The 55,197-nt window shown below is 70.0% G+C and carries 56 protein-coding genes, 4 tRNA genes and 1 riboswitch (1 of these 61 cut by a window edge); of the genes, 43 read left to right on the forward strand and 17 right to left on the reverse strand.

The window, feature by feature from the left end; genetic code table 11:
• From AB0F40_RS05520 to AB0F40_RS05540, 5 genes are all read left to right on the forward strand, one after another.
• Nucleotides 1-3,436, forward strand: partial view of an FtsK/SpoIIIE domain-containing protein gene (locus AB0F40_RS05520; protein ID WP_357465015.1) — the 3' portion only. Its footprint begins 1,043 nt before the window's first position; 3,436 of the gene's 4,479 nt are visible here — the last part of the coding sequence; its start codon lies off the left edge, out of view; its stop codon occupies nt 3,434-3,436.
• Between the two features lie 153 nt (nt 3,437-3,589).
• On the forward strand, nt 3,590-3,862 hold the full coding sequence (locus AB0F40_RS05525; RefSeq protein ID WP_357465017.1) for a hypothetical protein: 273 nt from the start codon (nt 3,590-3,592) through the stop codon (nt 3,860-3,862).
• A 9-nt stretch (nt 3,863-3,871) separates the two neighbouring features.
• Nucleotides 3,872-5,281, forward strand: a complete 1,410-nt coding sequence (locus AB0F40_RS05530) for a hypothetical protein (RefSeq protein WP_357465019.1) — start codon at nt 3,872-3,874, stop codon at nt 5,279-5,281.
• Nucleotides 5,278-5,910, forward strand: a complete 633-nt coding sequence (locus tag AB0F40_RS05535; protein ID WP_357465021.1) for a hypothetical protein — start codon at nt 5,278-5,280, stop codon at nt 5,908-5,910. Before AB0F40_RS05530 ends, AB0F40_RS05535 begins: the two co-directional genes overlap by 4 nt.
• Nucleotides 5,910-6,590: a hypothetical protein gene (locus tag AB0F40_RS05540; protein WP_357465023.1), complete on the forward strand. Its 681-nt coding sequence runs from the start codon at nt 5,910-5,912 to the stop codon at nt 6,588-6,590. The genes AB0F40_RS05535 and AB0F40_RS05540 overlap by 1 nt, the downstream gene beginning before the upstream one ends.
• Nucleotides 6,591-6,625: 35 nt before the next feature.
• On the opposite strand, the gene AB0F40_RS05545 is transcribed toward AB0F40_RS05540, so the two are convergent.
• Complete coding sequence (locus AB0F40_RS05545) at nt 6,626-6,919, reverse strand: hypothetical protein (RefSeq protein WP_357465025.1); 294 nt, start codon at nt 6,917-6,919, stop codon at nt 6,626-6,628.
• 224 nt (nt 6,920-7,143) lie between these two features.
• Here AB0F40_RS05545 and AB0F40_RS05550 point away from each other — a divergent pair, with 224 nt between their 5' ends.
• Nucleotides 7,144-7,959 (forward strand): hypothetical protein, encoded by an 816-nt coding sequence (locus tag AB0F40_RS05550; protein WP_357465027.1) that lies wholly within the window; start codon nt 7,144-7,146, stop codon nt 7,957-7,959.
• Nucleotides 7,960-8,017: 58 nt separating this feature from the next.
• Here the strand turns inward: AB0F40_RS05550 and AB0F40_RS05555 are convergent, their stop codons facing one another.
• Nucleotides 8,018-8,398 carry a hypothetical protein gene (locus tag AB0F40_RS05555; protein WP_357465029.1) on the reverse strand — a complete coding sequence of 127 codons (381 nt, stop codon included), beginning with the start codon at nt 8,396-8,398 and terminating at the stop codon, nt 8,018-8,020.
• 306 nt (nt 8,399-8,704) lie between these two features.
• Here AB0F40_RS05555 and AB0F40_RS05560 point away from each other — a divergent pair, with 306 nt between their 5' ends.
• The 14 genes from AB0F40_RS05560 (at nt 8,705) to htpX (ending at nt 17,907) form a co-directional block, all read left to right on the forward strand.
• Nucleotides 8,705-8,995: a WXG100 family type VII secretion target gene (locus tag AB0F40_RS05560; RefSeq protein WP_357465031.1), complete on the forward strand. Its 291-nt coding sequence runs from the start codon at nt 8,705-8,707 to the stop codon at nt 8,993-8,995.
• Between the two features lie 331 nt (nt 8,996-9,326).
• Entirely contained in the window at nt 9,327-9,617 is a 291-nt protein-coding gene (locus AB0F40_RS05565) for a WXG100 family type VII secretion target (protein WP_357465031.1), read from the forward strand.
• Nucleotides 9,618-9,714: 97 nt separating this feature from the next.
• On the forward strand, nt 9,715-10,002 hold the full coding sequence (locus tag AB0F40_RS05570) for a hypothetical protein (protein ID WP_357465033.1): 288 nt from the start codon (nt 9,715-9,717) through the stop codon (nt 10,000-10,002).
• Nucleotides 10,003-10,007: 5 nt separating this feature from the next.
• Nucleotides 10,008-11,321 (forward strand): hypothetical protein, encoded by a 1,314-nt coding sequence (locus tag AB0F40_RS05575; protein WP_357465035.1) that lies wholly within the window; start codon nt 10,008-10,010, stop codon nt 11,319-11,321.
• A gap of 19 nt (nt 11,322-11,340) precedes the next feature.
• Nucleotides 11,341-11,982 carry a hypothetical protein gene (locus tag AB0F40_RS05580; RefSeq protein ID WP_357465037.1) on the forward strand — a complete coding sequence of 214 codons (642 nt, stop codon included), beginning with the start codon at nt 11,341-11,343 and terminating at the stop codon, nt 11,980-11,982.
• Nucleotides 11,979-12,656, forward strand: a complete 678-nt coding sequence (locus AB0F40_RS05585; protein ID WP_357465039.1) for a hypothetical protein — start codon at nt 11,979-11,981, stop codon at nt 12,654-12,656. The genes AB0F40_RS05580 and AB0F40_RS05585 overlap by 4 nt, the downstream gene beginning before the upstream one ends.
• Nucleotides 12,653-13,009: a hypothetical protein gene (locus tag AB0F40_RS05590; protein WP_357465041.1), complete on the forward strand. Its 357-nt coding sequence runs from the start codon at nt 12,653-12,655 to the stop codon at nt 13,007-13,009. Before AB0F40_RS05585 ends, AB0F40_RS05590 begins: the two co-directional genes overlap by 4 nt.
• A gap of 156 nt (nt 13,010-13,165) precedes the next feature.
• Complete coding sequence (locus AB0F40_RS05595) at nt 13,166-13,411, forward strand: hypothetical protein (RefSeq protein ID WP_357465043.1); 246 nt, start codon at nt 13,166-13,168, stop codon at nt 13,409-13,411.
• A 20-nt stretch (nt 13,412-13,431) separates the two neighbouring features.
• On the forward strand, nt 13,432-14,073 hold the full coding sequence (locus AB0F40_RS05600; RefSeq protein WP_357465045.1) for a hypothetical protein: 642 nt from the start codon (nt 13,432-13,434) through the stop codon (nt 14,071-14,073).
• On the forward strand, nt 14,070-14,369 hold the full coding sequence (locus AB0F40_RS05605) for a hypothetical protein (protein WP_357465046.1): 300 nt from the start codon (nt 14,070-14,072) through the stop codon (nt 14,367-14,369). Before AB0F40_RS05600 ends, AB0F40_RS05605 begins: the two co-directional genes overlap by 4 nt.
• The gene (locus AB0F40_RS05610; RefSeq protein WP_357465048.1) at nt 14,366-14,722 is read left to right on the forward strand and encodes a hypothetical protein; all 357 of its coding nucleotides are present in this window, start codon (nt 14,366-14,368) and stop codon (nt 14,720-14,722) included. The genes AB0F40_RS05605 and AB0F40_RS05610 overlap by 4 nt, the downstream gene beginning before the upstream one ends.
• A complete protein-coding gene (locus AB0F40_RS05615; RefSeq protein ID WP_357465050.1) occupies nt 14,719-15,309 on the forward strand; it encodes a hypothetical protein in 591 nt (196 codons plus the stop codon). The genes AB0F40_RS05610 and AB0F40_RS05615 overlap by 4 nt, the downstream gene beginning before the upstream one ends.
• A 119-nt stretch (nt 15,310-15,428) precedes the next feature.
• On the forward strand, nt 15,429-16,829 hold the full coding sequence (locus tag AB0F40_RS05620) for an FAD-dependent oxidoreductase (RefSeq protein ID WP_357465052.1): 1,401 nt from the start codon (nt 15,429-15,431) through the stop codon (nt 16,827-16,829).
• Between the two features lie 139 nt (nt 16,830-16,968).
• Entirely contained in the window at nt 16,969-17,907 is a 939-nt protein-coding gene (htpX, locus tag AB0F40_RS05625) for a zinc metalloprotease HtpX (RefSeq protein ID WP_357465142.1), read from the forward strand.
• Between the two features lie 13 nt (nt 17,908-17,920).
• On the opposite strand, the gene AB0F40_RS05630 is transcribed toward htpX, so the two are convergent.
• The gene (locus AB0F40_RS05630; protein ID WP_357465054.1) at nt 17,921-18,670 is read right to left on the reverse strand and encodes an ion channel; all 750 of its coding nucleotides are present in this window, start codon (nt 18,668-18,670) and stop codon (nt 17,921-17,923) included.
• 109 nt (nt 18,671-18,779) lie between these two features.
• Between AB0F40_RS05630 and AB0F40_RS05635 the strand changes: the two genes are divergently transcribed.
• A complete protein-coding gene (locus AB0F40_RS05635) occupies nt 18,780-19,274 on the forward strand; it encodes a YajQ family cyclic di-GMP-binding protein (protein ID WP_357465056.1) in 495 nt (164 codons plus the stop codon).
• A gap of 109 nt (nt 19,275-19,383) precedes the next feature.
• Here AB0F40_RS05635 and AB0F40_RS05640 read toward each other — a convergent pair whose 3' ends face one another.
• Together AB0F40_RS05640 and AB0F40_RS05645 are read right to left on the reverse strand one after the other, a co-directional pair.
• Nucleotides 19,384-20,316: a MerR family DNA-binding transcriptional regulator gene (locus AB0F40_RS05640; RefSeq protein WP_357465058.1), complete on the reverse strand. Its 933-nt coding sequence runs from the start codon at nt 20,314-20,316 to the stop codon at nt 19,384-19,386.
• Between the two features lie 130 nt (nt 20,317-20,446).
• A complete protein-coding gene (locus AB0F40_RS05645; protein ID WP_357465060.1) occupies nt 20,447-21,952 on the reverse strand; it encodes an MFS transporter in 1,506 nt (501 codons plus the stop codon).
• A 101-nt stretch (nt 21,953-22,053) separates the two neighbouring features.
• Between AB0F40_RS05645 and AB0F40_RS05650 the strand changes: the two genes are divergently transcribed.
• From AB0F40_RS05650 to AB0F40_RS05665, 4 genes are all read left to right on the forward strand, one after another.
• On the forward strand, nt 22,054-22,674 hold the full coding sequence (locus AB0F40_RS05650; RefSeq protein WP_357465062.1) for a TetR/AcrR family transcriptional regulator: 621 nt from the start codon (nt 22,054-22,056) through the stop codon (nt 22,672-22,674).
• A 138-nt stretch (nt 22,675-22,812) separates the two neighbouring features.
• Nucleotides 22,813-23,409: a TetR/AcrR family transcriptional regulator gene (locus AB0F40_RS05655; RefSeq protein WP_357465064.1), complete on the forward strand. Its 597-nt coding sequence runs from the start codon at nt 22,813-22,815 to the stop codon at nt 23,407-23,409.
• On the forward strand, nt 23,406-24,569 hold the full coding sequence (locus AB0F40_RS05660) for an FAD-dependent monooxygenase (RefSeq protein WP_357465066.1): 1,164 nt from the start codon (nt 23,406-23,408) through the stop codon (nt 24,567-24,569). The genes AB0F40_RS05655 and AB0F40_RS05660 overlap by 4 nt, the downstream gene beginning before the upstream one ends.
• 81 nt (nt 24,570-24,650) lie before the next feature.
• Nucleotides 24,651-25,523, forward strand: coding sequence for an HAD hydrolase family protein (locus tag AB0F40_RS05665; protein ID WP_357465068.1), 873 nt, complete (start codon nt 24,651-24,653; stop codon nt 25,521-25,523).
• Between the two features lie 184 nt (nt 25,524-25,707).
• On the opposite strand, the gene AB0F40_RS05670 is transcribed toward AB0F40_RS05665, so the two are convergent.
• The 3 genes from AB0F40_RS05670 to AB0F40_RS05680 are packed head-to-tail and all read right to left on the reverse strand — an operon-like array spanning nt 25,708 to nt 28,422.
• Nucleotides 25,708-26,205 carry a hypothetical protein gene (locus AB0F40_RS05670; RefSeq protein ID WP_357465070.1) on the reverse strand — a complete coding sequence of 166 codons (498 nt, stop codon included), beginning with the start codon at nt 26,203-26,205 and terminating at the stop codon, nt 25,708-25,710.
• Complete coding sequence (locus AB0F40_RS05675) at nt 26,192-27,730, reverse strand: HAMP domain-containing sensor histidine kinase (RefSeq protein WP_357465072.1); 1,539 nt, start codon at nt 27,728-27,730, stop codon at nt 26,192-26,194. Before AB0F40_RS05675 ends, AB0F40_RS05670 begins: the two co-directional genes overlap by 14 nt.
• Before the next feature lie 11 nt (nt 27,731-27,741).
• On the reverse strand, nt 27,742-28,422 hold the full coding sequence (locus AB0F40_RS05680; RefSeq protein WP_357465074.1) for a response regulator transcription factor: 681 nt from the start codon (nt 28,420-28,422) through the stop codon (nt 27,742-27,744).
• Between the two features lie 113 nt (nt 28,423-28,535).
• On the opposite strand from AB0F40_RS05680, the gene AB0F40_RS05685 reads away from it, so the two are divergent.
• Together AB0F40_RS05685 and AB0F40_RS05690 are read left to right on the forward strand one after the other, a co-directional pair.
• Nucleotides 28,536-29,198 carry a polysaccharide deacetylase family protein gene (locus AB0F40_RS05685; protein WP_357465076.1) on the forward strand — a complete coding sequence of 221 codons (663 nt, stop codon included), beginning with the start codon at nt 28,536-28,538 and terminating at the stop codon, nt 29,196-29,198.
• Nucleotides 29,199-29,200: 2 nt separating this feature from the next.
• Nucleotides 29,201-31,186, forward strand: coding sequence for an acyltransferase family protein (locus AB0F40_RS05690; protein WP_357465078.1), 1,986 nt, complete (start codon nt 29,201-29,203; stop codon nt 31,184-31,186).
• Here AB0F40_RS05690 and rarD read toward each other — a convergent pair.
• Nucleotides 31,183-32,091 (reverse strand): EamA family transporter RarD, encoded by a 909-nt coding sequence (gene rarD, locus AB0F40_RS05695; protein WP_357465080.1) that lies wholly within the window; start codon nt 32,089-32,091, stop codon nt 31,183-31,185. The two genes, AB0F40_RS05690 and rarD, sit on opposite strands and share 4 nt — an antisense overlap.
• 136 nt (nt 32,092-32,227) lie before the next feature.
• On the opposite strand from rarD, the gene AB0F40_RS05700 reads away from it, so the two are divergent.
• The 7 genes from AB0F40_RS05700 (at nt 32,228) to AB0F40_RS05730 (ending at nt 36,379) form a co-directional block, all read left to right on the forward strand.
• A tRNA-Tyr gene (locus AB0F40_RS05700) sits at nt 32,228-32,309 on the forward strand.
• A 294-nt stretch (nt 32,310-32,603) separates the two neighbouring features.
• Nucleotides 32,604-32,676: transfer RNA gene (locus tag AB0F40_RS05705), tRNA-Thr, on the forward strand.
• 86 nt (nt 32,677-32,762) lie between these two features.
• Nucleotides 32,763-32,839 (forward strand) — tRNA-Met (locus tag AB0F40_RS05710).
• Between the two features lie 84 nt (nt 32,840-32,923).
• A complete protein-coding gene (gene rpmG / locus AB0F40_RS05715) occupies nt 32,924-33,094 on the forward strand; it encodes a 50S ribosomal protein L33 (RefSeq protein WP_013837798.1) in 171 nt (56 codons plus the stop codon).
• A 25-nt stretch (nt 33,095-33,119) separates the two neighbouring features.
• Nucleotides 33,120-33,605 carry a MaoC family dehydratase N-terminal domain-containing protein gene (locus AB0F40_RS05720; RefSeq protein ID WP_357465082.1) on the forward strand — a complete coding sequence of 162 codons (486 nt, stop codon included), beginning with the start codon at nt 33,120-33,122 and terminating at the stop codon, nt 33,603-33,605.
• Entirely contained in the window at nt 33,602-34,024 is a 423-nt protein-coding gene (locus AB0F40_RS05725) for a MaoC/PaaZ C-terminal domain-containing protein (protein ID WP_357465084.1), read from the forward strand. The genes AB0F40_RS05720 and AB0F40_RS05725 overlap by 4 nt, the downstream gene beginning before the upstream one ends.
• Before the next feature lie 105 nt (nt 34,025-34,129).
• A complete protein-coding gene (locus tag AB0F40_RS05730) occupies nt 34,130-36,379 on the forward strand; it encodes an N-acetylmuramoyl-L-alanine amidase (RefSeq protein ID WP_357465086.1) in 2,250 nt (749 codons plus the stop codon).
• Between the two features lie 74 nt (nt 36,380-36,453).
• On the opposite strand, the gene AB0F40_RS05735 is transcribed toward AB0F40_RS05730, so the two are convergent.
• Nucleotides 36,454-37,845, reverse strand: coding sequence for a C39 family peptidase (locus AB0F40_RS05735; RefSeq protein WP_357465088.1), 1,392 nt, complete (start codon nt 37,843-37,845; stop codon nt 36,454-36,456).
• A gap of 164 nt (nt 37,846-38,009) precedes the next feature.
• A riboswitch (TPP riboswitch) is annotated at nt 38,010-38,115 on the forward strand.
• On the opposite strand from AB0F40_RS05735, the gene thiC reads away from it, so the two are divergent.
• Nucleotides 38,113-39,897: a phosphomethylpyrimidine synthase ThiC gene (gene thiC, locus AB0F40_RS05740; protein ID WP_357465090.1), complete on the forward strand. Its 1,785-nt coding sequence runs from the start codon at nt 38,113-38,115 to the stop codon at nt 39,895-39,897. Its footprint overlaps the riboswitch before it by 3 nt.
• A 77-nt stretch (nt 39,898-39,974) precedes the next feature.
• Here the strand turns inward: thiC and AB0F40_RS05745 are convergent, their stop codons facing one another.
• Entirely contained in the window at nt 39,975-41,096 is a 1,122-nt protein-coding gene (locus tag AB0F40_RS05745; RefSeq protein ID WP_357465092.1) for a LacI family DNA-binding transcriptional regulator, read from the reverse strand.
• Nucleotides 41,097-41,207: 111 nt separating this feature from the next.
• Between AB0F40_RS05745 and AB0F40_RS05750 the strand changes: the two genes are divergently transcribed.
• Both AB0F40_RS05750 and AB0F40_RS05755 read left to right on the forward strand, forming a co-directional pair.
• Nucleotides 41,208-42,446 (forward strand): MFS transporter, encoded by a 1,239-nt coding sequence (locus AB0F40_RS05750; protein ID WP_357465094.1) that lies wholly within the window; start codon nt 41,208-41,210, stop codon nt 42,444-42,446.
• A 158-nt stretch (nt 42,447-42,604) separates the two neighbouring features.
• Entirely contained in the window at nt 42,605-43,798 is a 1,194-nt protein-coding gene (locus tag AB0F40_RS05755; protein ID WP_357465096.1) for a UDP-N-acetylmuramate dehydrogenase, read from the forward strand.
• A 17-nt stretch (nt 43,799-43,815) separates the two neighbouring features.
• On the opposite strand, the gene AB0F40_RS05760 is transcribed toward AB0F40_RS05755, so the two are convergent.
• Both AB0F40_RS05760 and AB0F40_RS05765 read right to left on the reverse strand, forming a co-directional pair.
• Nucleotides 43,816-44,847 (reverse strand): L,D-transpeptidase family protein, encoded by a 1,032-nt coding sequence (locus AB0F40_RS05760; protein ID WP_357465098.1) that lies wholly within the window; start codon nt 44,845-44,847, stop codon nt 43,816-43,818.
• Between the two features lie 133 nt (nt 44,848-44,980).
• A complete protein-coding gene (locus AB0F40_RS05765) occupies nt 44,981-46,054 on the reverse strand; it encodes an adenosine deaminase (RefSeq protein ID WP_357465100.1) in 1,074 nt (357 codons plus the stop codon).
• Between the two features lie 185 nt (nt 46,055-46,239).
• On the opposite strand from AB0F40_RS05765, the gene AB0F40_RS05770 reads away from it, so the two are divergent.
• Complete coding sequence (locus AB0F40_RS05770) at nt 46,240-48,234, forward strand: serine/threonine-protein kinase (RefSeq protein ID WP_357465102.1); 1,995 nt, start codon at nt 46,240-46,242, stop codon at nt 48,232-48,234.
• 17 nt (nt 48,235-48,251) lie between these two features.
• Here AB0F40_RS05770 and AB0F40_RS05775 read toward each other — a convergent pair whose 3' ends face one another.
• The 4 genes from AB0F40_RS05775 to AB0F40_RS05790 are packed head-to-tail and all read right to left on the reverse strand — an operon-like array spanning nt 48,252 to nt 52,036.
• Nucleotides 48,252-48,863 (reverse strand): response regulator transcription factor, encoded by a 612-nt coding sequence (locus AB0F40_RS05775; RefSeq protein WP_357465104.1) that lies wholly within the window; start codon nt 48,861-48,863, stop codon nt 48,252-48,254.
• Nucleotides 48,860-50,203, reverse strand: a complete 1,344-nt coding sequence (locus AB0F40_RS05780; RefSeq protein WP_357465106.1) for a sensor histidine kinase — start codon at nt 50,201-50,203, stop codon at nt 48,860-48,862. The genes AB0F40_RS05775 and AB0F40_RS05780 overlap by 4 nt, the downstream gene beginning before the upstream one ends.
• Nucleotides 50,193-51,116 (reverse strand): ABC transporter permease, encoded by a 924-nt coding sequence (locus AB0F40_RS05785; protein WP_357465108.1) that lies wholly within the window; start codon nt 51,114-51,116, stop codon nt 50,193-50,195. The genes AB0F40_RS05780 and AB0F40_RS05785 overlap by 11 nt, the downstream gene beginning before the upstream one ends.
• On the reverse strand, nt 51,116-52,036 hold the full coding sequence (locus tag AB0F40_RS05790) for an ABC transporter ATP-binding protein (RefSeq protein WP_357465110.1): 921 nt from the start codon (nt 52,034-52,036) through the stop codon (nt 51,116-51,118). Before AB0F40_RS05790 ends, AB0F40_RS05785 begins: the two co-directional genes overlap by 1 nt.
• A 227-nt stretch (nt 52,037-52,263) precedes the next feature.
• Here AB0F40_RS05790 and AB0F40_RS05795 point away from each other — a divergent pair.
• From AB0F40_RS05795 to rplA, 5 genes are all read left to right on the forward strand, one after another.
• A tRNA-Trp gene (locus AB0F40_RS05795) sits at nt 52,264-52,339 on the forward strand.
• A gap of 101 nt (nt 52,340-52,440) precedes the next feature.
• A complete protein-coding gene (gene secE / locus AB0F40_RS05800; protein ID WP_253869194.1) occupies nt 52,441-52,686 on the forward strand; it encodes a preprotein translocase subunit SecE in 246 nt (81 codons plus the stop codon).
• Between the two features lie 246 nt (nt 52,687-52,932).
• Complete coding sequence (nusG, locus tag AB0F40_RS05805) at nt 52,933-53,760, forward strand: transcription termination/antitermination protein NusG (RefSeq protein ID WP_357465113.1); 828 nt, start codon at nt 52,933-52,935, stop codon at nt 53,758-53,760.
• Between the two features lie 71 nt (nt 53,761-53,831).
• Entirely contained in the window at nt 53,832-54,263 is a 432-nt protein-coding gene (gene rplK, locus AB0F40_RS05810; protein ID WP_274993138.1) for a 50S ribosomal protein L11, read from the forward strand.
• A 94-nt stretch (nt 54,264-54,357) separates the two neighbouring features.
• On the forward strand, nt 54,358-55,074 hold the full coding sequence (rplA, locus tag AB0F40_RS05815) for a 50S ribosomal protein L1 (RefSeq protein ID WP_357465115.1): 717 nt from the start codon (nt 54,358-54,360) through the stop codon (nt 55,072-55,074).
• Nucleotides 55,075-55,197: the final 123 nt, after the last annotated feature.

Raw genomic sequence — 55,197 nt, forward strand, 5'->3', positions numbered from 1 at the left:
CCGCTTCGGCCTTGGCACCATGCCGTCGCGCAACACAGTGAAGACCGCAGGCAAGGGCCACCTGATCAAGGAGTACCAGGAGCTGCTCGACACCCTGGTCGACCAGTACGAGGACGTCGACGGCGTGCCGGTCGTGGAGAACCTGTACGACGCGGGTGCGCTCGGCTTCGCGGGCCCGCCCGCGCGGGTGATCGGCTCGCTCAACGCCGTGCTGCTGCAGCTCACAGGCCTGCACTCGCCGGCAGAGCTGGTCGTGACCAGCATCGTCAGCCCGGTGTGGACGCAGCACCTGCAGTGGCTGACCTGGATCCCGCACACCTCCTCGGCCCACAGCCCGGTCGACGGCCACCACCTCGCGGACTCCGCCTCGGGCGCGCAGCGCCTGCTGGCCCAGCTCGAAGAGCTGATCTCCACCCGGCTGAAGGCGGCCAGGGGTGGCCAGCGCCGTGGCGCGATCGGCGAGGACAAGGCAGCGCTGGAGCGCGGCGGCGACGTCGGCGACAAGAGCGGCGGGGACTCCGGGACCAAGTCGCCGGTCCCCGCGGTGGTCGTCGTGATCTCCGACGACATCGACGTGGACCGCGCCCGGCTGATCCAGCTCGCCGAGATGGGGGCCGACGCCGGCGTCTACCCCCTGTGGATCTCCGCCGACACGTCCGGCCTGCCCGCGGCGTGCCGCACGTTCGTCGAGGTGGGCCAGGAGGGCCCGCGCGTCGGCATGGTGCGGCTCGGCCGCTGGGTCGACGACATCGTGCTCGAGGAGGTGGACGGCAAGATGGCGCTGGAGTACGGGCGCCGTCTGGCCCCGGTGTTCGACGCGGGCGCCATCGTCGAGGACGCCTCCGACCTGCCACGCTCCATCACGATGCCGGCCCTGCTGGGTCATGACCTGTTCGAGAGCCCCGACGCGGTCATGGAGCGCTGGCGCCAGAACCTGTCGGTCTACGACCGCACGGGCCAGGGCGTGCAGCGCAAGCGTCCCGGCACGCTGCGTGCGATCGTCGGCTCGGCCGGTGTGGACGCCCAGCACCTCGACCTGCGGACCCAGGGCCCGCACGCCCTGGTGGGCGGCACCACGGGTGCCGGCAAGTCGGAGTTCCTGCAGGCGTGGGTGCTCGGCATGGCCGCCGAGTACAGCCCGGACCGCGTCACGTTCCTGTTCGTCGACTACAAGGGCGGTTCGGCGTTCGCGGACTGCGTCCAGCTGCCGCACTGCGTCGGCCTGGTGACCGACCTGTCGCCGCACCTGGTGCTGCGGGCCATCACGAGCCTGCGGGCCGAGCTGCACTGGCGCGAGCACCTCTTCAACCGCAAGAAGGCGAAGGACCTGCTCGAGCTGGAGAAGCGCGGCGACCCGGAGACCCCGCCGGCCCTCGTCATCGTGATCGACGAGTTCGCCGCCCTGGTGGGCGACGTCCCCGAGTTCGTGGACGGCGTCGTCGACGTCGCCCAGCGTGGCCGTTCGCTCGGCATCCACCTGATCATGGCCACCCAGCGCCCGGCCGGCGTCATCAAGGACAACCTGCGGGCCAACACGAACATGCGCGTGGCCCTTCGCATGGCCGACGAGTCGGACTCCTCCGATGTCGTCGACGTGAAGGATGCCGCGTTCGTCGACCCGTCGATCCCCGGCCGCGGGCTCGTCAAGACCGGCCCCGGCCGCGTGCAGGCCTTCCAGTCCGGCTACGCCGGTGCGTGGAGCACGCGGGCGCCCGAGCGCGCCAAGGTCGAGGTCGCGCGCCTGCACTTCGGCCGGGAGGACAAGTGGGAGGAGCCGGTCGTCGAGTCGGACGTGTCGGTCGAGGAGAAGGACCTCGGCCCCAACGACCAGCAGCGGCTCGTCGCCCGGGTCCAGGAGGCGTTCGAGCGCGGCCGCCTGCCCGTCCCACGGCGTCCGTGGCTCGACTCGCTCGCCGACGTCTACGACCTGACCCGCCTGTACCAGCGCACGGACACGGAGCTCCTCATCGGCGTCGCCGACATCCCGGAGCACCAGGCCCAGGCGCCGCAGTACTTCCACCCGGACCAGGACGGACACCTCGGCGTCTACGGCACCGGTGGTTCCGGCAAGTCGACAGCGCTGCGCACGCTCGCCGCGGTCGCGGGCATCACGCCGCGCGGCGGCCCCGTGCACGTGTACGGCCTGGACTTCGCGGCCGGTGCGCTGCGCATGCTGGAGGCGCTGCCGCACGTGGGCACGATCGCCAAGGGCGACGACACCGAGCGCGTGGTCGGCGTGATGCGGATGCTGCGTGACGAGCTGCTGCGACGCGGTGACGTGTTCGCGTCCGTGAACGCCGCGAGCGTCACGGAGTACCGGCAGGTCACCGGCCGCCAGGACGTGCCGCGCATCCTGCTGCTGGTGGACGGCTTCGCGAACTTCCGCGACGAGTACGAGGTGGGTGCGGGCCGCGCCGAGTGGTTCGAGGCGTTCCGCGACATCCTGAACGACGGTCGTGGGCTCGGCATCCACGTCGTCTTCACGGCCGACCGGTCGGGCGCGGTGCCGACCTACGTACGGTCGCTGGTGCAGCGGAACATCCTGCTGCGCATGACCGACGACGGCTACCTCGCCTTCAACGCGCCGCGTGACATCGTCACGGCGACATCGCCAGCGGGGCGCGCCGTCGTCGACTCCCTGGAGGTCCAGGTCGCTGTTGTCGGTGGTACGAAGTCGGTGCAGGAGCAGGCGGCCGCGACCGACCGGCTCGCGGAGTCGATGCGTCGGGCCGGCGTGCGACCGGCACCCTCGGTCAGGGTGCTGCCTGGGGAGTACTCCTGGCGGGAGCTGCCCGCCTCGGTCGAGGGCCAGCCGGTGCTCGGCCTGGACAACATCGCCCTGCAGCCGCTGCCGTTCGACCCGACGGGCACGCTGCTGGTGGGTGGCCCTCCCGGGTCCGGCCGCTCGAACGCCCTGGTGCACATCGCGCAGGCGGTCCAGCGTGCGAACCCGAACGCGCGGCTCTACCTGTTCGCGCAGCCACGTTCGCCGATCGCGGGCGAGGTCACGTGGGAGGACGTCGCCGTCGGGCCGGACAAGGTCGCCGACATGGCGAAGGACCTGCTCGCGGCGGTGCAGGACGAGGACACCGCACCCGGCGTCGTCGTCATCATCGAGGGCATCAACGACTACCTGCAGACGCCCGCCGACAAGGCGATCCAGGACCTCACCAAGGCGATCAAGAAGTCGGACCACCTGCTGGTGGCCGAGGCCGAGACGGGTTCGTGGGGTGCTACCTGGCCCCTGCTGTCGGAGGTCAAGAGCGGTCGCCGCGGGCTGCTGCTGCAGCCGGAGAACATGGACGGCGACATGATCCTCAAGACCGGGCTCCCGCGGGCCGCGAAGGGTGAGTTCCCGCCCGGACGCGGCGCCTGGATCGCGCGCGGCAAGAACGTCCGGGTGCAGGTGCCGTTCGTGCTCGGTGCCGAGGGCTGATCAGCCGGGTGTCCTGACCGGGATCGCGCGGGGCGGCCATGGGGAGTGCTCCCCATGGCCGCCCCGCGGTGGTCGCCGGTACGGTTCTGCTCAGATGAGAACTGACCCGAGAAAGCAGGGGGGACGATGGCTGGCTACGATCTCTCGATCGACATGAATCAGCTTCTGACGTTGAGTGAAGACCTCAAGTCGATCACCAGCGAGCTCGAGAATGCCGACGGGAATGCGCAGGGGGCCGCTGACGCGACCGGCCACGACGAGCTGCGCGACCGGGTGAACGAGTTCGCTGACAAGTGGGAGATCAAGCGCGGCGAGATGCTCGAGAACGTCAAGAAGCTGTCCGGGATCATCACGTCGATCGCGGAAGCATTCGACGAGGTCGACACCGGGCTCGCGAAGGCCCTCGAAGACGCGGCTGCGAAGTAGGGGAGAGCGATGAGCGACACACAGTGGCAGGAGCTCGACGGCGAGCCCAACACCGTAGAGGCCAAGGGCCGTAAATACACCGAGCTGGCTGAGGCGATCGCCCGGTCCGTCTCCTCTCTGCAGCAGATCGTCGACGACACCAACACGACGGCGAAGTCGATGGAGAAGACGCGCAAGCTGGCCGGCGAGGTGCGTGAGGACATCGACAAGGCGCGGGAGCGCTACTCCTACACGGGTGAAGCACTGACGACGTACGGCGCATCCTTGCGTGGGGCCAAGAACGAGGCCGACCCTGCCGCCGCAAAGCTTCGGACGCTCCGCGCCGACCTCGAGGCGGCACAGTCCACCGCGTCGAGCGCCGAGAGCGGTGTGGACGACCTGCCGAAGGACGCGAGCGACGCGGACAAGTCCGACGCGCAGCGTGCCCAGACGAACGCGAACAACGCGGTCAACGATCTCCAGGGCCAGATCACCCAGGCCGAGACCGAGTGGAACAGCGGTCACGGCGACAAGAACTCGGCGGCGAGCACCGCGATCTCCAAGATCGAAGAGGTCGTGTCAGGCGACAAGGTCAACGGGCTCGAGGACAGCGGCTGGGACAAGTTCAAGGACTTCGCCGCGGGCGCGCTCAAGGTGCTCAAGGTCATCTGCGACATCGCGGGCATTCTGGCGATCTTCCTTTCGTGGGTGCCGGTTCTCGGCCAGATACTCCTGGTGCTGGCGGCGATCGGGTCGATCATCGCGATCATCGAGGGCATCACGAAGATGATGAACGAAGGCTTCAGCTGGGGCGCGCTCCTGGGCGTCGGCCTCGGTGTCATGGGCCTGTTCGGCGGCCGGGCCATCGGCGCCGTCGCCAAGTACGCGAAGGCCCGTTCCGTGGTCCAGACCTCGGCGCGGATGTCGACGCGAGCCTCGAAGCTCAAGTTCGGCAACACGATGCTCAAGAGTTCTCGAAGGACGTTCGCGATGAGCAACGGGCAGCGCGTCACCTCGGTGCTCAAGGGCCCGTTCAGCCGTACTCCCACCGACAAGGCGATTCGCGGCCTGATGAAGAACGGCGAGGGCAGCAAGGCGTTCTCCACGTGGCGCGGTGCCAAGTTCCCGATGCCCTACAAGGACGGCGGCCTGCGGTTCGCGACGGGCAACGACGACGTGATCGACATGATGAAGCACTTCAGCCAGACCGGGCTGCGCGTCGACAACGTGACGATGCGAGCGCAGAACATCGCGACGCTGAGCGCCGTCACGCACCAGATGACCAACCTCGGCAACAACTTCTACAAGCTGGGCAACGACATCAACGCCGGGGACGGCTGGAAGATCGCCGGGGATGCCAACGCGATCGTGACCGGACCGGCCGGTGGGTCGTACGGGCCCCTCGGTGACTTCGCCATCAAGTACGGAGAGAAGCTGTGACGCGGCAGATCGCCGGCTTCGAGCTGCGCCTGCCGGAGTCGTGGCACGCGGTGCCCGGCGGTCTGCCGGACGTCTCGGAGTGGGCGCGAGCCACCGCGGACGAGCTCGTCCGCGGTGCGATGGCGGATGGTGAGGTCGCCGCCCAGATCGAGGACACGGTGGACGTGCTCGCGGAGCAGCTCGTCGACGTCGCCGCATCCGTCCAGGAGTCCGGGATCACGGCGCTGGAGACGGCGGCGCTGGTGCGGAACCCCGAGCGCGGTGTGGTGGACGCGATGATCGCTGTGGTCGCCCAGCAGGGGCTGACCGCCGTGGCGTTCACGCACCAGCTCAAGGAGCTGGTGGAGGACGCGGAGGCGACCGAGTACCTGTACGCGGGAGAGATCGAAGGTACGGTGGACGCCGGCGAGGTGGCGGGCATGCACATGATGCTCGGTGACCCCGCTGTCGACAGGGGGGACGGGGTGGCGCAGCTCGAGGAGCGTGTGGTTCTCGGAGTCTTCCCCGAGGGCGGGAGCGACATGATCGAGGTGACGGCCATCGCGCGCAGCGTCGGTTCCTTCGACGACATGCCACAAGAGATGATCGACCTGCTCGCGGGTCTGTCGGTGGAGATGGAGAACGCCTGATGACGCGCCAGGTGAAGTCGTTCGGTCGGGAGCTTCGGATCATCGTGCCCGGCACATGGGCGAACGTGCCTGTCGATGACCCGGGACGGGCAGCCGATTTCGTCAAGAAGCTCGTGAAGAAGCAGGTCGGGACTGCCGACCGCCTCGCGCGCGTGCGACGTGAGGCGACCCAGGAGCTGCTCGGCACTGCGCGGGAGGCCGCACAGATCGGTGTCCACACGTACCTGATCTGCCTCGAGCTGTTGCCCGAGGTCCCGTTCCCCGCTGCCCTGATGATGGTCGACGAGGACTGGTCGGACGGTGTTGGTGACCTGTTGGCGCGCGGCGACGTCGACGGTGCTCTGCGGGCCGCCTACCCGCAGGGCGAGGTCGCCACGCAGCGCAACGGACCGGTCGCGCGGGTCGTGGAGATGAGCGAGGGCACGATCGGCGAAGGTGAGGACGCTACCGAGATGCAGACGATGCGTCTCGAGTACCACATGCCGTACCCGGACAAGTCCAAGTTGTTGTTCGTGCGTGTGAGCGTGCCGAACATTCCGTCGGCGGAGCCGTTCGCGATGCTGTTCGACGAGATCGTCGACTCGATCACGTTCCTGTCCGGTGACGGCGTGCCCGAGGAGGAGGACGAGCTGACGGCAGCCGTCGCAGCGCCGTCGGCCGCATCCACGCACGAGGGCTGAGCCCGACCAGGGCAGGGCCCAGCAGGTGACTCCGGTCAGTCCTGACGCCGATCGAGCGTCTCGTCGGGCATCGAGCTGCGCCTGTTCATCCGTTGGACCATCGTGTACGTCCCGACGAGGGCTGCGATCGCGACGATGATGATGGCGGTGACCCATCCACCGAGCGAGCTGAAGAGCTCGGGTGCCAGGTTGCTCAGGAGAACGGCTGCGAGGAACACGAGAGCCCCGACGCAGTATGTGATGAGTGCCGGCCGCACGGTGTGCTTCTCGTGCTCGTTCAGCGGGCCGATGTTGCGGTGCTCGGGGTTGACGTCGAAGCCGTCGCTCATCGCATTCGCTCCTGTCTCTCTATGACGTGTTCGGCTGGTTGCTCGCTACCTGTACGACTCTAGACGGCGGCGCTGTCGTGCTGAAATGCTGCCGCAGGACCAAGGGTTCGGTCCGCGACGTCGTTCTCGTCGGCTCGCTCCGTCGCGGTGGAACCGGTCCGGTGGAACGGGATCGCCTCGGACGCTAACGTGGCGCTGCCGTGACATGTCCAGGTGGAGGAACAATGCCGGAGCTGGTTGCTGGAGACCCGGAGCGGTCGACGAACGACGGAGACCGGCCGGACCCTGCGGGTGTGGCCCTGCGTCCGTTCGGCTATCTCCTGATCGGGTTGGTGTGGTTGACGATCTGGCTGTTCGCCGTCGGCCTCCTGGTGGGCTCGGTGGGCTTCCTCGCGTACGACGACCCGGAGTCCCTGCGCACCGGGGGACAGGGTGGTGACACCGTTCCTGTGGGACAGGCCATCACGCTGTTCGTCAGCGCGATCTTCGTGGCCGCGATCATCGGGCCGGGTGGGTGGCACATCCTGACCGCGTCCTGGCCACTGGCCGTGCTCTCGTTCGTCTACGTCGTCCGGTCCCTGCGGCCGTCCTACGCGGGCGAGAAGCTGTCCTTCACCGCCTACGGGTTCCGTGGGAGCACGTTCGGTCCGCCGACCGCCGGTGACATCGCGCTCTCGCTCCAGCCGGTGCGCCCCAGCCGGTTCACGGACAGGGTGATGCGGTTCTACATAGCGGGCTGGGGGTGGAACGGGCGCTTGCTTCTCGCGATGTTGCCTGCGGGCCTTGCGTGGTCGACGGCGATCGGCGCGCTCATGCCAGGGATCCCCGATGTCGCACACGTGATCTTCTGGGTGCTCACGGGCGCGCTGCTCCTGACCTCGCTGGTGCTGGGCGTCCGTGCGTTCCGCGCCGGCCCGTCTACCGACGGCGGTGACGAGGAGGCCGATGATGTCAGCGTCATGGACCTGTCTGCCGAGGCCCGCGCGAAGCGCCTGAAGCAGCTCAAGAAACTGCGGGCGAAGCGCATCGGTCAGAGATGACGAGTCGGGCGCTGGTACCACCCGGCTGATGCCGCAGACTTGGGCCGAGCCCCTGCGCTCAGGACTCCGGGTCGAGCTGCTCCTCGAGCTCGAAGAGCTCGTCGACCGCAGCCGCGGCGTCAGGATCGTCGTCCACGTCCTCGGTCGCGCTGATCCGCCAGGCGAGGTCGTGGACGCGCTGATCCTGAGTCGGGTCGGCGGTGAGGATGGCGTGCACTGCCTCGACGACGCCGGGCTGCGCGACACGGACCACGTGCTTCTCGGCCTCCACGGCATCGTCGGTCGCAGGCGTCTTGCGTCCGAAGAGTCCGCGCTTCGGCGGGGGAGCGCTGTCGAGCCGGTCCAGCGCTTCCGCGATACGCGCGGTGTCGCCGTTCGGGTCGCTGACATAGGTGCGCTCGGACCGTTGTCCGTAGACCATCCAGCTGATCGCGCTCATCGGTACCTCTCGTTCCGCTCGTTCCGCTCGTTCCGCGTGGTGTCCGGGGCGAACCGGAATGCTCAGGACGCGACGAGGTTAGCAGTGGGGAAGGGCAGATCTCAGGACCTCCCACGCGGGTCCGGCCGCTCGAGGTGCGCACCGGTCTCCGCCGGTCCCGGACACCGGCGGAGTCACGTGGGCGACCGGAGCCCTGATCCCGCATGGGTACCGCTCCCCATCGACGCTCCATCCAGGCCCCAGTACTGTCGTGAGCAGTCGGATCGGCCGTGGGGGCCGGCCGGGATCTGAAAAAGGAGAGTTCTCATGGCGAACATGAACGTGACCTACGAGGAGCTTCGGGGTACCGCGGGTCAGCTGCGTAACGGTCAGCAGCAGATCATGGACACCCTGCAGAACCTGTCCTCGCAGGTGAACAACCTGGTGGCTTCTGGTTTCCAGACGGACCAGGCCTCGGGCAAGTTCCAGCAGTCCTACGAGGAGTTCACCACGGGTGCCAAGCAGGCCATCGAGGGTATCGAGGGTATGGCCTCGTTCCTCGAGCAGGCCGCTCAGACGCTGCAGGACACCGACCAGCAGCTCGCCTCGGGCATCTGAGTCTCCGTACTCCCTACGGTTCGCGGGGGCGGTTCCGGACTACGGTCCAGGGCCGCCCCCGACGTCGTTTCCCGCTGGTGCCGTGTAGTTCGGTCGCTTGCTGGCACTGGCCGGCCTGATCGGGCCGGCTTTGCGGGCATTGCTGGAAGCAGGCCGTTACGCTCGTCCAGCGAGACCACGCTCTGGTGGACGCCAGGCGGAGCATGTCGCCCATCGGCTGCCGATGGGTACTGGTGCCCATCGACGGTTTTCCGGGGGCGTCGCTAGTGTGTGGGCAGTCGGACCGGCCGTGGGGGCCGGCCGGAATCTGAGATCGAGAAGGGGAGTACTCATGGCGAACATGAACGTGACCTACGAGGAGCTTCGGGGTACCGCGGGTCAGCTGCGTAACGGTCAGCAGCAGATCATGGACACCCTGCAGAACCTGTCCTCGCAGGTGAACAACCTGGTGGCTTCTGGTTTCCAGACGGACCAGGCCTCGGGCAAGTTCCAGCAGTCCTACGAGGAGTTCACCACGGGTGCCAAGCAGGCCATCGAGGGTATCGAGGGTATGGCCTCGTTCCTCGAGCAGGCCGCTCAGACGCTGCAGGACACCGACCAGCAGCTCGCCTCGGGCATCTGAGACCGACCTCAGTCAGTCCATAACAGGGCGGTTCCAGGCAATGGCCTGGAGCCGCCCTGTCATGTGTCCGTAGGTCAAGCACACAGAGAGGTACACCGTGGGTGACCGACTTGTTGTCGATGTCAGGCTGCTGACCGACACCGGAGACCAGCTGACGTCGATCGTCAACGAGTTCGAGGGCGCGGACGCCTACGCCGAGTCCGTCGCCGACGCCGTCGGCGACGACAAGCTCGCGGGCGCAGTCCGGGACTTCTCCACGAAGTGGAAGGGCCGCCGCGAGAAGATGCGCGACAGCATCGCGAACCTCGCGGAACTGACCACGGCCGTGGGCGACCAGTTCAAGGATGTCGACGGCACGCTCGGCAAGAGCCTCGAGGAAGGGTAGAACCAGTGAGCTGGGAACCATTGGCGCCGTCCGACCCCATCCCGGGTGAGCCGCAGGTGTCGCGTTCGGCGGGCACGTACTACGGCGAGATCGCGAACGCGATGGCGAACGCATACCGTTCGCTCGGGATCATGGAGGACATGGAAGGCTTCGAGTCCGACGCTGTCGACAAGCTGCGCGAGCGGGCAGAGGACGTCCGCAGCGAGGTCAACAAGGCCGAGGCCCGCTATCGTGCGGCGTCCTCCGCGTTGACCCAGTACGCGGTGGACCACCAGGACGCCAAGGACGCGGCGTCGGCCCTGCTCGAGCGCGCGCGGACCGCGCAGGACGCGGTCGAGGAGGACGAGCGGAGCGCCAACACGGCCCAGGGCAACCTCGACGACGCCGTCTCGGCGTCGCGGACCTCGGGCGAGGAGCTCGATCCGGCGACGCGTTCGGCACTGAGCACCGCGAACTCCAACCTCGAGAGCTCACAAGGCGTCCTCACCGGGATCATCAACGAGCTGCCCGGTGTCGTCAGCAGCTGGCGCACCAAGGCAGGCACGGCTGCCGACGCGATCACCGACGCGGTCGAGGCGGACGACCTCAACGACGGCTGGTGGGAGAAGTGGGGCTCGAAGGTCGCCAGCTTCGTCTCCAAGTGGGCCGGCAAGATCGCCATGTGGGCGGGTATCGCCGCGCTGTTTCTCGGCTGGGTGCCGATCCTCGGCCAGATCCTGACGGCCATCGCGATCATCGCGACGGTCGCGGCGCTTGTCGCCGACACCGCGCTGGTGGTACATGGCGAGGGCGACTGGGTGAACGTGCTGCTCGGCGTGATCGGTGTCCTGTCGTTCGGTGTCGGGCGCCTCGTCGGGGCAGCGGGCAAGGCTGCAGCGGCCAAGGGCATGGCGCAGGGCGCAGCACGTGGACAGCGGGTCTTCCAGAATTCCGCCAAGTTCGGTAGCCCGCTCAACAGGGCAGCGGCGCGTGGTGCGTGGACCAATGCGACGAAGGCGTTCAAGTCGGTTCCGTACACCAAGGTGAATCCGGGGAGCTGGTTCAAGTCCGGGCTCGCGTCCTTCAAGGGGCTCTCCGGCAAGGCAGCGGTCATGAACTTCATGGGGCACGGCGATGCAGCGCGCGCTTACCAGACGCTGCGCAACGCCGACAACGTCGCCCAGTTCTCGAAGAACGCGACGGGCTACGTCGGCACCATGGGGTGGCTCGGCTCGCTCAACCCGGCGAAGGTCGGCAGCTTCGGGTCGGCTCTTGTGCCGTACGCGACGGACGTAGCCGCCAACTCGACCCTGTTGTATCGGGACGTGCGTACCTGGTGAGAAGCGAGGGGAGCAAGCGATGGAGCAGCAGGAGGAGTCGTGGCGTCCGTGGGACGAGGATCAGGTCTTCACCTTTCCGGTGCGGGAGGACTGGATCTTCTGGGTGGCTGGTATGGATGACGGGGGAGCGGAGGAGGTCGCCGCGACCCGTGAGTGGGGTGCGGGTAATCCTGCTGTGATCGGCGCCATTCGTGCCATGGACCAGGACGCTGTCGAGGACGGGGACGGCAATGCGTGGGGTGCCGGCGTCTGGCTCCCTGCCGAGCACGATCACGAAATTCGCGCCGGTGTGCTGATCAAGACGTTCCCTGACCGTGGGAACCCGAAGAAGGCGTACCGGAAGTTTAGGAAACAGGCGGCGCGCGTACCGCAGGTACCGGGCGTGACGATCAGCGCCTACGACGTCGACGAGGGCGAGGTGGACTTCGGCCCGTGCGTGATACAGAGCATCGACACGGTCAATAACGCGGGCGAGTTGCAGCTCCACTGGTTCGTCACGTTCTTCAGCGAGGGCAAGGACGAGGTGGTGCGGCTTGAGTTCACGACCGCGTATGCGCACCTGGCGGAGGACATCGGGGTTCAGATCGGCGATCTGATCTCGCATGCCTACTACGGCGTCAAGCCTGGGTCGGCGCTGTCGAAGGAGTTGGGGCTGGAGTGAGTACCGAGCTGGAGACCTCGGGGCCCGACCTCGGTGCCGGGTCTGATGACGGTCCTGCCGATCTGCAGGCTGCTGCGGCTGCTTCGTTCCGCGCGGCGGCGACCTCGTGGGCGTTCGTGTATCCGCACGGCTGGTGGACCGTCCCGCTGGCGGACCCTGCGCAGATCGACGGCGCGGTGCGGAAGATCGTTGTCGGCAGGCTGGGCCGCCGGGACGACCGGGCCCGCGCCCGGCGAGAGGCGCGTGAGTACCTCGCCCAGGCGGCCCACGGCGCGGCCGAGGAGGGCGGGCTCAGCCTGGCGGTCTTCAGCATGGACGTCGGCGACGTCGCGATCACCGGGACCATGGGGGTGTTCCCGTACCAGGTGACCGAAGGCGGCCGTGACGAGCTGATCGCGAGCATCACCGGTTCGACGTCGGGCGCGGACGTCGACAAGCAGAAGCTCGACGACGGGTGGGTGCTGCGCGCTGTACGGCAGAGCGAGATCGAGCGGACCGATCCAGAAGGCAATCCGATGCTGCCCGAGCTCAGGGCCGATTATTGGACAGAGCGTCGTGGTCTCGACAAGATTCTCCAGGTGTCTTTCACCACGCCGTTCGTGCCGCTCCGTGAGGCGATGCTCGAGCTCTTCGACGCGATAGTCCTTTCCCTGCACCCGGTGGTGCGCGGATGATCGCCGCGCCACCACAGCTGCCGTCGGACGACCCCGGCACGCTGGTGATCGTCACGGGCATCCTCTTGGCTCTGGTTGCCTGCTTCTTCGGCTTCTGGGTGCTCGGGGGATACCGCTTCTTCATCGGCAGGGTCGAGGACCTCGAAAACCCGTGGGACCTGGTGCGCCGCTCAGTTCCCGTTATCCTCGCCCTGATCGTGGCGTGTGGCTTGTTTCTCGGCCTGCTGTGGCTGGAGGATCGCAACCGCGAGGCCGCCCAGGACCGCTACGACGAGTGGTCCCAGCAGCAGTGGCTCGAAGAACAGCAGAGCCTCGACCCCACCCCGACACCTACGCCATCGGAGACCCCATGAACGCGAACGCCCGCAAGAAGCTCTGAATCGGTGCCGTCAAACCTGTTGGTGCGGAACACCTCGAAGTTCGGCAGCCCGCTCAATCGGGCCGCAGCACGGAACGCGCTGGCCAACGCGACAATGGCCTAGTCCGTTCCGTACACCAAGCTGAACCCGGTGAGCTGGTTCAGGTCCGGCGCCTCGTCCTTCGCGGCCCTCACCGGCAAGGTGCGGTTCATGAACTTCGTGGGACATAGCGAGGCGGCGCGCGCCTATCAGACGTTGCGCAAGGTCGACGACATCGCGCAGTTCTCGAAGAACGCGACCGGCTATGTCGGCAGCTTTGGGTCGGCTCTTGTGCCGTACGGGACGGACGTTGCCGCCAACTCGACGCTGTTGTATCGGGACGTGCGTACATGGTGAGAAGCGAGGGGGAGCAAGCGATGGAGCAGCAGGGGGAGTCGTGGCGTCCGTGGGACGAGGATCAGGTCTTCACCTTTCCGGAACGCGAGGACTGGATCTTCTGGGTCACGGGTATGGGCACCGAGGGCGCAGAGGAGATCGCCGCGACCCGTGAGTGGGGCGTTGGCAATGCTGCTGTGATCGGCGCCATCCGTGCCATGGACCAGGACGCGGTCGAGGACGAGGACGGGACTGCGTGGGGCGTGGGTGTCTGGCTCCCTGCCGAGCATGACCACGAGGTCCGCGCCGGCGTGCTGATCAGGACGTTCCCTGACCGTGGGAACGCGAAGAAGGCGTACCGGAAGTTCCGCAAGCAGGCGGCACGTGTACCGCAGCTGCCGGGCGTGACGATCAGCTCATACGACGTGGGAGAGGGCGAGGTGGACCTCGGCCCGATGGTCGAGCAGATTATTGACACGGTCAATGAAGCGGGCGAGCTGTATCTGTACTGGTTCTACACCTTCTTCAGTGACGCCAAGGACGAAGTGGTTCGGCTTGAGTTCCGGAGCGTGTACGCACACCTGGTGGATGAGATCGAGGAGCAGATCAGTGACCTGCTCTCGCATGCCTTCTACGGGGTCGAGCCTGGGTCGGCGCTGTCGAAGGAACTGGGGCTGGAGTGAGTACGGAGACAGAGGCCTCGGGGCCCGACCTCGGGGCCGGGTCTGACGACGGTCCTGCCGACCTCCAGGCTGCTGCGGCCGCTTCGTTCCGCGCGGCGGCCACCTCGTGGGCGTTCGTGTACCCGCGTGGCTGGTGGACAGCCGACTATTGGACAGCCGACTATTGGACAGAGCGCCGTGGTCTCGAGAAGATTCTCCAGGTGTCTTTCACCACGCCGTTCGTGCCGCTCCGTGAGGCGATGCTCGAGCTCTTCGACGCGATAGTTCTCTCGCTGCACCCGGTGGTTCGCGGATGATCGCCGCGGCGCCGCCGCTGCCGTCGGATGACCCGAGCGTGCTGACCGTCATCCTGGCGATAGTTCTGGTTCTGGTTGTCTGCTTCTTCGCGTTCTGGGTGCTGGGCGGCTACCGCTTTTTCATCGGCGACCTGGGGAACTACACCAGGCTCTGGGAGCCGTTGCGCCCCACACTGCTCCTCGTGCTTGCCATGTTCGTCGCGCTCGGCCTGACGTATCTCTCGTGGGCGCACGATGAGCGCAACCGCGAGGCCGCCCAGGACCGCTACGACGAGTGGTCCCAGCAGCAGTGGCTCGAGGAACAGCAGAGCCTCGACCCCACCCCGACACCTACGCCATCGGAGACCCCATGAACGCGAACGCCCGCAAGAAGCTATGGATCGGCGCCCTCGTCGTCTTCGCCCTCGTCTCGGTCGTGCGGCTCGTCCTCACCATCCAGCGTGACGGCATCGGCGACAGCACCCTGTGGATCGCGCTCCTGATCGTCCTCGTGATCTGTGGCATCACGGTCGCCGTGATGCTCGGTCGCTCCAAGCGCGTCGCGACGAACGCCCGGCAGGGCCGCCGGGACGTCGTCGTCATCCCTGCGTACTCGACCGCGGAGTCCGCCGAGGAGGCCGGGGCGTACGCCAACAAGGTGCCCGGTCTGATGGGTATGGGCGGTAGCCCGTTGGCCCTCGTGGTCGCCCCCGGGCAGATCGAGGTCTGGGCCGGGCGCCGCAGCACCGCACCTGCCTGGATCGTGCGCCGTCCGGCGCAGGCCGGTGTGGTGCAGGCTGTCTACGGGACCCGGACGATCGATGCCCTCAAGGTGTCCGGCGGCGCGACGTCCGCCACCGTCATCCCCGCGTACAGCCCGCTGCGCGCCATGGGCGGGAGCGGCAAGGAGGACCTGCAGCGTGCGGTCGCCGAGGTCAGTGCGGGCCAGCCCAGCAGGTGAGGATCCGGCACGCGGGGCGTGAAAGGTGAGACGCCTGGTGAGGCGATCCTTACCCTGTCGGTAGAATCAGGACCGGCCTTCGCTTCCCTCCTGACCTCGACCCGGAAGGCGCCCCTTTCGTGAGCACCACCCGACCCCTGCGCGTCGCCGTCGTCGGCGCCGGCCCTGCCGGCATCTACGCGAGCGACATCCTGTCCAAGACCGACCTCGACGTCAGCATCGACCTGTTCGAGCGCCTTCCCGCGCCGTTCGGTCTGGTGCGGTACGGCGTGGCCCCGGACCACCCGCGCATCAAGCAGATCATCGTCGCGCTCCACCGGGTGCTGAGCCGCGGAGACATCCGTCTGCTCGCCAACGTGGACTACGGCGTGGACGTGAAGCTCGAGGACCTGCGCCAGTTCTACGACGCGGTGATCTTCTCCACCGGTTCCATCAAGGACGCCGAGCTGAACATCCCCGGCATCGACCTGGACGGCTCGTACGGTGCCGCGGACTTCGTGTCCTGGTACGACGGCCACCCGGACGTACCGCGCACCTGGCCGCTGGAGGCGGAGCAGGTGGCCGTGATCGGTGCGGGCAACGTCGCTCTCGACGTGGCCCGCATCCTGGCCAAGCACGCGGACGACCTGCTGCCCACCGAGGTCCCGGGCAACGTGTACGAGATCCTGAAGACCTCCCCGGTCACCGATGTGCACGTGTTCGCGCGCCGCGGCCCGGCGCAGGTCAAGTTCTCGCCGCTGGAGCTGCGCGAGCTGGGCCACGTGCCCGACGTCGACATCGTCGTCTACCCGGAGGACTTCGACTTCGACGAGGGCTCCGAGTCGGCCATCAACTCCTCGAACCAGACCAAGCAGGTAGTGAAGACCCTGGTGGACTGGACGCTGAAGGACCCGGCGCAGAACACGGCCTCGCGCCGTCTGCACCTGCACTTCCTGAACGCCCCGGCCGAGGTGCTCGGCGAGAACGGCAAGGTGGTCGGCTTCCGCACGGAGCGCACCGCGCTGCAGGGCGACGGCACCAGCAAGGGCACCGGCGAGTTCACCGACTGGCCGGTCCAGGCCGTCTACCGCGCCGTCGGCTACTTCGGCTCGGCACTGCCGGAGATCCCGTACGACGACGTCAAGGGCGTCATCACCAACCGCGAGGGCCGGGTCGTCGACATCGACGGCAACCAGGTCCCCGGCGTGTACGCGACCGGCTGGATCAAGCGCGGCCCGGTGGGCCTCATCGGCCACACCAAGTCCGACGCGTCCGAGACGGTGCGTCACCTCGTCGAGGACGTCACCGGTGTGGCCGACGGCGAGGCGCCCGGTGACCTGGACGGTGGCCGTACCGCATCGCACGGTGCGCCGGAGGCCGTCACCGAGTTCCTCGCGGGCAAGGGTGTCGAGTACGTCGAGTGGTCCGGCTGGGAGCTCCTGGACGCGCACGAGCGGGCGCTCGGCGAGGCAGAGGGCCGTGAGCGGGTCAAGGTGGTACCGCGTGACGAGATGATCTCGATCAGCAGGCCGCAGGCCTGACCGGTCCGGCCATGACGGGCAGACGGCGTGGGTCCCGGCCGGGGCCCACGCCGTTTTCGCGCCCGCAGCCCGGTGCGAGATCATGCTCGCGGGAACCGTCGCCCGGCGCGGCGCGTTCGGCTGGGAGGAAAGGAGTGCGATGCACAGGCACTACAACGGGCTGAAGACCGCCGCGCTGTTCGGTGGGATGTGGGTCGTCATCTTCGGGATCTGGGCGCTCTTCGGGCGCAGTTCCAGCATGCTGTGGATCTTCGTGCTCATCGGGCTGGGTACGACGGCCTACGGTTACTGGAACTCCGACAAGCTGGCGATCCGGGCCATGCGCGCGTATCCCGTCACGGAGCTGCAGGCGCCGGAGATGCACCGCATCGTTCGGGAGCTGTCGACGGCGGCGCGCCAGCCGATGCCTCGGCTGTACATCTCGCCCACCAAGGCGCCCAACGCGTTCGCCACGGGGCGCAATCCGCAGAACGCCGCGGTGTGCTGCACGGAGGGCATCCTGCAGCTGCTGAACGAGCGAGAGCTGCGCGGCGTGCTCGGGCACGAGCTCATGCACGTGTACAACCGCGACATCCTCACGTCGTCGGTCGCTTCCGCGATGGCGGGGCTCATCACGGCGCTGGCGCAGTTCCTGCTGTTCTTCGGCGGCGGTGACCGCCGTGAGGGCGGCAACCCGCTCGCCGCGCTCGCCATGGCGTTCCTCGCCCCGGTGGCCGCGATGCTGATCCAGATGGCGATCTCCCGCACTCGTGAGTACGACGCCGACGAGGACGGCGCCCGCCTCACGGGCGACCCGCTGGCACTGGCCTCCGCGCTGGCCAAGCTGGAGCAGGGCACGCAGCGCGCACCGCTGCCGCAGGACCGCGAACTCACCAACGTGTCGCACGTGATGATCGCGAACCCGTTCCGGGGGGCGGGGATCGGACGACTGTTCGCCACGCACCCGCCGATGAAGGATCGGATCCGTCGCCTCGAAGGGATGGCCGGCGGGCCGTCGGACGGTTACGGTCCCGGCTGGTCCGGCGGACCGACGCCGGGTCCCGACGCGCCGCCCTGGGGTACGCCGCCGCGATACTGAGCCGTGCGACGGGCTAGCGCGGGTCACTTTCCGCCCGGGCCTGTTCGACGTCGCGGGTCCGGGCGAGCTCGACGCGCAACGCCCGGACTTCCGCGGCGAGGCCCTCCACCTGGGCGCGGGTGGCCGTCGCCTCGTCCTCGGCCGCCTCCTCGACGGTCTGCACCATCCAGGACGCCAGGGTCGCGGTGACGACACCGAGCAGGGCGATACCGCCGACCATGAGGCCGGCCGCGATGAACCGGCCGGCCGTCGTCACGGGGAACTGGTCGCCGTAGCCCACGGTGGTCATCGTGGTGATGGCCCACCAGAAGCCGTCGCCGAGGCCCTCGATGGTGGCGCCGGTCGCGCCACGCTCGGTGTCCGTGATGGCCAGGGCGCTGGTGAGGATCAGCAGGGCCGTCCCGCCCGTTGCGTACGTGACCACCCGGCCGCGCAGGCGCTGCACGCCCGTCCGGCTGAACCGCTGCAGCACCTTGACCAGGAGCAGCAGCCGCAGCGGACGCAGCAGGGGGAGAGCGACGACCAGCAGATCGAGCCAATAGCGCCGGACGAACTGCCACTTGTCGTCGGCGAGGCTGAGCCGCACCACATAGTCGATGGCGAAGGCGAACCAGGCGACCGTCATCAGGGTGCCGCAGAGCACGTCGACCCAGCGCGGCAGATCGGGGAGCGCGATGGGCAGCCCGTAGGCGATGAGGAAGATCACGGCCACCCCGATCAGCGGCCACTCGGTGCGTTGTCTCCAGAGATCGAGTCGCGACATGGTCCAGCAGCCTATCCGTTCGTCCCTGGCCTGCCGCGCCGGATACGGTGGTGCCAGATCCCACTGGACGTGCAGGGGCGTCCGGTTGTTTACGCAGAAGGAGCACGACATGGCCGACTCGTCGTTCGACATCGTCAGCAAGGTCGACCGCCAGGAGGTCGACAACGCGCTGAACCAGTCCGGCAAGGAAGTCTCGCAGCGGTACGACTTCAAGAACGTGGGCGCTTCGATCAGCTGGAGCGGCGAGAGCATCGTGATCGTCGCCAACTCGTCGGAGCGCGTGCTCGCCGTCCTCGACGTCTTCGAGACCAAGCTGATCAAGCGCGGGGTCTCGCTCAAGGCGATCGACGTCGGCGAGCGCGAGCCCCAGCCCTCCGGCAAGGAGTACCGCCTCGCGGCCACCCTCAAGGAGGGCTTGGCGGGCGAGTCCGCGAAGAAGGTCACCAAGATCATTCGCGAGGAGGGCCCCAAGGGTGTGAAGACGCAGATCACCGGCGACGAGGTGCGCGTGACCAGCAAGTCGCGCGACCAGCTGCAGGAGGTCATGGCGCTGCTGAAGGGTTCGGACCTGGACTTCGCGCTCCAGTTCACGAACTACCGCTGACCGTTGGTCGAGCCCGTCGAGCCCGTTGAACCCCGCCCCGACCGCGTGTCGACGGCTGGCGCTGCGGCCGGGCGGTCACCGGGACACCGGTGGCCGCCCGCTCGGTCTGTCACGAGGACATCGCGAGCTCTTCGGTCAGTTCGATGCAGCGGAGGCGGGCCGGAGACCAGTCGTAGGGCATCTTCATGGTGGCTTCCCACGCACTCATGGAACCTGGCTCCCTTTCAGAGCTGTGGCCGGTCTCGTCCGCACCCTCATCATCGGTAGGGGGGTGCAGGGCGTCCCAGGCGTCGAAGAGCGCATCGTCTTTCTCCGCGAGGCCGGAATCCTCGATGACGGCTTCGAGCGCCTTTTCGAAGGCGTGCCGTTGGGCAGCCACCTGCGCCACCCGGGGGTCGTCGACAGCAACCGTGTCGTCGAGTGCCTCCTCGGCGGCATCAACACGGTCGGATTCCTCCCGCAGCTCCGGGTGGGTCGCCAGGGCGATGTAGCGAGTGGCGTTGACGGCCGCGCCGAGCGGGCCGAAGATCCGCTCGATGACCAGCATGTTGTCCAGGTCTGCCTGGCGTAGGGAACCCTCGGGCAGGCTCTTGAGGCGGCTGGTGACGAAGTCGGACAGCAGGCCCATCCTGCTGCCCTCCGTGCGCATGCGCTGCACCGCAGTCCGCTGTCGCTGCAGCTCTGCTTCCTGGGCGACGAGCGTTTCCTCCACCCGTTCCAGGATGCCCGCGATCTCGCCGTCGCCGTCGCCGTCGGCACCGGCAGAAGCCGTGTCGGCGAAGGCGGCACGGATATCGTCCAGGGCGATCCCGGCGTCGGCCATCTTGCGGATCCACAGCAGCCGGATCATGTCTTCGTAGCCGTAGCGGCGGCGGTCGTCACCGCCCCGCTCGGGCTCGGGGAGCAGGCCGATCTCGTGGTAGTGCCGGATCGCCCGCGGTGTGGTGCCGACGAAGGCTGCCGCGTCACCGATCTTGACCCGGCGCGGCGGGATGAACGACGAATACATGAGCGGGGAGTCTTCCTCAGTGGGGCGGGCCATGAGTCCACGGGACCACATGCCGCTACGGAAGGTGCAACTCCAAACACTCCGACCGGCATTGAGTGCTGGATATTCGCCCCCGAACGGGCCCGGATCGGGGCGAATATCCAGCACTCAACGAGGTCGGGGTTCAACCGACCGGGAGCGGGTCTGGTGCACGCTTCGCCTCGGCGGGGGACGGGGGTGTGGTCGTGAGGGACAGGCCGTCGCCCCGGCGACGGAACAGCAGCGCCGACAGCACCGCACCCACGGCGAAGAACCCGGCACCCCACCAGTACGCGGTCGAGTAGCTCGTGATCGCCGCCTGGGTGGCGACGGCCTCGGTCGCGGGCCCGTGGGCCACCAGATAGTCGGCCGCTGCGGTGGCGGCCAGCGTGTTGAGCAGGGCGGTGCCGATCGAGCCACCGACCTGCTGGCTCGTGTTCACCATCGCCGAGGCGACGCCGGCGAACTGCCGGTCGACGCCGAGCGTGGCGGTCTGCATCGACGCGGGCATGATCGTGCCCATCCCGAGGCCGACGAGCATCAGCGGCAGCAGCACGTCCGGGGCGAACGAGCTGGAGGCGTCGAGGAACGTGAGGCCGACCATGCCAGCGGTGCCGAGCGCCATGCCCACCGGCACCATGAGCTTGGGGCCGAACCGGGGCACGAACACATTGGTGCCCAGCTGGGCGGCGAGCACGAGCATCCCGATCATGGGCAGGAACGCGAGACCTGTCTGGATGGGTGAGTACCCGAGCGTGAGCTGCAGGTAGTAGGTGACGAAGAGGAACACGCCGAACATCCCCGCACCCGCGATCAGCACCGAGATGTAGGCAGCGCCGCGGTTGCGGTCCAGGACTATCGAGAGCGGCAGCAGGGGGTGCTCCGCTCGCGCCTGCCAGGCGCCGAACGCCGCCACCAGCACGACGGAGCCGGCCAGCATGCCCCAGGTCAGCGGCGACTCCCAGCCTCCGGTCTCGGCGTTCGAGAAGCCGTAGACGAGGCTGAAGAGTGCGCCGGACACGAGCACGGTGCCGGGCACGTCGAGCTTCGGCCGGGGTCCGGCCTGCTCGGCGCGCGGGATGAGGACCAGGGCGCCGACGAGGGCGACCGCCGCGATGAACACGTTGATGTAGAGGTTCCACCGCCAGTCGAGCGACTCCGTCAGGACCCCGCCCAGGAGCAGGCCCACGGCGCCGCCGGCACCGGCGATGGCGCCGAAGACGCCGAAGGCCTGGGCGCGCTCCTTCGGCACGGTGAACGTCGTGGTCAGCACGGCGAGCGCGGTGGGAGCGAGCAGCGCGCCGAAGACGCCCTGCAGTGCGCGAGCCGCCACGAGCAGCTCGAACGAGCCCGCGGCGCCGCCGAGGGCCGACGCGATGGCGAACCCGATGAGGCCGATGACGAAGGTGCGCTTGCGGCCGATGAGGTCGGAGAGCCGTCCGCCGAGCAGGAGCAGGCTGGCGAAGGCGAGGGAGTAGGCGGTGATGACCCACTGCCGCTGGCCGTCCGAGAAGTCGAGGTCGGCCTGGGCGGACGGGAGTGCGATGTTCACGACTGTCGCGTCGAGCACCACCATGAGTTGGGCGAGCCCGACCACGACGAGCGTGATCCAGCGACGGCGGTCGGCCGCGGGGGTTTCGGTATCGGACATGCCAACACCATATACGAGACTGAGCAGTTCCGGAAAGGGCTGGTTCAATAATTAACCTGACGGTAAGGTCGGAGGCGGACAGAGGGAGGAGGGCGACTGCGATGACGCAGACCGAGCAGGCCGAGGCGAGACCCCGGCTCGGGCGCAAGCGAGACCACACCCGCGACCCGGAGATCCTGGATGCCGCGCTCGACGTGCTGGCGGAGACCGGCTATGACGGGATGACGATCGACCTCGTCGCGGCGCGGGCCAAGGCCGGAAAGGCGACCGTCTACCGCCGGTGGTCGTCCAAGGCGGACCTGGTGCTCGACGCCGTCGCGTGCATGAAGGGCAGTGACCTGGACCTCGACAGCCTGCCGGACACGGGGACGCTGCGCGGAGACCTGGTCGCCATGGTCAAGCCGCCGAGCATCCGGGACAGCGAGCGCAAGCTCAAGGTGATGGCAGGGATCGTGTCCATGATCGCCCGCAACCCCGAGCTGGCCGCCGCCGCACACGAGGCGCTCGTCGAGCCGCGCGCGGCCGTCAACCGCGTCTTCTTCCAGCGTGCGATCGACCGCGGAGAGGTCCGTGCGGATCTCGACGTCGAGAAGCTCTGCATGGTCGGCCCCGCGATGGTCGCCTACCGCACGCTGATGCTGCGCATCCCCGTCGACCGGGAGTTCCTGATCGCCAACATCGACGAGATCATCCTGCCCGCTGCAGGGCTCCGCGGCGCCTGACCTGGTGCAGCTCGACAAAGGGCGCCCGCCGACGAACCTCGGCGGGCGCCCTTTGTCGTGCGCTGATCCTGGACATCGCCGCATGTGAAAGATACATTTGGTCAGTCGTACAAGACGATCGACCAAGGAGTGTGCCGGGTGTCCGGTCAGACGAATGCCGAACGGGGCAGGGACGTCCGTGCCCGCCTGTCGCAGGCCGCGCGGGAACTCATCAGCGAGGTCGGCTGGGGCGGGGTGAGCACCCGCGTGCTGGCCGAGCGGGCCGGCGTGCGCTACGGGCTCGTGCACTATCACTTCGAGTCGCTCCAGGCACTGCTGCGCCAGGCCACGCTCGAGGCGATGAGCGGCCTGCTCGACGGCACCGCGGCACTGCTCGCCGACGCGGCGACTCCCGCCGACGGCGTCGAGGCCATGCTGCTCGAGCTCGACCAGTACGACGGCGCGGACCCCGCGTCCCTGCTGTTCATCGAGGGCTACCTCGCCGCCACTCGGGACGCCGAACTGCGGGAGCGGATGGGCGCGATCATGATCCGCTTCCGCACCACCCTCGCGACGGCCTTGGCCGAGGCGGGGCACCCCTCGGCGGACGAGGCCGCGCGCCTGGTCCTGGCGGTCTTCGACGGCTTCATCCTGCACAAGGGGCTCGATCCGGAGCTGTCCGGTCCCGCGATCGCGCCCCTCCTGCGCACGCTCACCAGCATGCAGTCCACCGCACCGAACGGAGCACAACGATGAGAGCAGTGATCAGCGGCGCCGGCATCGCCGGCCTGGCCCTGGCCAACCGTCTGTACCACCACGGCTGGGACGTCCACGTCGTCGACCGCGCACCCGGGCCGCGGGCCCAGGGGTACATGATCGACTTCTTCGGCCCGGGGTTCGAGGCTGCCACCGCGATGGGTCTCCAGCCGAGGCTGCGTGAGCTCGCCAGCCCCGTCGAGGAGTTCAGCTACATCGACGACCGCGGGCGCAAGACGGTGAGCGTCGGCTACGACCGGTTCGCCAGGGCCGTCGACGGTTCGATCGTCAGCATCATGCGGCCAGAGCTCGAGCGGCTGTTCCGCGAGTCGGTCACGGGTGCGGTCGACCTGCGGTACGGCACCACCGTCGACCGGATCGACGACGGCGTCGTCGAGCTCTCCGACGCCACGACCCTCGACGCCGACCTGATCGTCGGGGCCGACGGCGTCCACTCCGGCCTCCGGTCGCAGGTCTTCGGCCCGGAGCGTGACTACCTCCGCTATCTCGGCATGCAGACCGGTGCGTTCGTGTTCACCGACCCCCACGTGTTCGAGCAGGTGCACGGAAAGTTCGTGCTCACCGAGACGCTCAACCGCCAGATCGGCTTCTACGGGCTGGACGACGGTCGTGTCGCGGTCTTCACCGTGTTCCGCACCGACGACCTGGCGCTGCCCGACGACGCCCGCGCAGCGCTGCGGCGCACGTTCACCGGTATGGGCGACCTCGCCGAGCGCGCCCTGGCGCAGTGCCCGCCGTCCGACGAGGTCTACTTCGACCAGGTCGCCCAGATCGTCACGCCGAGCTGGACCGACGGGCGAGTCGGCCTCGTCGGCGACGCCGCACACGCGGTCTCGCTCGTCGCCGGCCAGGGTGCGTCGCTCGGTGTCGCGGGTGCCTACCTGCTGGCCGAACGGGTCCAGGCCGCGTCGTCGGTGCCCGAGGGGCTGGCCGACTACGAGCGGCGCTGGCGCCCGGTCGTCACCGGCGTCCAGCGGTCGGCCCGGGACCGGGTCACCGAGTGGTTCGTACCGACCCGGACGGCCACCCTCCTGCTGCGGCGGTGGGGCTTCCGCGCCATGAAGCTGCCCGGCCTCGACCGGATCCTGGTCGGCTCGCTCTTCCCCAAGGGTCGGTCCGTGGCCGAGCTGGGTGCGTGACTCGCGGCGTACCGTAGGCACGTGTCGACACCGGAGAGGGCCAGGAATGACGAGCGCCCACCTCAACCCCTGGACGCAGCCATGACCGGCCTGCCGCGGGTCGTCGCCACCGACCTGGACGGCACCCTGCTCGACAGCCACGGCAACGTCTCGGACCGCACCAGGAACGTCCTCGCCGACCTCGACGCGGCAGGCGTCGAGGTGGTCTTCGTGACCGCCCGCCCGCCGCGCTGGCTGACCCGGTTCACGGACGCGGTCGGGGGCCACGGCCGCGTCATCTGCATCGGCGGGGCCTGCGTGCTCGATCTCGCGACCGGCGAGACCCTCGACACCTGCGGGTTCGACGACGCCGCCGTGCGCGCCGTCGTGACCGGGATCCGCGCCGCGCTGCCCCACGCAGCCCTCGCCTTCGAGCGGCCCGACGGCGTCGTGTTCGACCCGACCTACCCGAACCGCGAGCCCGCGCTGGACCCCGATCTCTGGTCGGTGCCGGTCGAGGAGACGCTCGCCGTGGTCGGCGCGCGCGGCCCGGTGTCGAAGATCCTCGCGCTCGATCCCGCGTACATCCCGCCGCCGGGCATCCTCCTTGATCCGCCGGAGGAGATCCGGCTCGCGCAGGAGCAGTTCTTCACCGCGGTGCGCGGCGCCATCGGGTCGCACGCCCAGCTCGCCTACTCTGGCGCCGTCGGCCTGGCCGAGCTCATGCCGCGCGGCGTCGACAAGGCCGCCGCACTGGCGCGGTGGTGCGCCCGGCTCGGGGTCGACGCCTCCGACGTCTGGGCCTTCGGCGACATGCCCAACGACCTGCCCATGCTCACCTGGGCCGGCCGGGGCATCGCCGTGGCCAACGCCCATCCCGACGTGCTGGCGTGCGCGGACGCCGTCGTCGGGCACCACGATGCCGACGGCGTGGCCGAGGAGCTGGCCAGGGCGCTCGCGGAAGCGCCTGTCTGACCCGGCCCCACCGGCCCCGCCGGGACCACGGGGGCCCCACCAGCCCCGCCGGGGCCACGGCGGCCCAAAGGTCCGCCTCGAGAACGACCTCGGGTACCCATCCGGGCCGATTCCGGTACCCCAGGTCATTCTCGAGGCGGACCGGGGCGCAAGCACCGGGCAGCAAGCACCGGCGGGCCGGGGCTCAGCCGAGTACCGGGCACGGGCGGGTGACGACGGCGCCGTGGGTCGGCCGGACCGAGATCGCGACGTCGGCGACGTCCCGGCCGGACGCCGCGACGACGGCCGCGGCCGTGCAGATGATCTGGTCGACGCCAGCGGGACTGATCTCACCGCCGCGCAACGGCAGGTAGATCGTCACGTAGTCCCAGGCGTCCTCGACGATCGTTCTGGTGCCGGTCGGCGGGATCTCGCTGTGCAGGCCGTCCGCCGTGGGGTGCGCGTCGGCCATCAGCAGCTGGATGGCGCCGTGCACGGATCCCAGCCGGCCGGAATCTCGCACATCGGGCCGGAGCCCGCCGTCGGCGTCGACGAAGTAGAGCGTGGGGCCTTCCGCCAGACCGGTCGGTGCCTCGCCGCCGTCCTCGACGCCGCTCGGTCCCACGCCGCAGCCGCCAGTCAGCAGCGCGGCGGCCAGGACGACGGCCGCACCGACGCCGCGGACTGCCCTACGGCTGCTCATCGCTCTCCCCGTCCTGGCGTCCGTGCCGCCCGCCGTCCGGTCCTGCTTCCGGCTCGAGTGGTTCCGCCTCGAGTGGTTCCGCCTCGAGGTGCCGCGGCAGCCGGAGGACGAACTCGGCTCCAGCGTCCTCGCTGGTGCGGGCGGAGAGACTGCCGCCGTGCAGCTGGGCGTTGACCAGCGTGATCGACAGGCCGAGCCCGCTGCCGTCCGACGCCGCGCGGGCCGAGTCGGCCTTGAAGAAGCGCGCGAAGAGCTGTTCGGCGTCGACGTCGGCGGGCAGCCCTGGGCCGTGGTCGGTCACGACCACCAGCACGTCGTCCGCCTCGGTCCGCACCTCGACCACCACCGGAGGGCTGCCGTGCCGCAGCGCGTTGCCCACGAGGTTGGCGACCGAGATGTCCAGCCGGCGCACGTCGACCCGAGCGAGCACCGGCTCCGTCGGCACGAGGTCGACGTCGCCGTCCCAGCCCCGGGTACGGACCGTGTCGGCGACGACGTGGGCGACGTCGACCAGCTCCCGGCGAAGCGCCACGGCACCGGCGTCGAGTCGAGAGACCTCCAGCAGGTCCTCGGCCAGCCGGGCCAGCTTCCGGGTCCGGTCGACCGCCATCGTCGCCATCTCCCGGTCGTCCGGCGACCGGTCCCGCGCGTCGGCCTCGACCATCTCCATGATGGAGGTGAGCGCCATGATCGGGGTCCGCAGCTCGTGGGAGACGTCGGCGACGAACCGCCGGGCCTCGGCCTCCCGGTGGCGCAGCTCGCCGACGGAGCGTTCCAGGGCCGCCGCCGTGCGGTTGAACGTGGTCGCCAGGTCGGCCAGCTCGTCTCGCCCGGACGGTGTGAGCCGGATGCTGAGGTTCCCCGCGGCCAGCTGGTTCGCGCTGTGCCCCAGCCGCTGGATCGGGCGCAGCACGCTGCGGGAGACCAGCAGCGCGAGCACGACGGCGAGCGGCAGCGCGCCGGCGATGGTCAGGACGACGATGCGGGTCCACCGGTCGAGCTGGGCCTGGGTGGGGGCCAGGTCCTGCACCACGTAGACCTCGACGCCGGAGGCACGCTGCCGGCCGTCGACGTCGGTGCGCAGGATCGGCGTGGCGAGCACCAGCTTGGGGCCGGAGTCGTCGACCACCCGTTGCACGGTGAACCGGTCGCCCTCCGCGACGGCGGAACGCATCTCGTCGCTGATCAGGCCCAGTGCGCCGCCCGACGCCGCCGTCAGACCCTCGAAGGTGACCATGGAGTCCTCGCCGAGCGAGGTGCGCAGGCGCTCCAGCGCCTCCTGGTCGGGCGGGTACTCCACCTCGGGGGCCAGCCGGCTGATCTGGCCGCGGAGGGAGTCGGCGGCACGCCGCTGCGTCTCGTCGACCAGCGATGCCCTGGCGGCGACGTACCCGGCGGCGGACGCCGCGGTAGCCGCCACCATCGCCACCACCACGAACGCCAGGATCACGCGCGCACGCAGGCTCCGCGGCCACCAGCTCCGGGGCCGGTTCCGGCGCCACGACGGGAGATCTCCGCTCCGCATGCCGGCCGTACCTACACCGGGCCGAACCGGTAGCCGAAGCCCCGGACGGTCTGGATGAACACGGGAGCCGCCGGATCGGCCTCGATCTTGGCGCGCAGGCGCTGCACCCCGTTGTCCACCAGCCGTGAGTCGCCGAGGTAGCTGTGCTCCCACACGGACTCCAGGAGCTGCTGGCGGCTCAGCACCTGGCCGGGGGAGGCGGAGAGCTCCAGCAGCAGCCGCAGCTCCGTCGGCGTCATCGCGACGTCTTGCCCGGCCCTGGTCACGCGCATCGAGACCCGGTCGACGACGAGGTCGCCGTAGACCGCCGTCGACCGGCCGGAGCGATCCGGAGCCCCGCGACGGAGCACCGCCCGGATCCGGGCGTCGATGACCCGCGGCTCGACGGGCTTGACGACGTAGTCGTCGGCACCGGACTCGAGGCCGCTGACCACGTCGATGTCGTCGCCACGGGCCGTGAGCATCACGATCGGGACGGTCCCGGCGGCGCGAATCCGGCGGCACACCTCGAAGCCGTCCATCGTCGGCAGCATCAGGTCGAGCACGACGAGCTCGGCGGAGTGCTCCACGAACAACCGGAGACCCTCCTCGCCGGTCGGCGCGGCCGCGATGTCGTGCCCGTACCTGCCGAGTGCCTTGGCGAGGCTGACACGGACGGAGTGATCGTCCTCGATCAACAGGATGCGGGACATGGCTCCAAGTATCGAGGAGGCCCTGCCGCCCAGCCACGCCTACGGGCGCTCTGCGACACGGTTGCGACATCCCGGCGACCAGGCCGCGACACCGCACCGGGAACGTCGGACCCATGAACCGAACACGACGACTCCTGACCGCCGGCGCCGCGCTCGCGCTGGCCGCGGCCGGCTTCACCGCCTACAGCACCCTCGGTACCACCGCCGCCGTCGGCAACAGCGACAAGGTGCTCTACCTGACGTTCGACGACGGCCCCGGCGACGAGACCGTCGAGATCCTGGACGTGCTGCGCGAGCACGACGCCAAGGCGGTCTTCTTCGCGCTGGGCCAGGAGCTGGCCCAGCAGACCGACACGGGGCGCCGGATCGTGGCGGAGGGCCACGCGCTCGCCAACCACACGTGGAGCCACGAGGACCTCACCGGCCTCGACGCCGACGGCCGTGCGCACGAGCTCGCGGACACCGCCCACCTGCTCGAGCGCCTCGGCTCCGCCAGCCCGTGCGTGCGGCCGCCGTACGGGTCCACCGACGCGGAGGTCACGGCCGACCTGGCCGCACGCGGGATGCCACAGGTGCGATGGAACATCGACACCGAGGACTGGACCCGCCCAGGGGCCACAGCCATCGCCGCCCGGCTGCTCCAGGCCGAGAGCGGGGACGTGGTGCTGATGCACGACGGCGGCAGCGACCGGACCCAGACGGTCGCGGCGCTGCGGCAGGCCCTGCCGAAGCTGGCCGCGGCGGGCTACACCTTCGACGTCGTCCCGGGGTGCTGAGCATGAACCTGACGACCGGAAACGAGACGAGGGCGCTCGCGGCGCCGTCCGGCACAGGACGCGCAGCGGGGCCGGAAGCGGGCCACGGGACCGGGCGGGACGCGGAGCGCGCCGTCGGGCGCGCCGGGCACCTGCCGGCGCTGGACGGGCTGCGCGGGGTGGCGATCCTCGGGGTCCTGCTGTTCCACGCGGGTCACCTCGGCGGCGGGTTTCTCGGCGTCGACCTGTTCTTCGCCCTGTCCGGCTACCTGATCACGGACCTCCTGCTCCGGGAGATCCGGGTCAGCGGAACGGTGTCGCTGTCGGCCTTCTGGGGGCGGCGGGTCCGCCGTCTGCTGCCCGCGCTGGTGACGCTGCTGGTCGGCGTCACCGTGCTGACCTGGGCACTGGGCGACGCCGATCTCCGGCGGTCCGCGCTGTCGGACGGTCCGTGGGTGCAGGCGAACCTGGTCAACTGGCACCTGCTCGGGGAGTCGGCCGGCTACTGGGAGGGACTCGGTGCGAGCCGGGTCTTCGGGCACCTGTGGAGCATCGCCGTCGAGGAGCAGTTCTACCTGGTCTGGCCGGTGCTGCTCCTGCTCGTGGCCCGTCGGTCGCGGCGCGTGGAGACCTGGGTGGCCTGGACGGCGGTCGCCGTGTCGGTGGCCTCGCTGGTCCTCATGCTGGCGCTGGTCGACCCTGCGGACACGACCCGCGTCTACACCGGCACCGACACCAGGGCCTTCTCGCTGATGCTGGGCGCCCTCGTGGCCACCGAACCGGTGCGGCGCGCAGTGGAGCGGCTGGTCGGGCGGCCGGCCGGCGTGGCACTGACCCTCCTGGTCGCTGTCCTGGCCGGGCTCTGGTGGATGGCCGACGGCGAGGCGTCCCCGTGGCTGTTCCAGGGCGGGCTGTTCGCGCATTCCCTGCTCGCCGCCCTGGTGGTCGTGCTCTGCGTCCGCGCGCCGGGCAGCCTGCCCGCACGAGCCCTCGGCTGGCGTCCGCTCCGTGCGCTGGGGCTCATCTCCTACAGCCTGTACCTGTGGCACTGGCCCGTCTTCCTCCTGCTGTCCGAGCAGCGGCTCGGACTGACCGGGTGGCCCCACACCGTGGTCGTGTGCGCCGTCTCCATCCTGCTGGCGACGCTGTCCACGGTCCTCGTGGAGAACCCGGTCCGGTTCCGTGCCGGGTGGGCCAGGGGTCGTTCCGGTCTGGTGGCCTTCGTCGCGGCCATGGTCGCGCTGGCTCTGTTCTGGGTGGTCGTCCCCCGACCGGCCGTGGCCGAGATCGACGCGGGTGCCGTGTCGGGTTCCGAGCGGGGCTCTGAACCGGGGCAGGGTTCCGGGCCCGGCTCGGGCTCCGGCGCGGAGCTGTCCACGGTCCTGTTCATGGGGGACTCCATCGCAGCGGGGGAGGCCCTGCCGCTGGACGCGGCGATGGCGGCCAGCGGCCTCACTTTCGAGTCCATCGCGGCCGACGGCGGGGGCGGTGTGGTCGGTCCGCTGGCGGAGTCGACCTGGGCGGACCTGCCCGGTGCCATCGCCTCGGCAGAGCCGGACGTGATCGTCTACCAGCTCACGACCTACGACTGGGGTACCGCGCAGGAACAGCGCGACGGTTACGAGCGGCTCGTGGATACCGCCGCGGACGCCGGGGCCGAGCTCGTGCTCGTCCCGTCCCCGCCGATCCGGCCGGACGACTTCTACGCACCGCACATGGACGAGCTCGACCGGGCGGACGACGTCGCCCGGGAGGTCGCGGCCGGCTCGGGCGGACGTGCCGTGGTCCTCGACAGCTCGGCGGTGTGGGGCGACACCTACCAGCAGGAGCGCGACGGCAAGCCCGACCGGAGCGCCGACGGCATCCACACCTGCCAGCAGGGTGCCGCCCGGTTCGCCGGCTGGCTCCTGGACGAGCTGGCGGCGCGCTACTCCGGCTTCGTCCCCGCAGACCCGCAGGAGTGGGTGGACGACGGCTGGGCGGCCGACGCCCGCTTCAAGGGCTGCTAAGGCCGCACCCTGCGGACGCGCGGCGCCTTCCTGGACTGATGGATGCCGTCGGTGGTGAGCAGCACGAGCGCCACCCAGATCAGGATGAACCCCACCCAGCGCGCGGCCGGCATGTGCTCACCGAAGATGAGCAGCCCGACCAGGAACTGCAGGGCGGGGGTCAGGTACTGCAGCATGCCGACCACGGAGAGGGGCAGGCGCCGCGCGGCGGCACCGAACAGCAGCAGCGGCAGGGCGGTCACCACGCCCGACGCCATCAGCAGGAGCGAGTGGCCGATGCCGTGCCCGGTGAACGTCCCCGAGCTGCCGAGCCAGACGAGGTAGGCGATGGCGAACGGGGTGGCGACCACCGTCTCGACCGCCAGGCCCGGCAGCGCGGGGACGGTGCGGCCCACGCGGTTCTTCACGAGCCCGTACATGCCGAAGGAGAGGGCGAGGCACAGCGAGATCCAGGGCAGCCCGCCGAGCCCGATGGACAGCACGACCACCGATGCGACGCCGAAGGCGACCGCCAGCCACTGCACGGGCCGCAGCCGCTCGCGCAGGATCAGCACGCCGAGCAGCACCGTGAGGACGGGGTTGATGAAGTAGCCGAGGGCGGCGTCGAGCACCCGGTCGGTGAGGACGGCGTACACGTACACGACCCAGTTGATGACGATCAGGACCGCCGCGACGGCGAGCGTGCCCAGGACGCGCGGTGAGCGCAGGGCATCGCGAAAGGCGCCGAGCTGGCGCATGACGGCGAGGGCGATCAGGCAGAACGCGAGGCTCCACACCACCCGGTTGGCGACGATCTCGATGGCGCCGGCCGGCTCGAGCAGGGGGAAGAACAGGGGCATCGCGCCCCAGAGCAGGAAGGCGCTGATCCCGAGGGGCAGGCCCCAGCGGTCGTGGTGTTGTGTCACGGCGTCACGATAGGTCTCGTGGTGTTGCGCCGACCCCGGTGAGCCCTGCTGGGCCCTGTGGGACGCGTCACCAGGCGGGGCCGTCATTTCGATTTCTCGCGAGGGCCCGGAGGGCGCTATGGTTGGGCACGTTCACGGCTGGTTGCCCGAGCGGCCAAAGGGATCTGACTGTAAATCAGACGGCTCAGCCTACGTGGGTTCGAATCCCTCACCAGCCACGTGATGAAGAATCAGGGCGTGACCAGCGACAGCGCTGGTCACGCCCTGATTCGTTGCTGGCTGGTCGCTCCGGTATCGACGGGACTGGCCCAACCGGGTGTACCTGCGCCGGTCCGCTGTGAGCATGCGATCGGGCATGGTTCGCGGCGCTGAACCATGCGCAGGTGCATGCTGGTGGCGGACTTCGCGACGGGCGCTCCGTAGCCGGTCGATCTCGGTCTGAGCGACGCGGCGTACTTCACATCCGATTCGATTTCACGCCAGGCCGGAGGGCATGTAGAGTCTTCCTCGCCGCCCCGATAGCTCAGTCGGCAGAGCGTCTCCATGGTAAGGAGAAGGTCAAGGGTTCGATTCCCTTTCGGGGCTCTGTGATCGACGCGGGGTCGTCCGTCCTCCTCATCGGCTCGCTGATGAGAGAATAGCGGCGGACGGTCTCGCGTTCAGTCACGCGCGGCGGGGTAGCTCAGCTGGTCAGAGCGCACGACTCATAATCGTGAGGTCGCGGGTTCGAGCCCCGCCCTCGCTACCAAAGCAAGTACATCCGTCCGGCGTTACTGCCGGACGACGAGAAGACACATGGCGCCTCTCCCATCGAGGCGCGGAGGTGAGAGCCATGGCAAGCAAGAGTGCGGATGTCCGCCCGAAGATCACGCTCGCATGCGTGGACTGCAAGGAGCGGAACTACATCACCAAGAAGAACCGTCGTAACGACCCTGACCGCCTGGAGCTGGCGAAGTTCTGCCCGCGCTGTGGCAAGCACACGTCGCACCGCGAGACTCGCTGAGTCTCGGTAGCAAGTTCACACCGACGTGGCGAACGCTGACTTCGAGGGCCGGGTCTACCCGGCCGACGCTCCCTACTCCGTAGGCCGCGAGAAGATCCGCGAGTTCGCCAGTGCCGTCGGTGCCACGCACCCCGCGCACCACGATCTCGTGGCAGCGCGGGGTCTTGGCTATCCGGACCTTGTCGCTCCGCCCACGTTCGCCGTGGTCGTGGCGCAGCGCGCCGAGTCGCAGTACATCAGCGACCCGTCCGCCGACATCGACTTCTCGCGCGTGGTCCACGCGGACGAGCGCTTCACGCACCACCGCCCGATCGTCGCAGGCGACGAGCTGACGACGGTGCTGCACGTGGACCGGATCATCTCCCGCGTGGCCATCAGCATGGTGACCACGCGGTGCGAGATCTACGCGATGCCCGAGAGCGTCGAGGTCCCGTCCCCCGAGGCGGACACACCGGGCGAGCACGTCGCCACCGTGACGTCCACGCTCGCGATCCGAGGTGAGGACGCATGAGCCGCCCCGACATCGCAGGCCTCGCCGTCGGAGACGTGATCGGCACGCGCACCGTCACCTTCGACCGTGCGGCGCTCGTGCGTTACGCGGGCGCGAGCGGCGACCTCAACCCGATCCACTGGAACGACAAGGTCGCAGAGGGCGCGGGTCTGCCCGGCGTCATCGCGCACGGCATGCTCACCATGGGCACCGTCGTCGGCCTGGTCTCGGACTGGGCGGGCGACCCGGGCGCCGTCGTCGACTATCAGACGCGGTTCACCAAGCCCGTCGAGGTGCCGAACCCTGGCACCGCGTCCATCGAGGTCACCGGCACGGTCGGCGTGATCGACGCCGATGCCGGCACGGTGCGCGTGGACCTCGCCGTCACCGTCGACGGGGCGAAGGTCCTGGGCCGCACCCAGGTACTCGTCCGCCTCTGATCGCAGCAGTTTCGGGTTATCGACCCGGGACCCTTCTCATGCGCGCCCGGATCGGGTGTGATTCTCTCGTCCACGTTTGTACGGAGTCGACGAGAGGATCTCCGCGTGACGTCACGACGGCGCACTACAGCCTTGGCCACGGCGGCCGGCCTGCTCCTTCCACTCATACCCCTTTCGGCGGCCGATGCGGCATCGACGGCGACCGACGACGGCGTCGTCGCCTGCGCCGCTGTCCTTGCCGCCGGCTCGCTCGACGAGGCGTTCTCGGCGGCCGCCGACGTCACCGGGGCGCCTGCTGACCTGCTCAAGGCGGTGTCGTACATGGAATCGCGCTGGGACCAGCACGCAGGCCAGGCCAGCGCCGACGGCGGCTACGGGGTGTTCAACCTCGAGGGCGCGGGCGGGCTCGGCCACGCGCACGGCGACGGGCTTCCCCTGTCGGCCGTCAACGACAAGGCGGGGCCGGCGCGCGAGGCCACCCCGGAGCTCGCCCGCGCGGCGGCGCTCACCGGTCTCGACGAGGCGACCCTGAAGTCCGACGCTCAGGCCAACGTGTGCGGTGGCGCAGCCCTGCTCGCGTCCTACCAGGCCCAGGCAGTGCGGGACGGTGCGGTCGACGCCGGGCCGGCCGCTTCGACGTCGGCCGCCCTGACCGCGTGGGAGGGCGCAGTGGCCCGCATGAGCGACGTCGATAGTTTCGCTACACAGGTGTACGTAACCCTCCGTGAGGGTGCCGGCACCACCACCCCCGCGGACGGTGCTGTCGTCCTCACCGGTAACCGCGACGTCGTCGTGCCCCGCGACGCGAGCACGAGCGACCCGGAGACGGACTGTCCAGAGGACCTGGGCTGCGAGTGGCTGCCCGCCCCGTACGAGAAGGCCTCGCCGGACCTCCCGGACGACACGGGGGACTACGGCAACCACGACCAGGCCGACCGCACCGGTGCGGGCGGGCCGTCGCTGGACTACATCCTGATCCACGACACCGAGACGGCCTACCAGCCCACGGTGAACCTGGTGCAGGACCCGAGCTACCTGGCGTGGAACTACACGCTGCGCTCCTCGGACGGGCACGTGGCGAACCACCTCGACCCGGCCGACGTCGGCTGGCACGCGGGCAACTGGTTCCTGAACATGCACTCCATCGGCCTGGAGCACGAGGGCTGGGCGGGCACGGGTGCCTGGTACACGGAGTCGATGTACCAGTCGTCGGCTGCGCTGGTGCGCCACCTCGCGGCGGAGCACGACATCCCGCTCGACCGGGCGCACGTCATCGGGCACGACCAGGTGCCGGGCATCCTGCCCGGGTACACCAAGAACGTGCACTGGGACCCGGGCCCGTACTGGGACTGGGACCACTACTTCGAGCTGCTCGGTGCTCCCATCGGCGGCGACCTGGAGGGGACGACCGACGTCCAGCCGGGCGACGTCGTCGAGGTGCGCACGGGGTATGCCGACAACCCGAACACGGTGACGGGCTGCGAGCAGGCGTCGCCAGGGTCGGGGGACTGCGCCGAGGGAGCCGGTACGAACTTCCGGTACCTGCACCAGTCGCCGTCCGACGACGCGCCGCTGGCGAAGGACCCGGGCTGGAAGCCGGACGGCGCCGACGGCACCACCTACGCGAGCGACGTGAGCGCGCGCGTGCAGTCCGGCCACAAGCTGGTCGTCGACCGGGTCGAGGGCGACTGGCTGGGCGTGTGGTGGGCCGGGTCGCTGGCCTGGCTGCACAACCCGGCCGACCGGCCGGTGGTGGTGCCGGCGACGGCGAAGACGGTCACCGTAGCGGGTGACGACCCGGCGCCCGTCTTCGGCCGGGCCTACCCGGAGGCGGCTGCCTACGAGGACCACCCGGGCGTCCCGGTGCAGGAGGTCACGCCGATCGAGTACCAGGTCGGTCCGGAGCAGACGTACGCGGTGGCCGACGACCACGTGGCCTCCGACTACTACCGGGCCACCACGTTCGACGGCTCCGGGCCGGGCGACCGCACGGTCGTGCGGGGCGACGACGTGTACTACCAGGTCTGGCTGGCGCACCGGCACGTGTTCGTCAACGCCGACGACGTCGAGCTGCACGACCCGGTGGTCGCGGACGTGTCCGGTCCGACCATCGAAGGCCGGGCCAAGCCGGGCAGGGTCCTGACGGCCGACGCCGGTACGTACCTGCCGGACGACGTCGACGTGAGCTACCAGTGGCTGCGCGACGGAGAACCGGTGCGCTGGGCGACCGGTTCCCGGTACCTGGTGACGGGCCGCGACCGGGGCGCCGAGCTCACGCTAGAGGTGACGGTCTCGGCCCCCGGGCACACCCGGGCGACCTACACCTCACCCGCGCGGCCGGTCCCCGGCCGCTAGCCCTCCGTTGAGTGCGGGATATTCGTCCTCAGATCCCGTTTCAAGGGGCGAATATCCCGCACTCAACGGGTGGGTCACCAGTTCGGGGTGACGCCTCGGAGGTTGCGGGGGAGCTTTACGTCGTGCGGGTGGTAGACGTAGGTGATGCCGTCGGTCGACGTCTGCCACACGCGCTCGAAGTTCTCCCGCGTGTACACCGAGCGCACCGCCTCGTTGCTGGCCTTGTTCGGGTCGTTGATGATCGGGTCGCCGTCGGCGGTGAACCCGACGAGCGCGACGAGGTGCCCGTTGGTGCCGTAACCAGCCTCGGGCATCTCCTCCTCCTCGAAGTTGATCGAGAAGATGAGCGGGATCCCGGCCTCGATGAACCGTTCGGCCTCCGCGAGGGAGCGCAGCCTGGTCACGAAGGACTCCAGGCCGAACGTGCTCGCGTAGGCGGCGTTGAAGGGCCAGTTGCCCGCGCCCTCGTACGTGTAGTCCCAGGTGCGCATGGCGGCGTAGTCGACCTGCGGGTCGCCGTTCGGCGCCTCGATGCCCTCCAGCTCCGCGGGCGGGACCTCGCGGCCGTAGGAGTAGATCACCATCGTGGACGACGTCGGCGAGCACCACACCTGACCGCCGCCCCCGAACTCGGGGTACTCGCCGCGGTGGATGTTCTGGCTGAACCCCGGCACGTCGAGCTCGACCTCTCGCCCGAGCGTGAAGTCGGTGGTGCCGGTGTAGTGCGAGTCGGGCAGGTACTCGTTCGTCATGGTGCTCACCGAGTCGAGCCGTGGCGAGACGCGGGTGCCCTCGGGCCGGTACAGCGTGGCCCGGGTCTGGAACGCGTCCGGCTCGTGGCCCGACTTCGCGACGTAGGTGTCGGTGAACAGGTATGCGTCCGCGTCGGTCTGGCCGTTCACCGACGTGCGGTGGATGTCGCCGACGCTGCCGTCGGCCGGCGCGAACTCCGCGCCCGAGGCCCAGCGGCTCATCACGAACCACTTGGTCCAGGTCCCGTCGGCCTTGCGGCCGCGGAACTCGATCTCCACCCAGGTGCCGGTGGGGGTGACGGCGTTCCACGAGCTCACGGACTCGTCGATCAGGTAACCCGTCTCGATCACGGGAGACGTCCACCGGCCCGTCTCGTAGGTGACGGGCGTGCCGTCGCCGAACGGGTCGGTGTACTCGACGGTGTCGCCGCCGCGCTTCAGCACGAGGCCACCCTTGGCGCCCGGCCGCAGGTTCGATGCCTCACCAGCCCGGAGCTCGCGGTACCCGTCCCACGCGGTCAGCGTGATCTGGTTGTCCGACGCCGCGGTGTCCGGCTCGGGCTCGCCTGCCGCAGGCGCCGCACTCGCCACGATCCCTGCCTGCACCACGAGCGCTCCCGTCGCCGCCAGCGCGAACGCCCTTGTCCGCAGCTTTCCTCGAATCGACATGCCTGCCTCCATGTCCTTGGCCCGCTTCTGGGGTGGAGCGAGCATGGTGCCTTCTCTACCAGAGCGGGGCGCGAGACAGAAGGGCCTGCGCCGACGGGTGCTTTCGAAGTCAAAGCTACTTCGCTTTGCGGTGTCGGAAAGCGAAGAAACTTTGACCTCGAAGGAGAGGTCAGACGACTGATACCGCCTCCGCAGTGCTAACGTCGTGCGCGATCCCACGGGTGCCTCGCGCAGGGGCTGAGATCGGGCTGGACGGCCCGGGACCGTTGAACCTGTCCGGTTAACACCGGCGTAGGAAGCAGGAGTCTGATGATGGAGAACACCCAGTCCCGCACGCTCGCGTACCAGTACGAACGCGACCACGAGCACGACGGCGGGCACAGCGCACCGCACGAGGACACCGGTCTGCGGGTGCCGGTCACCGAGATCGCCCTGGCGCCGTCGCCGGACGGCACCCCGAACGAGCCGGTGCGGGTCTACCGCACGCAGGGCCCCGGTTCCGACCCGGTCCGCGGGCTCGCCCCGGCCCGCGAGCCCTGGGTCGTGGCGCGGGGAGACACCGAGGAGTACGACGGCCGCCGTCGGGCCCTGGCTGACGACGGGCGTGGTGCGCTGCGCCGCGGTGCCGCCACCCAGGAGTGGCAGGGCGAACGACGTCGGCCACGCCGGGGCCTCCCCGGCCGGACCGTCACCCAGATGCACTACGCGCGCCAGGGCGTGATCACGCCGGAGATGCGGTTCGTCGCGGTCCGCGAGGGCTGCGACGTCGAGCTGGTGCGCAGCGAGGTCGCCGCGGGCCGGGCGATCATCCCGAACAACGTGAACCACCCGGAGTCGGAGCCGATGATCATCGGCAAGGCGTTCCTGGTGAAGGTCAACGCGAACATCGGCAACTCGGCCGTCCACAGCTCGATCGCGCAGGAGGTGGAAAAGCTCGAGTGGGCCACCAAGTGGGGCGCCGACACCGTCATGGACCTGTCCACCGGTGACGACATCCACACCACCCGGGAGTGGCTCCTGCGGAACTCGCCGGTACCCATCGGCACCGTGCCGATCTACCAGGCCCTGGAGAAGGTGGACGGCGACGCGAGCGCGCTGACCTGGGAGATCTACCGCGACACCGTGATCGAGCAGTGCGAGCAGGGCGTCGACTACATGACCGTGCACGCGGGCGTCCTGCTGCGGTACGTGCCGCTCACCGCCGACCGGGTCACGGGCATCGTCTCGCGCGGCGGGTCGATCCTGGCGGGCTGGTGCCTGGCGCACCACCAGGAGAACTTCCTCTACACCCACTTCGACGAGCTCTGCGAGATCTTCGCCCGGTACGACGTCGCGTTCTCCCTCGGCGACGGCCTGCGCCCGGGATCCCTCGCCGACGCGAACGACGCCGCGCAGTTCGCCGAGCTCGACACGCTCGCCGAGCTGACGAAGCGGGCCTGGACCCACGACGTCCAGGTGATGGTCGAGGGGCCCGGACACGTCCCGTTCCACCTGGTGCGGGAGAACGTCGAGCGGCAGCAGGAGCTCTGCGACGGCGCACCGTTCTACACGCTCGGCCCGCTCGTGACCGACATCGCACCCGGGTACGACCACATCACCTCGGCCATCGGCGCCACCGAGATCGCCCGGTACGGCACCGCGATGCTCTGCTACGTCACGCCCAAGGAGCACCTCGGCCTACCGGACCGCGACGACGTGCGCACCGGCGTCGTGACCTACAAGATCGCCGCGCACGCGGCCGACGTCGCCAAGGGGCACCCCGCGGCCCGCGACCGGGACGACGCCCTGTCCAAGGCCCGCTTCGAGTTCCGCTGGCGGGACCAGTTCAACCTCTCGCTCGACCCGGAGCTCGCCGAGGCCTACCACGACGAGACGCTCCCGGCCGAGGCCGCGAAGACCGCGCACTTCTGCTCGATGTGCGGGCCGAAGTTCTGCTCGATGCGGATCTCGCAGGACATCCGCGACGAGTTCGGCGGCGTGCAGTCCCAGACGGCGCTCGCGGACGCGGTGGTGGCTGACGGCATGGCCCAGAAGTCGGCGGAGTTCCGGGAGTCGGGCGGCGACGTCTACCTCCCGACCCCGCAGATCCGCAACTGACCCCATCGTTGAGTGCGTGATATTTGTGGGCCAGCGCCTGCTGAACCCACAAATATCACGCACTCAACGGAGGACGGTCAGGTCAGGTTTGGGACCGGGCCCGTGGTTGTGCCCTCTACCAGGCTGACCGGGAGCACCACCGACTCCGGCTCCTCGCCCGCGAGCAGCGCGATGACCGCCAGACCGAGCGCACGGCCCTTCTCGACGAGGGGCTGGTGCACGCTGGTCAGCAGGTCGGGGGAGAGCCACGGCAGGTCGAGCCCGTCGAACCCGGCCACGGACACGTCGTCGGGCACGCGCAGGCCGAGCTCGCGGGCAGCGATCACGGCGCCGGCGGCGAGCAGATCGGAGTGGGCGATGATCGCCGTCGGACGGTCCCGGGCGGGGGCCCACTCGGACAGGATCTCGGTGGCGGCGTCGCGCCCGTGCTCCACGAGCGAGGCGGGCGTCTCCCACGAGATGACGGGCTCGATGACGTCCCGCACACCGGCCAGCCGGTTCCGGGTGGGCGTGCGCTCCGCGGTGGCGAGCCGGTCGGCGTCGACCGGTCCTGAGCGCTCGTCCCGGCCGAACGGCAGTGCGATCTCCGCGATCCGCGTGTGTCCGAGCTCGACCAGGTGCCGTACCGCCTCCGCGGCACCCCGGCGGTCGTCGACGCTGACCACGGGTACGCCGGGCACGTGCTGGCCCTCGCCGATCACCACCGGGACGCCCCGGCGCTGCAGGGCAGCGAGGTTCGGGTCGTCCTTCAGGGTTCCCCACACGAGCACGGCCACGTCCATGGCGGCGGCCTCGACCAGCGGGTCGACGGCGGGAGGCAGCCCGGCCTCGGCCGCGAGCCCGACGGAGTGGGCGGTGGTGCCCTGCGGCATCCCGGGAACGAGCAGCACGCCGAGCCCTTGCTCGCCGATCGCGGAGACCAGGCCGTGCAGCACCTGCGTGGAGACAGGGTCCCGGAACGACCGGCCGAGCTGGTCGCCGATCACCACACCCACGATCCCGGACCGCCCCGACCGGAGCTGCCGGCCCAGGGGGTTCGGCCCGGAGTACTCGAGCTCGCGGGCGGCGGCCAGCACCTTCTCCCGGGTCTCGGGCGTGATGGGTCCCGCGCCGGAGAACGCGAGCGACGCGGTGGAGACGGAGACACCTGCCAGCTCGGCGACCTTCGCGAGGGTCGGTCGTACTGTCTGGCGGTTCATCGCGGGTTCCTTCTCTCGATCGGGCACCGGTGGTGCAGGACCCAGGAATCTGCTGGGCTGATCCCAGATTGTGGCTTACGGTCGGGAGATTCAATCGCACCAAGGAGTTCCGTGCCTACTGCACACGCCGCGGCTCGCGCGGTCTTCGTCGTCTTTGCTGCCAGTGGGTTCGCGTTCGCGAGCTGGGCATCGCGTCTCCCGGCGGTCCGTGACGGCCTCTCCTTCTCCGAGCAGGAGATGGGTCTGCTGCTGCTCACCGGGTCCGTCGGCTCGGTCGCCGCGATCCCGCTCTCCGGCCTGGTCGCCGAGCGGTTCGGTACCGCCCGAACGGTAGTCGGCTTCGCGAGCGTGCTGGTAGCGGGGCTGGCCGTGGCCGGCTACGGCGTCGTCGCGGACGAGCATCTCGCGGTGCGGCTCGGCCTGATCCTGTTCGGCGTGGGAGCCGGGGTGTGGGACGCCGCGATGAACCTCGAGGGCGCCGCCGTGGAGCAGCGGCTCGGCCGCGCGGTCATGCCGGTGTTCCACGCAGGGTTCTCGTTCGGCACCGTGCTCGGTGCGGGCATCGGCGCTCTGGTGGCCACCCTCGGGGTGCCGGTCGGCTGGCACATCGTGGGGGCCGGCGTCGTGGCCCTCCTGTCGGTGCTGATCGCCGTCCGCTACTTCTCGCCGAGTGTCGCCGCCGTGCCCCACGGCGTGCCCGACGGCGAGGCGGGCAGTGCCGACGGTGCCGATCCTGGAGCGGTGACCCCGCCGACGTCGGGCATCGCCGGGCTGATCGCCGCCTGGCGGGAACCGCGCACGCTCGCGATCGGGCTGGTCGTGCTCGCCGCGGCCCTGACGGAGGGCGTGGCCAACGACTGGGTCAGCCTCGCGGTCGTGGACGGGTTCGGCACGTCCGACGGGATGGGCGCAGTGGGTCTGGCGATCTTCCTCACCGCCATGACGACGGCCCGGCTCGCCGGGACGCGAGCCATCGACCGCTTCGGACGGGTGCCGGTGCTCGTCCTGTCCGCTCTGCTGGCCTTCGTCGGCGTGCTGACGTTCTCGCTGGTCCCGGTCCTGTGGGTGGCCCTGGTCGGGGTCGGCCTGTGGGGCCTGGGCGCGGCGATGGGCTTCCCGATGGGGATGAGCGCGGCGTCCGACGAGCCGCGACGGGCCGCGATGCGGGTCGCCGCGGTGTCGACCATCGCGTACACGGCGTTCTTCGTGGGCCCGCCGCTGATCGGGTTCGTCGCCCACGCGACCGGCTACCGACTGGCGGTGCTGGTGCTCCTGGTGCCGATGGTTCTGGGGCTGCTCGTGGCTCGTTCCGTCCGGCCGCTCCCGTCCGCCGCGGGTGTGAAGAGGTAGTGCAGGGCGGCGAGGAGTGCGGGTCCCAGCGACTGGGCCGCGACGTCGTGCAGTGCACACGTCCGTCGGCACCAAAAGGTTCCAGAATTGGCAGACATCACCCACGGCATGTCGAAGATGTGCACAAATCCAACGCGACAGGTAGATAGGCTTGCACGGTGAGCCCATACCCGGCAGACACCGTCCAGGCGCAAGCGGTGGCCCCCAGCCTCGCCGATCTCACCACACTCCGCGTGGGTGGCCCGGCAGCCTCGTTCGTCGAGGCCGAGGAAGAGGCTGCACTGATCGAGGCGGTGACCACCGCCGACGACGACGGTGTGCCGCTGCTGGTCGTGGGTGGCGGCTCGAACCTGCTGGTGGCTGACGAGGGTTTCGACGGTGTCGTCGTGCGTGACAACCGCACCGGGATCACCGTCGAGTCGGACGACTCCTGCGGCGGCGCCGTGGTGAGCGCCCCGGCCGGGCAGAACTGGGACGAGCTCGTGGAGTGCGCGGTCTCCGGCGGCTGGGTCGGGGTCGAGTCGCTGTCCGGCATCCCCGGGACGGTGGGCGCCGCCCCGGTGCAGAACATCGGCGCGTACGGGCAGGAGCTCTCCGGTGTGGTCTCGCTCGTCCGCACGTGGGACCGGGCAGAGCGGCGGGTGCGGACCTTCTCCGTCGGGCAGCTGGACTTCGGGTACCGCACGTCGCTGCTCAAGCGTTCGATGCACAGCGAGGGGAGAGAGGGCGACCTGCTGGCGCCGTGGTACCCGTCGCCGCGCTACGTCGTGCTGAACGTGCAGTTCCAGTTCCGGCTCGGCACGCTGTCGGCGCCCATCGGGTACGGGGAGCTGGCGCGGCGCCTGGGCGTCGAGGTGGGGCAGCGTGCCCCGATGAAGCATGTCCGCGAGACCGTGCTCGGGCTGCGCGGCGGCAAGGGGATGCTGCTCGACCGTCCGACCTTCGGCGCCGAGCCGGACCACGACCGCTGGAACTCGGGGTCCTTCTTCACCAACCCCGTGATCCCCGTGGAGCACCTGGCTCACCTGCCGGAGGACGCTCCCCGGTACCCGGTCCGTTCCTCCACCCCGAAGACGACCACGGGTCCGAGCCTCGGCGCCATCGACCCGGCGCTCGTCAAGACGAGCGCGGCGTGGCTCATCGAGCACGCGGGCTTCGCCAAGGGCTTCGGGCTCGCAGGGGAACGCAGCCCGGCGCGCCTGTCGACCAAGCACACGCTCGCGATGACCAACCGCGGGGGCGCACGGGCGGAAGACGTGATCGCCCTGGCTCGAGCAGTGCGCGACGGCGTCCGGGACCGGTTCGGCGTGACCCTGGTCCCGGAGACCGTCCTGGTGGGCATCTCCCTCTAGCCCTGGTAGCTCCAGCCCTAGTAGACGACGACCGGCGTGCCCGACGGCGCGCCCCAGGTGTCCCAGATCCAGTCCATCGCGCTGTTCGACACGCGCACGCACCCGTGCGACGCCGGGAACGCGGGGACCGACGAGGACCCGTGCACCGCGATGCCGCCCGTGAAGAACTTGGGCCGCCACATGTCGCCCAGCTCGAGCGACGACGAGTGCATCCCGTTCACCTCGCGGTACACCGCGAACGACCCCCGCGGCGTGTACGCCGTGTAGGTGTTGCCCATCGCGTCGTACGTCGCCCCGTTGCCGGACGACGCGTTGATGACCTTCACGACGGAGCCGTTCTCGACCGCCAGCACGAGCTGCCGGTCGACGTCGATCTCGAGCACCTTGCCCGACGACGTCTGCGGCTGCGGTACCACGCCGTCGTCCGCCGCCTTCTGCGTCGCGTCGCCCACCACGCCGTCGCGGTACAGGCCACCGGCCTTCTGCAGCGCGAAGATCGCCTGCTGCGTCTCGCCGCCGTAGGCGCCGTCGACCGACGTGATGAAGTAACCCAGGTCCTTCAGCCGCTGCTGCAGGTCGCCCACGCGGTCGCTGGCCTCGCCGTACTCGATGTGGTCCGGCTCCTCCGGCTCCTCGTCCTTCGAGTCCGTCTTGCCCTCCGGCTTCTCGTCGGCATCCGCCGCACCGTCGCCCTCGTCGGACTGCTCGTCGTCGTTCTTCCTGCCGTCGTCGCCGGCGTCCTCGTCGCCCTCGCCGGGTGCCGCCGTGCTGTCGTCATCCTCCGCGCCGGCGTCGGCGCTCCCCTCGGCCGACGGCTCGCTGGCCCCCGGCCCCTCGGACGCCGACGCCTCGGCGCTCGGCTCCGGGCCGGCGGAGCTCTCCTCGGGAGCGGGCGAGCTGGTGTCCGCCGCACCTCCCTGGGGCTCCTGCTCGCCGCCGCAGGCGGACAGCAGGCTTGCCGTCAGCGCGACCGCGCCCAGCGTGCCCAAGATCCTCTTGCCGACGGCCTTGCCCACGCCGTTTGTGGACCTACCGTGTATTGCCCGCATCGTGACTCCTCCTCGGCCGCACCTGCTGGGGTGGTGCGGCACCGCGCACGCGAGACGACGTCGTCCCCTCGCGGAAGTGTTCCCTATGTCTTAATAACGCGCGGGTGTCCAGGAAGGTTGGGTCGGCTGATCGTCACCTGATCGTGACGCTACCGCCCGCGGGGAGGGGATCTACGGGATCCGCGGGGTCGGGCGTGAGCAACCACGCGTCGACACCGGCCAGGAGGCGCGCCTTGGTGCCCGACGACGCCCGGCTCGCCCGGATCGACGACGCGGCCAGTCCGGCGAGCTCCGCGTCGGTGAAACCGTGCGCGCTCCGAGCGATCTCGTACTGGTCGACGAGCCGGGAGCCGAACAGGAGGGGGTCGTCGGCGCCGAGCGCCACGAGGGCACCAGCGTTCACCAGGGTGCGCAGCGGGACCTCGCTCGCCTCGCTGTAGACACCCAGGCCGATGTTCGAGCCGGGGTTCACCTCGAGCGCGACACCGCGCTCCACGATGCCGGCGAGGACCCGCTCGTCCTCGGCGGCGCGCACGCCGTGCCCGATCCGGTCAGGGACGAGCTCACGCATGACCTCGCTGATGTGGTCCGGACCGAGCAGCTCGCCGCCGTGCGGCACGGCGGCCAGGCCGGCCCGCCGAGCGATGTCGAACGCGTGCCCGAACTGGGACGTGTCGCCGCGGCGCTCGTCGTTCGACAGCCCGAAGCCCACCACCTCGCCGACGCCCTCGCCCGCGTACCGGGCGGCCAGCCGGGCGAGCGTGCGCGCGTCGAGCGGATGCTTCATCCGCGACGCCGCGATGATCACGCCCACCTCGATCCCGTGCGTGGCGCTCGCGGCCCTGGCCGCGTCGATGACGATCTCGACGGCCGGGGTGATCCCGCCGACGAACGGCGCGTAGGAGGTCGGGTCCACCTGGATCTCGAGCCGGCCGGAGCCCTCGGCGGCGTCGTCGGCGGCGGCCTCGCCGACCAGGCGGCGCATGTCCGCCTCCGAGCGCACGCACGCCCGAGCGGCGTCGTACAGGCGCTGGAAGCGGAACCAGCCACGTTCCGTGGCGGGCAGGCGCAGGGGATCGTTGTCGATGAGGGCCTCGGGCAGCCGCACGCCGTGGGCGGCTGCCATGTCGACGAGGGTCGGTACCCGCATGGATCCGGTGAAGTGGAGGTGGAGGTGCGCCTTGGGCAGGAGTGCGAGGTCGCGCATCTGCGTAGTCTGGCAAAGCGGTGCTCTCACGGCAGCCGCGGGTCGTGATACTCCGCACTACTCACACATCCCGCAGGCCCATCTTTGGTGCGCTCGCGCTCCTCTCAGTATCCTGAAAAGAACATGCCTCAGATAGCCGAAATGACTGATTTGCTCGACGCGCAACCACGGACACCGGTGAACCAGTGAACGAAGAGACCACGGGCGAGGACAACGCCGCAGACCTTCCGGTGCACGTCGTTCTCGGCGGAAAGTACGAGCTGGTCGACGTCCTGGGCACTGGGGCAACGTTCACCGTCTACGAGGCGCAGCGGGTAGCAGCACCGGCCGAGCCGGAGCCCACGGCGGGCGAGGACGGCGACCCGGACGACGCCGGCGCGAGCACCGCCGCGGCCGACGCCGACGGGGCCGACGCGAGCGATGCCGAGCCGGGCGCGGCGTCCGACGACGACCGGACGGCTGACGCGGCGGACACCGGGGCGAAGGCTGCTCCCGCTGACTCCGACGGCGACTCTGATTCCGACTCTGATTCCGACTCCGACGGCGATTCCGACGGCGACGCCGGAGCAGCCGACGCCGACACGACAGCCGAGATCGCCGATCCGGTCGAACCCGAGGAGCCGGAGGTCGACCTCGACCAGCCGCTCGTCGTGAAGGTGCTGCACCCGCACCTGGTCGACGACCAGAACGCCCGCGACTCCCTGCGGCGCGAGGTCGAGGCGTCGGCGCTGATGAACCACCCCGGCGTCGTGAAGGTCCTGGACTCCGGCGAGGAGGACGTCGCGGGGGCGAACGTGCCCTGGACGGTCATGAACCGGATGGCGGGCGTGTCCCTGTCCGACTTCGCGGGGGACAACGGCCTGCCCTGGCGCGACGCGCTCGCGATCCTCGACGGCCTGCTGGAGTCGCTCGCCGCCGTGCACGCGGCGGGCCTGGTGCACCGCGACGTCGCGCCGCGCAACGTGATGGTCGACAAGCAGGCCGACGGCACGTTCGTCGTCGGGCTCCTGGACCTGGGCCTCACGCGGCCGGCGGGCGGTGACGGCGACGGCGCGACGGTGGCCGGGTCCGTTCTCGGGATGTCGCCCGAGCAGGCCCGCGGCAAGCCCCTCGACGCGCGCAGCGACATCTATGCCGCCGGTGCGGTCACGTACTACATGCTGACCGGGCACGCGCCGTACGAGCGTGCGCAGGCGGAGGACGTCCTGCGGGCGCACGTGAACGCACCCGTGCCGGCTGCCTCCGCGCGCCGTGCCGCCGTCCCCGCGTCGGTGGACCGGCTCGTCACCCGCGCGATGGCCAAGGACCCGGGCCGGCGGTTCCCGACCGCGGAGGCGATGCGCGGGACCGTGACGATCCTGCTCGGCGGTCCCGCGGGCCGGCTGGGCACCAGCGGCGAGACCATGCAGCTCGGCGTGGGTGCCGGCGGCACCGAGGTGATAGACCCGGTCACCGGGGCGGCCGGCTCCGGCACGATGAAGCTGGGCCAGGTCAGCGAGGGTGCCGACCGCACCATGATGGTCGGCGCCGTGGGCGCGGCCGCGGTCGGGGCTGGAGCCGCCGGTGCCGCCGCGGGCGGCGCAGAGGGCGGGTCCGGCGCGGAGACCGTTGCCGTGACCGGGCCGGTGCCGGTCGGCCCGCCCCCGGTCGGACCATCTCCGGTGGCGTCACCCGAGGAGGAGCGGAGGTGGTGGCACTCCTTCACGACCGGGCGCGGCCGGGTGGCCACGATCATCGTGTTCGCGCTGCTCGTGTTCGGCGGCGCGGGCCTGGTGATCGCGAACATGATCGGCGACCAGGCTCCTCCGGTGGTCACGCCGACCGTCAGCCCGTCCTCGGAGGACCCGACGGAGGAGTCGACGCCGTCGTCCACCCCGACCGAGACGGAGGAGGACGTGGCGCCGCCTCCGCCGCCGGACCCGACGCCCACCCCGACGCCGACGCCTACTCCGACGCCTACCCCGACGCCGACCCCCACCCCGACGCCGACGCCGACGCCGACCGACCCGCCTACTGACGAGCCGACCGACGAGCCGACGGGCGAGCCGACCAATCCGCCCACGACCGAGCCGACCGACCCACCGAGCACCCCAGCCGACCCGACCACCCCGCCTGCCGACGGTGAGGCCGGCGGGGATGCCGGCGGGGACACGGATGGCACTGCCACCGGGAGCAACTAGGGTTCGCCTGCGAACCGTCAGGCGATCCAGCCGCGCGCCCTGGCCACGGTCACCGCGCCCGTCCGGTCGGCGACACCGAGCTTGGCGAACGCCCGGATGAGGTGCGTCTTGACCGTCGCCTCCGTGATGGACAGCTCGCGCCCGACCTCGGAGTTCGACCGGCCGAGCGCCACCAGCGCGAGCACCTCGGCCTCCCGCGCCGAGGGTCGCTCCGCGGCCGTGCGCACGGAGCTGACCAGGCGCGTCGCCACGCTCGGCGCCAGCACCGTCTCGCCACGGGCCGCCGCCCGGACGCCCGCGACGAGCTCGGCGCGGGGCGTGTCCTTGAGCAGGTACCCCGTGGCCCCCGCCTCGACCGCCCGCAGGATGTCGGCGTCGGTGTCATAGGTCGTCAGCACGACGACGCGCGGCCCGGTGCCCACGATCCCGGCGGTCGCCGCGACGCCGTCGAGCACCGGCATGCGCAGGTCCATGAGGACGACGTCGGGCCGCAGGGACGTCGCCAGCGTCACCGCCTCGCGCCCGTCGGCGGCCTCGCCGACCACCTCGAGGTCGTCCTCGACGGCGAGCATGCCCACCAGACCTGACCGCACCACCGGATGGTCGTCCACCACCAGCACCCGGATCATCCCGCCGCCCCCTTTGTTCCGTCGTGTCGTCCGGCCGCAGCGCCGGCCCCTTCATCAGCCCCTGCGTCCGGCAACGCGGGGGCCTGACCGTCGACCTGTCCGTCGACCGGCACCCGGGCGCACAACGTGGTGCCGCCCCCGTCTCCCGGCCCGACGGCCAGGGTGCCGCCCGCCGACCGTACGCGCTCCCGCATCCCCGCCAGCCCGAACCCGTCGACGACGTCCGTGCCGATGCCCCGCCCGTCGTCGGACACCGTGAGCGTCACCTCTCCCTCGGCCTGCCCCAGCCGCACGACGACGGACCGCGCCCGCGCGTGCCGCCGCACGTTCGCGAACGCCTCCTGGGCTGCCCGCAGCAGCACCACCTCGACCGTGGGGGACAAGGCCCCCACCCGATCCGTCTCGACGGTCACCGCCAGGCCGGTCTCCTCCGTGAACCGGCTCCCGAGCCGGCCCAGCGCCTGCGGGAGCGAGGCGTCCTGCAGCGCGACCGGCGCGAACGCCGCCACCAGGGCGCGGGCCTCGGCGAGGTTGTCGCGCGCGGTGTCCTCGACGACGTGCAGGCGCTCGCGCACCGCGCGGTCGTCCCCGAGATCGAGAGCGGCCGTCGCCGCCTGCGCCTGCATCACCACGCTCGTGAACCCCTGGGCCAGCGTGTCGTGGATCTCGCGGGCGAGGCGCTCGCGCTCCGCGAGCACCCCGGCCTCGTGGCTGGTCTGCGCCAGCTGGGTCTGCGCCACGTGCAGCTTGCCGAGCAGCCGCACATGCTCCTCCGCCCGGCGCATCGCCACGTGGAACCAGAGCCCGAGCCCGATCGCGAACACGAGAGTGACCATCATCTGCGGCACCACCTCGCCCATGACCGCGAGGTCGAAGCCGTACTGCGACGAGATACCGACCGACACCGCGACCGTGAGCGCGACACAGCCGATCACACCCTGCCGGATCGACTCCAACAGCATCCACACCTGCGCGAACGCGATGAACAGCAGGAGCGACGCCACCCCACCCTGGGACACGGTCACCCCGGTACCGACGACGACGACCACCAGGTACTGCACGGCCAGCCGCTGGTTGCGCGTGCGTGCCGCCCGCGCACCCCACACCAGGTAGGCCACCACGATCGCGGCCATCGCCGTGTAGGCGACGGCGAGCTGTGTGCCCCGCGTGCCGGCCAGGGCCAGGGCGACGGCGGTCAGCGCGATGATCGCGCCGAACGCGGCGTCCCACCAGCGCACCTGTTGCTCCCACCCGGCGTACAGGCGCTCCAGGTCGTAGTCGCGGCTCGCCCCGTGCTCCGCTGCGCCCCCCGTGTCCATCGCGTTCTGCTCAGCCGTCATCGTGCCGACGCCACCGGAACGTACGAGCGCCGACCACGAGCGCGGCCACCAGCCATGCCGCAAGTACAGCAGCCGTCGCACCGTGCTGCCAGGCCCCCGCCGGCTCGACGGCGGCGAAGGCATCCGGCAGGAACACCGAGCGCATGCCCTGCGCTATCCACTTCAGCGGGAAGATCGACGCCAGGTCGAGCATCCAGCCGGGCAGCTGGGTCACCGGGAAGAAGACCCCCGACGTGAACTGCAGCAGCAGCAGCGGTGTGACCACGACGGCGCTCGCGGACCTGCCGGAGCTCGGGACCGACGAGTACGCGACGCCGCACACGGCCCCCGCCGCCGTCCCGAGCACGAACACCCAGGCGAAGGTGGCCCAGCGCCCAGCGTCGTCGGGCAGCGGGACGTCGAAGACGAGAGTGGCGACCGCGAGCAGCAGCGCGGTCTGGGCGAGCACCGTGACCAGGGACAGGAACACCTTGCCGAGAAAGTACGACGTCGCGGGCAGCGGCGTGGCACGAAGGCGCTTGAGGGTGCCGTCGTCCCGCTCGACGGCGATCGAGATCGCCAGCGTCTGGAAGGTGGAGAGCATGACTCCGGTCGCCACCATGCCCGGCAGGAAGTACTGCGCGAAGCTGACCGTCGTGCCGCCCGCGACGATGGGGTCGTCGCCGCCGAACACCGTCGCGAAGATCGCGAGCATGAGGATCGGGTAGGCGAAGCTGAAGATCACGGAGTCGCGCTCGCGGACGAACTGGAGCAGCTCGACGCCGCCGCGTACCAGCCCCTGCCGGAGCGTGCCGGGCAGCTGCCTCCCCGGTCGGTCGAGAACCGTCTCCCGTTGGTCGACCGTCTCCCGCTGGTCGACCGCCCCCCGTTGGTCGAGCTTGTCGAGACCCCCCACGCCATCCGTCCCGCTCATCACGCCGCCTCCCTGCTGCTGTCGTCGATCTCGATGCCTTCGGTGCTGGTCGTCTCGCCGATCAGCGACAGGTACACGTCCTCGAGCGTGGGCCGGGTGACCGACAGGCCGGGCACCTCGCGGCCAGGCCCGGCCGCCGCCATCAGCCGGCCGACGACGGCCGTCGGCCGGTCGGTCCGCTCGGCCCGCCGCACGCCGCCGTCGTCCCACGCGACCACGGGGGTGCGGGCCTGGGCGCCGCCCAGCGTGTCGGGGGTGCCCGTGGCGACCACTGCGCCGTCGCGCACGACGACGACCCGGTCGGCCAGCTGGGCGGCCTCGTCCAGGTAGTGGGTGGTCAGCACGATCGTGGTGCCGCCGTCGCGCAGGCTCGTGACGAGGTCCCAGAACGACCGGCGGGCCTGCGGGTCGAACCCGGTGGTGGGCTCGTCGAGGAAGAGCAGCTCCGGCCTGCCGACGATGCCGAGCGCCACGTCGAGCCGACGCCGCTGCCCGCCGGACAGCCCACGGGTCCGCGCCCGGGCCTTCTCCTCGAGCCCGACTGCGGCGATGACCTCCGCGGGGTCGCGCGGATCGGGGTACGAGGCCGCGGTGGACCGGACCTTCTCCAGGACGGTGAGCTCGCTCATGTCCCGGGAGTCCTGCATGACGACACCGATGCGCGCTCGCCAGGAGCGGCCCGCCCGACGCGGGTCCTCGCCGAGCACCTGCACCTCGCCGTCGTCCCGGTCGCGGAAGCCCTCGAGGATCTCGACGGTGGTGGTCTTTCCCGCCCCGTTGGGGCCGAGGACCGCCACGATCTCGCCGGGGGAGACGTCGAGGTCGAGGCCCGCGACGGCGTCCTTGTAGCCGGCGCGCGCACTGCCGTACCGCTTGCGGAGGCCGCGTACCCGCACGGCCAGGGGGTCGGATGTCTGCATGCCGTCGAGCATGCTCCGGTAAGCGTCCCTGGCGGGACGCCCGTTCGACTGCACCTGCTGTCCACCGTTCGGTGGACAGCTCTGTCGAGACCGCCCAGACCCGCCCGGGACGGGTTCGACCTACGGCCGTGGGTACCGTACAGTTGTGCCTCGGTGATTGATGCTGACGTGATGTGGCGTGCTTCTTCAGGGCGCGCAGCAGATCGTGGCAACGGCATCGAACACAAAGGGTAGTGGCGCAATTGGTAGCGCAGCGGTCTCCAAAACCGCAGGTTGCAGGTTCGAGTCCTGTCTACCCTGCCAGCGTGAACCCCAGCGGGTCCGCGCGCAGCGGGCCCACGTGAGTGGACCTGGAAAGCCAGTCCGCGCCGCCCGGCGCACCGGGCCACAGGAGTGGGGTAGCAGTGAGCGACACCGAGGTGATCCAGAGCGCCGCGGAGCGTCCGAGCAGAGGCGGCGGCAACATCTTCGCCCGAATCGCGCTCTTCGTGCGTCAAGTGGTGGCCGAGCTCAAGAAGGTCGTCGCGCCGACGCGTTCCGAGCTCATGACGTACACGGGCGTGGTGCTGGTCTTCCTGGTCGTCGTCATGATCTTCGTGGTGCTGCTGGACTACGCGTTCGGCATGCTCGCCGGCTGGGTCTTCGGCTGATCCGACCCTTCCGCGACGGCACGCTGACGCAGCCGTAGACGGTCCGACCGCAGGTCGGCGTCGGTCCGGGTGCGCCGGACAAGCAGATGGGGCACGCTGCGCAGTACTTCGCTGTGATCGTTCTCGCCTGTTGCTGATTGTCCCTTCGCGGCATTTTCGCGCGACAATGGGCGAACACAGCTCGTAGAGGTACGCACACCCGTGCCGGGCGCAGCCCGGCGCACGAAGAGAAAGCAGGTTCGTTTCGTGTCCCAGGACTCTCTGGACCAGACGGAGAACGTCTCGCCGCCCGAAGGTGACGAGGCGGCCGTCGACGCGCCCCTGGACGCCGAGAACGCCGACGTGCCTGCGGACGCCGAGACTCCGGTCGACACCGACGCCGAGACCACGGACGAGAGCGAGGTCGAGGGCGATGCCACCGACGAGCGCACCGTCGACGCCGACGGCGACGTCATCGTGGACGAGGTCGAGGAGTTCAAGCGAACCCTCCGCACCCAGCTGGGCGACTGGTACGTCATCCACTCGTACGCGGGCTACGAGAAGCGCGTGAAGACCAACCTCGAGAACCGCATCCAGAGCCTCAACATGGAGGACTACATCTTCCAGGTCGAGGTTCCGATGGAAGAGGTCGCCGAAATCAAGAACGCGCAGAAGAAGATCGTGAGCCGGGTCCGCATCCCGGGTTACGTCCTCGTGCGCATGGACCTGACCGACGAGTCGTGGGGCGCCGTGCGGCACACGCCGGGTGTCACGGGCTTCGTCGGGCACACGCACCAGCCGGTGCCGCTGAGCTTCGACGAGATCTACTCGATGCTCGCGCCGTCGATGCTGCCGCAGCCGGCCCAGGCCGGCCAGACGGCCTCCGCCGGTGGCGCGGCGGCCGGCGGCAAGGCCCCGGTCCACGTCGACTTCGAGGTCGGCGAGTCGGTGACCGTGACCGACGGGCCGTTCGACACGCTGCCCGCCTCGATCTCCGAGATCAACGTCGAGGCCCAGAAGCTCAAGGTCCTCGTTTCCATCTTCGGCCGGGAGACCCCGGTCGAGCTGGGGTTCAACCAGGTCGCCAAGATCTGAGCCCGTTCCCCGGCATTGCAACCGGGTCATCGCCCACGGCGTCGGCCCAACCGAACAGAAGGTAGACAAGCATGCCCCCGAAGAAGAAGGTCTCCGGCCTCATCAAGCTGCAGATCCAGGCCGGCGCCGCGACGCCGGCTCCGCCGATCGGCCCCGCACTGGGTCAGCACGGCGTGAACATCATGGAGTTCTGCAAGGCGTACAACGCGGCGACCGAGTCGCAGCGCGGCAACGTCATCCCGGTCGAGATCACGGTGTACGAGGACCGCTCGTTCACCTTCATCACGAAGACCCCGCCGGCCGCCGAGCTGATCAAGAAGGCCGCCGGCGTCCCCAAGGGCTCCGCGACGCCGCACACGGTCAAGGTTGCCTCGATCACGAAGGACCAGGTCCGCGAGATCGCAACGACCAAGATGCCGGACCTCAACGCGAACGACCTCGAGGCCGCTTCGCTGATCATCGCGGGCACCGCCCGTTCGATGGGCATCACCGTCTCGGAGTGACGAGACCCGTCAGACCAAGGTGACCGGCGGACGTCGTCGGCCACCGCAAGTGGCAGGGCTACTCGGCCCGCTACGACCACAAGAGGAGAGAAACATGGCAAAGCGCAGCAAGGCGTATCTCGCCGCAGCGGAGAAGATCGACAGCGACAGCGTCTACGCGCCGCTCGACGCGATCCGTCTCGCCAAGGAGACCGCCACCGTCAAGTACGACGCGACCGTCGAGGTCGCGTTCCGGCTGAGCGTCGACCCGCGCAAGGCGGACCAGATGGTCCGTGGCACGGTCAACCTGCCGAACGGCACGGGCAAGACCGCCAAGGTCATCGTGTTCGCCAACGCCGCCAAGGCGGAGGAGGCCCGCGCGGCCGGTGCCGACGAGGTCGGTGGCGACGAGCTCATCGAGAAGGTGGCCGCCGGCTACACCGACTTCGACTCCGCTGTCGCCACGCCGGACCTCATGGGCAAGGTCGGTCGCCTCGGTAAGGTCCTGGGCCCCCGCGGCCTCATGCCGAACCCGAAGACCGGCACCGTGACGATGGACGTGGCCAAGGCTGTCGCCGACATCAAGGGCGGCAAGATCGAGTTCCGTGTCGACAAGCACGCGAACCTGCACTTCATCATCGGCAAGGCCTCCTTCTCGGAGACCCAGCTGCTGGAGAACTACGCGGCCGCGCTCGACGAGGTCCTGCGCCTCAAGCCGTCGTCCTCGAAGGGTCGCTACATCAGCAAGGCGACCATGACGACGACGATGGGCCCCGGCATCCCGCTGGACCAGAGCAAGACCACCAAGCTTCTGGACGACGTCTCGGCCTGAACCGAGCGCTCCTGAGCACGAGAAGACCCGCATCCCCCTCGGGGGTGCGGGTCTTCTTGATTTGTGTTCAGCGGGATGTATCGAACCTGGCGTTCGCCCCTCTTGTCTGATGAGCGGCACCGT

Source organism: Promicromonospora sp. NPDC023987 (assembly GCF_040639055.1).
Taxonomy (GTDB): domain Bacteria; phylum Actinomycetota; class Actinomycetes; order Actinomycetales; family Cellulomonadaceae; genus Promicromonospora.

What these genes read in the sequence shown, in the direction of transcription:
- AB0F40_RS05550 (WP_357465027.1), top strand. Translation starts at nt 7,144, where the DNA reads ATGCCGGAGCTGGTTGCTGGAGACCCGGAGCGGTCGACGAACGACGGA.
- AB0F40_RS05555 (WP_357465029.1), bottom strand. Translation starts at nt 8,398, where the DNA reads ATGAGCGCGATCAGCTGGATGGTCTACGGACAACGGTCCGAGCGCACC.
- AB0F40_RS05675 (WP_357465072.1), bottom strand. Translation starts at nt 27,730, where the DNA reads ATGCGGAGCGGAGATCTCCCGTCGTGGCGCCGGAACCGGCCCCGGAGC.
- AB0F40_RS05745 (WP_357465092.1), bottom strand. Translation starts at nt 41,096, where the DNA reads ATGAACCGCCAGACAGTACGACCGACCCTCGCGAAGGTCGCCGAGCTG.
- AB0F40_RS05545 (WP_357465025.1), bottom strand. Translation starts at nt 6,919, where the DNA reads ATGAGCGACGGCTTCGACGTCAACCCCGAGCACCGCAACATCGGCCCG.
- AB0F40_RS05600 (WP_357465045.1), top strand. Translation starts at nt 13,432, where the DNA reads ATGGAGCAGCAGGGGGAGTCGTGGCGTCCGTGGGACGAGGATCAGGTC.
- AB0F40_RS05615 (WP_357465050.1), top strand. Translation starts at nt 14,719, where the DNA reads ATGAACGCGAACGCCCGCAAGAAGCTATGGATCGGCGCCCTCGTCGTC.
- AB0F40_RS05580 (WP_357465037.1), top strand. Translation starts at nt 11,341, where the DNA reads ATGGAGCAGCAGGAGGAGTCGTGGCGTCCGTGGGACGAGGATCAGGTC.
- AB0F40_RS05635 (WP_357465056.1), top strand. Translation starts at nt 18,780, where the DNA reads ATGGCCGACTCGTCGTTCGACATCGTCAGCAAGGTCGACCGCCAGGAG.
- AB0F40_RS05540 (WP_357465023.1), top strand. Translation starts at nt 5,910, where the DNA reads ATGACGCGCCAGGTGAAGTCGTTCGGTCGGGAGCTTCGGATCATCGTG.
- AB0F40_RS05735 (WP_357465088.1), bottom strand. Translation starts at nt 37,845, where the DNA reads ATGCTCGCTCCACCCCAGAAGCGGGCCAAGGACATGGAGGCAGGCATG.
- AB0F40_RS05565 (WP_357465031.1), top strand. Translation starts at nt 9,327, where the DNA reads ATGGCGAACATGAACGTGACCTACGAGGAGCTTCGGGGTACCGCGGGT.
- AB0F40_RS05590 (WP_357465041.1), top strand. Translation starts at nt 12,653, where the DNA reads ATGATCGCCGCGCCACCACAGCTGCCGTCGGACGACCCCGGCACGCTG.
- AB0F40_RS05680 (WP_357465074.1), bottom strand. Translation starts at nt 28,422, where the DNA reads ATGTCCCGCATCCTGTTGATCGAGGACGATCACTCCGTCCGTGTCAGC.
- rplA (WP_357465115.1), top strand. Translation starts at nt 54,358, where the DNA reads ATGGCAAAGCGCAGCAAGGCGTATCTCGCCGCAGCGGAGAAGATCGAC.
- AB0F40_RS05640 (WP_357465058.1), bottom strand. Translation starts at nt 20,316, where the DNA reads ATGGCCCGCCCCACTGAGGAAGACTCCCCGCTCATGTATTCGTCGTTC.
- rplK (WP_274993138.1), top strand. Translation starts at nt 53,832, where the DNA reads ATGCCCCCGAAGAAGAAGGTCTCCGGCCTCATCAAGCTGCAGATCCAG.
- AB0F40_RS05690 (WP_357465078.1), top strand. Translation starts at nt 29,201, where the DNA reads ATGAACCTGACGACCGGAAACGAGACGAGGGCGCTCGCGGCGCCGTCC.
- AB0F40_RS05775 (WP_357465104.1), bottom strand. Translation starts at nt 48,863, where the DNA reads ATGATCCGGGTGCTGGTGGTGGACGACCATCCGGTGGTGCGGTCAGGT.
- thiC (WP_357465090.1), top strand. Translation starts at nt 38,113, where the DNA reads ATGGAGAACACCCAGTCCCGCACGCTCGCGTACCAGTACGAACGCGAC.
- AB0F40_RS05560 (WP_357465031.1), top strand. Translation starts at nt 8,705, where the DNA reads ATGGCGAACATGAACGTGACCTACGAGGAGCTTCGGGGTACCGCGGGT.
- AB0F40_RS05630 (WP_357465054.1), bottom strand. Translation starts at nt 18,670, where the DNA reads ATGTCGCGACTCGATCTCTGGAGACAACGCACCGAGTGGCCGCTGATC.
- AB0F40_RS05685 (WP_357465076.1), top strand. Translation starts at nt 28,536, where the DNA reads ATGAACCGAACACGACGACTCCTGACCGCCGGCGCCGCGCTCGCGCTG.
- AB0F40_RS05525 (WP_357465017.1), top strand. Translation starts at nt 3,590, where the DNA reads ATGAATCAGCTTCTGACGTTGAGTGAAGACCTCAAGTCGATCACCAGC.
- AB0F40_RS05665 (WP_357465068.1), top strand. Translation starts at nt 24,651, where the DNA reads ATGACCGGCCTGCCGCGGGTCGTCGCCACCGACCTGGACGGCACCCTG.
- AB0F40_RS05765 (WP_357465100.1), bottom strand. Translation starts at nt 46,054, where the DNA reads ATGCGCGACCTCGCACTCCTGCCCAAGGCGCACCTCCACCTCCACTTC.
- AB0F40_RS05670 (WP_357465070.1), bottom strand. Translation starts at nt 26,205, where the DNA reads ATGAGCAGCCGTAGGGCAGTCCGCGGCGTCGGTGCGGCCGTCGTCCTG.
- AB0F40_RS05645 (WP_357465060.1), bottom strand. Translation starts at nt 21,952, where the DNA reads ATGTCCGATACCGAAACCCCCGCGGCCGACCGCCGTCGCTGGATCACG.
- AB0F40_RS05610 (WP_357465048.1), top strand. Translation starts at nt 14,366, where the DNA reads ATGATCGCCGCGGCGCCGCCGCTGCCGTCGGATGACCCGAGCGTGCTG.
- htpX (WP_357465142.1), top strand. Translation starts at nt 16,969, where the DNA reads ATGCACAGGCACTACAACGGGCTGAAGACCGCCGCGCTGTTCGGTGGG.
- AB0F40_RS05760 (WP_357465098.1), bottom strand. Translation starts at nt 44,847, where the DNA reads ATGCGGGCAATACACGGTAGGTCCACAAACGGCGTGGGCAAGGCCGTC.
- AB0F40_RS05725 (WP_357465084.1), top strand. Translation starts at nt 33,602, where the DNA reads ATGAGCCGCCCCGACATCGCAGGCCTCGCCGTCGGAGACGTGATCGGC.
- AB0F40_RS05780 (WP_357465106.1), bottom strand. Translation starts at nt 50,203, where the DNA reads ATGACGGCTGAGCAGAACGCGATGGACACGGGGGGCGCAGCGGAGCAC.
- AB0F40_RS05660 (WP_357465066.1), top strand. Translation starts at nt 23,406, where the DNA reads ATGAGAGCAGTGATCAGCGGCGCCGGCATCGCCGGCCTGGCCCTGGCC.
- AB0F40_RS05650 (WP_357465062.1), top strand. Translation starts at nt 22,054, where the DNA reads ATGACGCAGACCGAGCAGGCCGAGGCGAGACCCCGGCTCGGGCGCAAG.
- AB0F40_RS05790 (WP_357465110.1), bottom strand. Translation starts at nt 52,036, where the DNA reads ATGCAGACATCCGACCCCCTGGCCGTGCGGGTACGCGGCCTCCGCAAG.
- AB0F40_RS05530 (WP_357465019.1), top strand. Translation starts at nt 3,872, where the DNA reads ATGAGCGACACACAGTGGCAGGAGCTCGACGGCGAGCCCAACACCGTA.
- AB0F40_RS05785 (WP_357465108.1), bottom strand. Translation starts at nt 51,116, where the DNA reads ATGAGCGGGACGGATGGCGTGGGGGGTCTCGACAAGCTCGACCAACGG.
- rpmG (WP_013837798.1), top strand. Translation starts at nt 32,924, where the DNA reads ATGGCAAGCAAGAGTGCGGATGTCCGCCCGAAGATCACGCTCGCATGC.